At 42.8% G+C, this 42580-nt stretch carries 34 protein-coding genes and 1 pseudogene; 19 read left to right on the forward strand and 16 right to left on the reverse strand.

Annotated features, from left to right (window positions below):
- Positions 1-427 precede the first annotated feature (427 nt).
- A complete protein-coding gene (locus LC605_RS12280) occupies positions 428-2026 on the reverse strand; it encodes a B12-binding domain-containing radical SAM protein (RefSeq protein ID WP_229547817.1) in 1599 nt (532 codons plus the stop codon).
- Between the two features lie 564 nt (positions 2027-2590).
- On the opposite strand from LC605_RS12280, the gene LC605_RS12285 reads away from it, so the two are divergent.
- A complete protein-coding gene (locus LC605_RS12285; protein WP_229547818.1) occupies positions 2591-3514 on the forward strand; it encodes an ion channel in 924 nt (307 codons plus the stop codon).
- Positions 3515-3570: 56 nt separating this feature from the next.
- Here the strand turns inward: LC605_RS12285 and LC605_RS12290 are convergent, their stop codons facing one another.
- Positions 3571-3765: a hypothetical protein gene (locus LC605_RS12290; protein WP_229547819.1), complete on the reverse strand. Its 195-nt coding sequence runs from the start codon at positions 3763-3765 to the stop codon at positions 3571-3573.
- A 634-nt stretch (positions 3766-4399) separates the two neighbouring features.
- On the opposite strand from LC605_RS12290, the gene LC605_RS12295 reads away from it, so the two are divergent.
- Entirely contained in the window at positions 4400-6103 is a 1704-nt protein-coding gene (locus LC605_RS12295) for an alpha/beta hydrolase (RefSeq protein WP_229547820.1), read from the forward strand.
- Positions 6104-6365: 262 nt separating this feature from the next.
- Here the strand turns inward: LC605_RS12295 and LC605_RS12300 are convergent, their stop codons facing one another.
- A complete protein-coding gene (locus LC605_RS12300; RefSeq protein ID WP_229547821.1) occupies positions 6366-7700 on the reverse strand; it encodes an HlyD family efflux transporter periplasmic adaptor subunit in 1335 nt (444 codons plus the stop codon).
- Here LC605_RS12300 and LC605_RS12305 point away from each other — a divergent pair.
- The 7 genes from LC605_RS12305 (at position 7699) to LC605_RS12335 (ending at position 17844) form a co-directional block, all read left to right on the forward strand.
- Complete coding sequence (locus tag LC605_RS12305) at positions 7699-8025, forward strand: hypothetical protein (protein WP_229547822.1); 327 nt, start codon at positions 7699-7701, stop codon at positions 8023-8025. The two genes, LC605_RS12300 and LC605_RS12305, sit on opposite strands and share 2 nt — an antisense overlap.
- Positions 8026-8828: 803 nt before the next feature.
- Positions 8829-9164, forward strand: coding sequence for a hypothetical protein (locus LC605_RS12310; protein ID WP_229547823.1), 336 nt, complete (start codon positions 8829-8831; stop codon positions 9162-9164).
- A 997-nt stretch (positions 9165-10161) separates the two neighbouring features.
- Positions 10162-12306 carry a peptidase domain-containing ABC transporter gene (locus LC605_RS12315; RefSeq protein ID WP_229547824.1) on the forward strand — a complete coding sequence of 715 codons (2145 nt, stop codon included), beginning with the start codon at positions 10162-10164 and terminating at the stop codon, positions 12304-12306.
- A gap of 1332 nt (positions 12307-13638) precedes the next feature.
- A complete protein-coding gene (locus LC605_RS12320) occupies positions 13639-14514 on the forward strand; it encodes an SDR family oxidoreductase (protein ID WP_229547825.1) in 876 nt (291 codons plus the stop codon).
- Between the two features lie 416 nt (positions 14515-14930).
- Positions 14931-16985, forward strand: coding sequence for an FAD-dependent oxidoreductase (locus LC605_RS12325; RefSeq protein WP_229547826.1), 2055 nt, complete (start codon positions 14931-14933; stop codon positions 16983-16985).
- Positions 16986-17194: 209 nt separating this feature from the next.
- Entirely contained in the window at positions 17195-17515 is a 321-nt protein-coding gene (gene clpS, locus LC605_RS12330) for an ATP-dependent Clp protease adapter ClpS (protein ID WP_306426860.1), read from the forward strand.
- A gap of 5 nt (positions 17516-17520) precedes the next feature.
- Positions 17521-17844 (forward strand): DUF2103 domain-containing protein, encoded by a 324-nt coding sequence (locus LC605_RS12335; RefSeq protein WP_229547828.1) that lies wholly within the window; start codon positions 17521-17523, stop codon positions 17842-17844.
- Positions 17845-17858: 14 nt separating this feature from the next.
- Here the strand turns inward: LC605_RS12335 and LC605_RS12340 are convergent, their stop codons facing one another.
- The 3 genes from LC605_RS12340 to LC605_RS12350 all read right to left on the reverse strand — a co-directional run bounded on the left by LC605_RS12340 (position 17859) and on the right by LC605_RS12350 (position 19662).
- On the reverse strand, positions 17859-18179 hold the full coding sequence (locus LC605_RS12340; protein ID WP_229547829.1) for a hypothetical protein: 321 nt from the start codon (positions 18177-18179) through the stop codon (positions 17859-17861).
- A 158-nt stretch (positions 18180-18337) separates the two neighbouring features.
- Positions 18338-18751, reverse strand: a complete 414-nt coding sequence (locus tag LC605_RS12345; RefSeq protein ID WP_229547830.1) for a universal stress protein — start codon at positions 18749-18751, stop codon at positions 18338-18340.
- A 56-nt stretch (positions 18752-18807) separates the two neighbouring features.
- The gene (locus tag LC605_RS12350) at positions 18808-19662 is read right to left on the reverse strand and encodes an FAD-binding domain-containing protein (RefSeq protein ID WP_229547831.1); all 855 of its coding nucleotides are present in this window, start codon (positions 19660-19662) and stop codon (positions 18808-18810) included.
- Between the two features lie 198 nt (positions 19663-19860).
- On the opposite strand from LC605_RS12350, the gene bcp reads away from it, so the two are divergent.
- The 4 genes from bcp (at position 19861) to ftsH2 (ending at position 24866) form a co-directional block, all read left to right on the forward strand.
- Positions 19861-20340, forward strand: a complete 480-nt coding sequence (gene bcp / locus LC605_RS12355; protein ID WP_229547832.1) for a thioredoxin-dependent thiol peroxidase — start codon at positions 19861-19863, stop codon at positions 20338-20340.
- Positions 20341-20838: 498 nt separating this feature from the next.
- Entirely contained in the window at positions 20839-22020 is a 1182-nt protein-coding gene (locus tag LC605_RS12360) for a cysteine desulfurase family protein (protein ID WP_229547833.1), read from the forward strand.
- A gap of 83 nt (positions 22021-22103) precedes the next feature.
- Positions 22104-22601 carry a hypothetical protein gene (locus LC605_RS12365; protein ID WP_229547834.1) on the forward strand — a complete coding sequence of 166 codons (498 nt, stop codon included), beginning with the start codon at positions 22104-22106 and terminating at the stop codon, positions 22599-22601.
- A gap of 378 nt (positions 22602-22979) precedes the next feature.
- Positions 22980-24866 carry an ATP-dependent zinc metalloprotease FtsH2 gene (gene ftsH2, locus LC605_RS12370; protein ID WP_229547835.1) on the forward strand — a complete coding sequence of 629 codons (1887 nt, stop codon included), beginning with the start codon at positions 22980-22982 and terminating at the stop codon, positions 24864-24866.
- Between the two features lie 382 nt (positions 24867-25248).
- Here the strand turns inward: ftsH2 and typA are convergent, their stop codons facing one another.
- Complete coding sequence (typA, locus tag LC605_RS12375) at positions 25249-27039, reverse strand: translational GTPase TypA (protein WP_229547836.1); 1791 nt, start codon at positions 27037-27039, stop codon at positions 25249-25251.
- A 1016-nt stretch (positions 27040-28055) separates the two neighbouring features.
- On the opposite strand from typA, the gene LC605_RS12380 reads away from it, so the two are divergent.
- The 4 genes from LC605_RS12380 to LC605_RS12395 all read left to right on the forward strand — a co-directional run bounded on the left by LC605_RS12380 (position 28056) and on the right by LC605_RS12395 (position 31073).
- Positions 28056-28379 (forward strand): beta/gamma crystallin-related protein, encoded by a 324-nt coding sequence (locus LC605_RS12380; RefSeq protein WP_229547837.1) that lies wholly within the window; start codon positions 28056-28058, stop codon positions 28377-28379.
- Positions 28380-28881: 502 nt separating this feature from the next.
- Positions 28882-29469, forward strand: a complete 588-nt coding sequence (locus LC605_RS12385) for a Panacea domain-containing protein (protein WP_229547838.1) — start codon at positions 28882-28884, stop codon at positions 29467-29469.
- Positions 29441-29818, forward strand: coding sequence for a hypothetical protein (locus LC605_RS12390; RefSeq protein WP_229547839.1), 378 nt, complete (start codon positions 29441-29443; stop codon positions 29816-29818). Before LC605_RS12385 ends, LC605_RS12390 begins: the two co-directional genes overlap by 29 nt.
- 202 nt (positions 29819-30020) lie before the next feature.
- On the forward strand, positions 30021-31073 hold the full coding sequence (locus LC605_RS12395) for a hemerythrin domain-containing protein (RefSeq protein WP_229547840.1): 1053 nt from the start codon (positions 30021-30023) through the stop codon (positions 31071-31073).
- Positions 31074-31309: 236 nt separating this feature from the next.
- On the opposite strand, the gene LC605_RS12400 is transcribed toward LC605_RS12395, so the two are convergent.
- Together LC605_RS12400 and LC605_RS12405 are read right to left on the reverse strand one after the other, a co-directional pair.
- Positions 31310-32494 carry a M20 family metallopeptidase gene (locus tag LC605_RS12400; RefSeq protein WP_229547847.1) on the reverse strand — a complete coding sequence of 395 codons (1185 nt, stop codon included), beginning with the start codon at positions 32492-32494 and terminating at the stop codon, positions 31310-31312.
- Positions 32495-33150: 656 nt separating this feature from the next.
- Entirely contained in the window at positions 33151-33372 is a 222-nt protein-coding gene (locus tag LC605_RS12405; RefSeq protein WP_229547849.1) for a hypothetical protein, read from the reverse strand.
- Between LC605_RS12405 and LC605_RS12410 the strand changes: the two genes are divergently transcribed.
- Positions 33357-33632 carry an N-acetyltransferase gene (locus LC605_RS12410; protein ID WP_229547848.1) on the forward strand — a complete coding sequence of 92 codons (276 nt, stop codon included), beginning with the start codon at positions 33357-33359 and terminating at the stop codon, positions 33630-33632. The genes LC605_RS12405 and LC605_RS12410 overlap by 16 nt on opposite strands.
- A 40-nt stretch (positions 33633-33672) precedes the next feature.
- Here the strand turns inward: LC605_RS12410 and LC605_RS12415 are convergent, their stop codons facing one another.
- The 6 genes from LC605_RS12415 to LC605_RS12440 all read right to left on the reverse strand — a co-directional run bounded on the left by LC605_RS12415 (position 33673) and on the right by LC605_RS12440 (position 41096).
- Positions 33673-34236, reverse strand: coding sequence for a pentapeptide repeat-containing protein (locus LC605_RS12415; protein WP_229547841.1), 564 nt, complete (start codon positions 34234-34236; stop codon positions 33673-33675).
- A gap of 388 nt (positions 34237-34624) precedes the next feature.
- Positions 34625-36385 (reverse strand): serine/threonine-protein kinase, encoded by a 1761-nt coding sequence (locus LC605_RS12420; RefSeq protein ID WP_229547842.1) that lies wholly within the window; start codon positions 36383-36385, stop codon positions 34625-34627.
- Between the two features lie 230 nt (positions 36386-36615).
- A complete protein-coding gene (rpsU, locus tag LC605_RS12425) occupies positions 36616-36804 on the reverse strand; it encodes a 30S ribosomal protein S21 (protein ID WP_012407716.1) in 189 nt (62 codons plus the stop codon).
- Positions 36805-36919: 115 nt separating this feature from the next.
- Positions 36920-37240 (reverse strand): RNA-binding protein, encoded by a 321-nt coding sequence (locus LC605_RS12430; protein ID WP_229547843.1) that lies wholly within the window; start codon positions 37238-37240, stop codon positions 36920-36922.
- Between the two features lie 1016 nt (positions 37241-38256).
- Complete coding sequence (locus tag LC605_RS12435) at positions 38257-39846, reverse strand: lipopolysaccharide assembly protein LapB (RefSeq protein ID WP_229547844.1); 1590 nt, start codon at positions 39844-39846, stop codon at positions 38257-38259.
- A 155-nt stretch (positions 39847-40001) separates the two neighbouring features.
- Entirely contained in the window at positions 40002-41096 is a 1095-nt protein-coding gene (locus LC605_RS12440) for a hybrid sensor histidine kinase/response regulator (RefSeq protein ID WP_229547845.1), read from the reverse strand.
- Positions 41097-41426: 330 nt separating this feature from the next.
- Here LC605_RS12440 and LC605_RS12445 point away from each other — a divergent pair, with 330 nt between their 5' ends.
- Positions 41427-42386, forward strand: coding sequence for a ribonuclease Z (locus LC605_RS12445; protein ID WP_229547846.1), 960 nt, complete (start codon positions 41427-41429; stop codon positions 42384-42386).
- A gap of 1 nt (position 42387) precedes the next feature.
- Here LC605_RS12445 and LC605_RS12450 read toward each other — a convergent pair.
- Positions 42388-42580: pseudogene (locus tag LC605_RS12450) on the reverse strand (RNA-guided endonuclease TnpB family protein); the annotation flags it as partial.

The raw sequence follows: 42580 nt of genomic DNA on the forward strand, positions 1-42580 counted from the left end.
ACTTTCCCTCAAATGGCAGTTCAAAGTTTGACGGTGGAATTGGAGTTGATTCTGATTTTCGGTACATAGTGCCTAATAATACCCTATGTCACTTTTGTCCACTGTGATGCAAGTATTTTGGGCTATTTTACCTCCTTGTCTTGCACCTGAATATACTTCTAGAGTCTGATAATTTAGATACTGTCACCTTTTCTTTCTTTTTCAGCAAGCCCTACTTACAGCAATTTTCAGGTAAATGAACCACAAATAGACCTCACTTCCATTCCTCTCTCCTACAAGGAGAGAGGCTTTGAATCTTACTCCCCAACGCTAGTAGGGAAGGGGCCGGGGGTTAGGTCTGATAATTGTGGTCTAAATACATGAAAACTGCTGTAAGAAGGGGTAATAAGTAATTTTTTTTACTATTACTTATTACTCGTTACCACGGTTAACTAACTACCGCTTCAGCTTTTTCCTCTACTTTTTCCTTAACTAGCACATATGGGTTTTCTGCACCTTGTGCCAAATATTCAGCTAGCTGATTTTCAATTTGATCGCGCACAATTTGGCGATACTCCAGAAAATGCTCGTTGTGGGCGCAAGCAGAGATATAATGTTCAATAACTCCAGGGTTACGCTTGAAAATGCTAAACAAATGATGCCAGAATTTCCAGCGCGTTTCCCGCTTGATTCCTTGTCGCCAAATCACAATCAGCAACGCTTTCACAACTACCCACTCTGGCATTTTTGCTGGCGCTTTCCAACTTGGCAAACCCATCATCAAGAAACAGCGATAGGTGCGATCTAAGTAATGTACTGGGTCGTATAAAGTACAAAATGCTTCAACATATTCTCGTGCAAGTTCTTCTAGGGGACGGGTGGGGAGGAAGTTCATCAATGTTGTCTGGTTGATGTTACCATCCTGATTTTCCCGTAGTCGTCCTTCTTTTTTCAGGCGATGCCAAAGCGCGGTATTCGGTAAGGCTTGTAACATGGCAAAGGTAGTAGAGGGAATAGCTGCTTGTTCAGCAAAGCGGACAATGCGATCGCCTGCACCTGCTTTTTCGCCATCAAACCCAATAATAAACCCAGCCATTGGGCGTAACCCGGCTTTGGTGATGGTTTGCACTGCCTCAGTTAGAGAACTGCGAGTATTTTGAAACTTCTTGGTCATTTGCAAACTATCCTCATCCGGCGTTTCGATTCCCAAAAACACCGCCGAGAAACCGCACTCAACCATCAACTCCAACATTTCTGCATCTTGTGCTAAGTCAACTGAAGCCTCAGTGTCAAATCGGAAGGGATACTGATGTTCTGCCATCCAGACTTTTAACTCTTTCAGCAACAATTTCACATTTCGCTTGTTACCAATGAAGTTGTCATCCACCATGAACACACCCCGCCGCCAACCCAATTCGTAGAGGTAATCTAACTCTGCTAACAGCTGCGCTGGGGTTTTGGTGCGCGGTTTGCGCCCGTAAAGAACAATAATGTCGCAAAATTCGCACTGGAAGGGACACCCGCGCGAAAACTGCACCGACATCATGTCATAGGCATTCAATTCTAATAAATCAAAGCGGGGTATTGGTGTGCTTGTAACATCTGGTTTTTCTGTGGCGCGGAAAGTGCCAGAAGTTTCACCCCGTTGAATTGCCTCAATAAACATGGGGAGAGTGATTTCGCCTTCATCCAGAATTAAAAAATCTGCACCAACATTTTGAACTTCGTGAGGTACAGAGGTGGGGTAAGGGCCACCAACTGCAACTAACTTACCCCGTTTTTTTGCTTCCTGGATTTGGTCAAGTAAATCTTGCTTCTGGACAATCATCGCGGAGAGAATTACTACATCTGCCCATGCCCATTCTGCTTCTGTTGCTGGGCGGATGTTGCGATCGACCAGCTTGAATTCCCATTCTTGGGGCAGAATTGCGGCTACTGTTACTAAACCCAGAGGTGGTAATAAAACTTTGCGATCGACTAACTCCAAGATTTTTTCATAAGACCAAAAAGTTTTCGGAAATATCGGATACACTAACAAGATTCGCATCTAGTATCAATCCTCACACTTTGATTGTTATCCCACTCTAACGAAAATTAACAGTTATTGACTTTTTATTAAAGTTGTTCTATTTTAACATCTATATAGGCTAGATATAATTTATACATAGTTATCGCAACACTGTCTCCTTTTATCTACTGACAGAGTGTGGTTACATGAGCTTTGGCTGATTTCTGAAATATTAGGACTTATACCAATACTGCGTAGGTTTTGCCCAAAAACCTTAACCCGTGTAGGTTGGGTTGAGGAACGGAACCCAACCTACAGGGGGGCTTTGTTGGGTAACGCATTGCCTCAACCCAACCTACGATTTTCTGTCTCCTTTTATCTACTGACAGAGTGTGGTTATAGCGGTTCTCAATTCAGTGAGGTACAAGAACCCCACCCCCAAACCCCTAAGAGCAAGCGGGGAGGGGGCTTTCGATGTACCTCATGTGATTAGGAAACGCTATACATGAGCTTTAACAGATTGCCGAATATGTACGATGGGTAAGTCCTACTATTTACTTAATTTACAATACTAAGCAGTTGCCGTTCTTTTGGCCACTTGCAATGAAATTTCGACTTAAAAGACTTTCACTGAAGAAACGACAGCGTTTGATCCCACCTATTCATATTCAAGTTCGAGATGGAAAATTTGAGATTATGGGTATGGGTGCATGGCATTCCTACTGGCGCGATCCCTATCATCTGCTGCTAACGATTCCCTGGACTGGCTTTCTGATCCTGATTTGTACTTTCTATATAACTATTAATGCTCTATTTGCCCTAGCTTACTTGATCGGAGGAGATTGTATTGCCAATGCCCGACCTGGCTCTTTTTTAGATGTGTTTTTCTTTAGCGTGCAAACCCTAGCATCCATCGGCTATGGGGCAATGTATCCTAAAACAACTTACGCCAATATTGTTGTCACCATTGAAGCAATGATCGGTTTAGTGGGAATTGCTGTGATGACAGGACTAGCATTTGCTCGGTTTTCTCGACCCACAGCCCGTGTGCTATTTAGCCGTATAGCAGTGATTACATCTCATGATGGGATGCCGACTCTCATGTTTCGCACCGCTAATCAGCGTCGCAATATGATTCTGGAGGCACAGATGCGAGTCTACTTGATGCGCGACGATGTAACCCAAGAAGGGCAGTTCATGCGTCGGTTATACGATCTGAAACTGCTGAGGAACCAAACACCTAGCTTCAGCTTAAGCTGGTCAGTGATGCACGTCATTGATGAGTTTAGTCCTCTCTATGGGATGACACCAGAATCGTTGACCCAGACGAATACTATGTTGATCATCTCTTTGAGTGGCATTGATGAAACGGTTGCACAGGTTGTCCATGCCCGTCATAGCTATGCTGCTAATGAGATTTTGTGGAACAATCAATTTGTCGATATTTTCCACCACACACCCGATGGGCATCGCTACATTGATTACAACCGCTTTCACGAGGTTTTACCTTTAGATGAAAGGGGGTGAACTAATAAAAGTTACCGAAAAGCTGGGTCTAAAGCCCCGTCATAAAGGGGAGTATGTCAATCGGAAATCTGATCGAGTGGTCGTTGTAAAGGTTTAACGACCACCCGACCATTTTCAACTACAGTGCAACTTTTAACTATGCTCTTGCTGTAGTTAACTGGTACATCCTGGCACTGGTTTTGGTGGGATATATTTTCTTCTTGTTGTTGATTGAGGATGACAACGCAACAGGGGCAGGAGGCGAAGGACATATAAAATATTTTGATCTCTAGATCTATTATCGCCCTACTGATGCTGTTTGGCTGAAAATTGGCTACTCATGGGTTTTGATCATTGAGGAAATTTAATTCAGTGCCGATTATTGCCCAATACGGTTCACAAAAGGGCTGAAACTCTTTTTTTTTACGAACCACAGAGGCGCAGAGAACACAGAGAGAAGAGAGAAAGAGAAGGAGGAAATGCTTAACCCAACTGTATTGGATTATTACCTATGTGCAAAACTATGGCTGTAAGTACTTGTTTTCTTGTGCTTGTAACCTGTTTGATTATCTTAGGACTTACGCATGTGTCACAAAAAATAAAAGCTTTTAGTTTGTAGTCAGGGCTACCCTACGGGAACGCTCCGCGAACAGCCCTGATGAAAGAAGACTTTAGTCCTCTCTTCTCTTCTTAGGCTGCACTTCGACTACGCAGTTCGACTGCGCTCACCGTAAACTCAGTGACCACGCCAACGAGACGCTGCGCGAACATTACAAACTCAAAATAATATGCCAGTTGCGTAAGTCCTATATCTAAACCAAGTAAACAGGAAAGCGGTTATAGATCCCACCCCGCTTTCCTCTCTGTCTAAACTTGTTTAGCAGGGTTAGAAAGTGGGTTTTTCTAATGAAAAAATTTTTGAGATATCTGGGTTTAGGTTTGCTATCGACGTTTTTGACTGCTACTCCCGGATTGGGAGCCGATCGCATTAGCTTTTTTTACCCTCCCTTCGGCGAGTTCTCTTTATCTGTGGACTCGTTGGAAACTTTTGCCAAAGAAGGCAAAATCGATGAAGAACTTTCCTTTTATGCTAGCCGTGCTACTCCCCAACAACTCGCTCAACTGCGGGATTTGCTTCAGCAAAGGTTTAATGTCACTCCGACATTAGTATCTCAAGTTACCTACTCACCCATAGGTGAGGAGTTGATGCAACGTTTAGGAGAATTGCTGCTCACAGAGTCTCGAAATAACGGCTTTTATGCCATACGCGCCTCTTTGATTTTGGCTGCTGCTGATCAAGAGGGTTTAACGCTTGTGAATTTGCTGCGGAGATTTCCCAGCGATACTATACGGGTGAATTTCACACAAGGGCTAAAGATCGTTGATGACTTATCACAAGTCCTGAAAAAAAAGGATGAAGTTTTTGCTTCTCTCCAAAAAGAAGCGATCGCTCAAGCAGCCACTTCCAAAATTGACTTCTCACAACAGCCAGATTTGCGATCGCCAGGGAAATTCTCCTGGCAGAAAAAAACCCTAGAGCTAAATGATATTTCTCGCAATCGCCGTCTACCTGTGGATATATATTTACCTACAACTCAAAACTCAGAACTCACAACTGAAAACTCTCTCTCGCCTCCCTTTCCCCTGATTGTAATTTCTCATGGCCTCGCCTCAGACCGCTCTACCTTTGTCTACCTGGCTGAACATCTAGCATCCTATGGTTTTGCAGTTGCTGTATTGGAACACCCTGGTAGTAATGCCGAACGCATTCAGCTATACTTTGCGGGTTTGGCAGGGTCGCCAGATGCAGCAGAATTTATCAACCGACCAATGGATATTAAGTTTCTCCTCAATGAACTGGAACGGCTAGAAAAATCTGATCCTACTCTCCAAGGAAAACTTAATTTTCAGCAAGTTGGAGCGATCGGTCAGTCTTTTGGCGGTTATACTGTTTTGACTCTAGCAGGGGCAAACATTAACTTTAACCAACTCACGGAAGACTGTAATCCCAATAATTCATCATTTAATTTGTCGTTGTTTTTGCAGTGTCAAGCAACTGAGTTACCCCCAAAAAATTACGAACTCAAAGACGATCGCATCAAGGCTATTATTGCGATTAATCCGATTAACAGCTCAATTTTGGGTGAAGGCGGAATCAGTCAAATTAAAATTCCGGTAATGATGGTAGCAGGGAGTCAAGATATTTTCGCCCCACCGGTATTTGAGCAAATTCGCCCCTTTACTTGGCTTACAAACTCCAATAAATATCTAGCTTTGATCGAAAACGCCACCCACTTTTCGGCGATCGCAGAATCTACTTCTCAAAACGATGTCTTACCTGTGCCAACTGCTTTGCTGGGCCCCGATCGTGCTGCTGTTTATTCCTATCTGAACGCCCTAAGCGTAGCTTTTTTGGAAACCCATCTCCTCAATCGCCCTGAATACCGCTCCTATTTGCAGCCATCCTACGCCACATTCATCAGTAAAGAGCCGCTTAATCTCAGTATTTTACAGTCGTTGTCGCCAGAGCAATTCAATCAAATTTGGAATGGGTCAACTCCCCACTCAGCCAAACCATCAAATCTTCAACCTACCCTGACATCGCCTTAGCGATCGTAATCAGCTAAGTAGGTTGGGGCAACTAAAGTTAACTGGCTAAGGCTGTCATAAGTCAATTGGTCATTTGTCATTAGTAAAGGTTCTAAGTACAATATTTCATTAATTCGTAGCGAATTCTCTTTGCGTTCCTTTGCGCTTCCCTTTGCGTTCCTTTGCGTTTAAATTTCAACCCTCAATTGGCCACGATTTTATGCTGCATCTGTACTAAGAACTTTTCAAACATCCTCTTAACCAAACCGTATTGAAAAGGAGCCTACAAATCGGTTAGCAATCTTGCTTTTCTCAGAATAAATGTTAGTACTGTTTCTTTCTTGGAAATGATATCAGCTGCAACTTCCATCCCTGGTTGAATGAAATAGGATTTACCGTCCCTTTTTAAATCAAGTCTCTCTGCCTCAATTGTCACCTCATAGTAAGGCACAATTGGAGCATTGCTATTACTTTGAGATGTAATAGCGTCGGCGGTTATGCCTCTAACAGCACCTTTAAGAGTGCCATAATCTGGGTACGGATAGGCAGAAATCCGCATTAGTACTTCCCCCTCTGTACATTTTGTTACTTGTACGGCTTTACACACCTTTACTTTGCTAATATCATCACGGGAAACACGGGCTTTGATAACTAGAGGGGCTTTGTTGGGAGCAATTTGAGCGATCACATCGCCAGAACGGACAAATTGCCCAGTATTTCTTAATTCTAATTTGAGGATAGTACCTGCCTCTGAGGTACGAATTATAGTTTTTTGCAGTTCTGTAAAAACTTGTTTAAGTTCTTGTTGAGCGCTGCTAATTTGGTTTTGGATTTCAACTTGACGCCTGATGATTTCTTCTTTTTCTTTGTTCAATTGAGCGAGGGTAGACTCGCCCTTTGTGGATTCTTGGGAAATGCGTTCTTGTGCGATCGCCACATTCGCATCACTGGGATTGAGTCCAGCTTTAGCGCGTTCGAGTCTAGCAATAGCAGCTTTAAAAGCTTGTTCTTTTTCCTTAATTTGGAGAATAGCGATCGCCCCTGTATTTCCTAGCTGCTGATATCGCTTCAGTTCCTCTTTAGCTAATTCCACAGCAGCTTCTATTTCTTGTACTTCTGTCTTAGTAGTGATTTGCCTATCTTGATACTCTCTTTTGTTGCGACTCAAGTCTGCTTTGGCGGATGTGATCGCCTGTCTCATGGCATTGGACTCAGCAGTAATTTGAAGTTCTAGCGCTCTTAGTTGTCCATCTATTTGCGATCGTTGTAATTGGTTCTGCTGGATATTGCCGAGTATTTGGGTTTTTTTACTTTGCAATAGAGAGTTGTCGATGAGTGCGATCGTATCTCCCTTTTTCACAACCTGATTTTCTTTCACTTTGATACTTTCCACCGTTCCCTCGGCTGCTGCTTGCACTAACCGTATTTCTCCGGTTGGACGGACGGTAGCATCAGCTTTTACTATGACGTTGTATTCAATGACACTAGAAAGGCTGAAGGCAGCGCCAATACTTCCAACTAAAAATATCCCTCCCAACCTTGTCCATATGCTGATTGGCGGAAGATATTCGTCGTTTTGAACTAGACGGAGAAACTCTGGTTGGGGGTCAATGAGCATGAAAGCTAAAAAACATTTTGGTTGTGTAAATAATCTAGCAAAAAAATGTACCTGGCGTTACTGTTACAACCAAGATCTAGCAATATCCCAAAAATCAAAGCTCTCTTCTGTATTTATCCCTTTCCTTTTCCCTATTACCCTTTATCCTTTACCCCTCTTCTTTATTAATAGGGACTTCCAATTTAAAAAATACTCAACTACTTCTTATGGGGTAGGCACTCGTGTCGCCCACCCCACAACATTGAATAATTTATTTATTAGACATCTGGTCAAAAGGAATTGTTTTGACGTAGCACTGTTACGTCTGTATGAGGGTTCTGGGTAACGCATATTTAATTTCACCAGATGTCTTATTGGAAGTCCCATAAGTTACTTGCTTGTGAGCATCCCAAATGTGCAAAAACCTTGATTTGGTTGGGTTTCCTTACTCAACCCAACCTAAAAATATTTTATTTTATCAGAGAAATAAAAGACTGTTATGATGTAAATACAAGGTTTATATACAGCTACATTTAGATAGTAATTACTGCCCTCTACTACTAATACTAAATCTTTATAATTTTCTTTAAATTTTAATGCTTTCTTTATTTATTTAAAAAAGAATTAATATAGTCAATTCAGCTTTTTTTCCCATTAATAAATCTTTCAGCAATTTGAAGCGTTTTCATATTAAAGGAAGTTATATTTTTTCAAATTATCTTTGTATAAAATAATTGAATATAATACCTCCTTACGTATGATTACAGGCACAACACAGGCAAGATCCGTTTGGAATTTTATCAAAAACTTTAAGTACTATTTCTATCGAAAGTAGTGCTTATTTTTATGTTTTATGTCTTTGAATCTGTATTTTGTCCGTATTAATACGTATTAAACTGAATTAGGGCATTTTTCATAATACCAAGCTTTGGAATTGCAATATTTATATCAATATTGATACCCGCAATTTATTTGATAAATAAAAACTTATTTTTAATTAAATTTGTATAAATGCTAACTGTGTAGTATAGCTTCTAAATAGTTATAATACATATTTCTTAAAAAATTAATTGCTTGACCTGCACAATAAGAGTCGTATAATACTTTTAGCAGCACAGAAAAAGTTATTGAATATACCAATTTTTTGTTATGTTTGTTGCTTCGATGTGGCGCGACTTTAAATTCCTAACAATCAAGCAAGATCCTGAAACTATGGAAAGCACATTGTTTACGACATTAACCGTCAACGAAGAAGTGTCTTTGTCTGGTGGTGGGTACCACGAGTACTACAAAGACTATGTTAAAAAGTATATGAAAAAGTACGACAAGTATAAGCCCACACCTCCTAAACCCCCCACACCTCCTAAACCCGAGCCTCCTAAACCCGATCCTGAGAAGAAGCACCCCGCTGCGGTCGTCATTATCCAAATAGGTAATGACGTTGCAATTGGTATCAACAATGGCACTGTTAATATTGGTGGTTAAGTGAGGTTTAGTTGAGGTATAAAGAATAAACGTAAAGACATGATTAACCACGTCTTTACTAGGGTGAAATTGTCTTAAACAAACTATCCTGTTGTAGCACTTTAGTTTGTTTTTGATGTTGATAAGCCATTAGGTTTATTGCTCATCGCAGTCATCCTAGCACACGTTTATTCCTAATCCACAGACTTTTCTTCAACGACCTGAAAAAAGTTTATTAACGATTGCTACTAGGCAACTGTTAATGAACTTAAAGAGGTGCTTTATCTTGCTTTACTACTCACTTTGAGTAGTAAAGTAAGGAAGAAACTCTCTTATTTAAGAAATCACTAAAGTTTGTTAACAATAATAAATTTTTTTACTTCACTTATCAAGATTAGGAATTTTTTCTCTGTTGATATACAAAATATAGAGGTTTCGATATAGGCATTTTCAATCCGGTGAGGTACAAGTATGCAAATAGACCTAACCCCCAACACGTTGCGGGAAGCGGGAACAATTTCATCGCCTCTCTCCTAAAAGGAGCTACCGTGTATACACAAGTCGGCAGACCTCTCCCCAAACCCCTCTCCGACGCACAGAGGGGCTTTGAAGATTGACTCCCCAACCCTGGTAGGGAAGGGGCTGTTCTTGTTAGGTTTGAGAGCGCTTTGAGCAAAATAAGTCAGTTATGTATACACCCTAGCCTAAAAGGGAGAGAGGACTAAAGTCCTCTTTCATCAGGGCTATTGGCGGGGCGTTCCCGTAGGGTAGCCCTTACTACAAAGTAAAAGCTTTTATTTTTTGTGACACTTGCGTAAGTCCTAAAAAACTTAAGAAGCAAGTATCTAGCTAAAGAAATTTTGCAGCAATTAAAATCAGAAAATATATTTACCGTAATAGAAGAAACATGGTAATGGTAGTAAGGGCACACTGTTGGTAAAATTTTAACCACGCAGGGATGAAACCCTGCTATTTTTTTAGGTAGGTTTTGTCACTTATTTAGGTATTAGAGTCTAAGATGAAATACCAAGTTGTTGCACAACATAGTGAAGAAGATTGTGGAGCTGCTTGTCTTGCTTCCATTGCCAAACATTATCGGCGTAATTTTACATTAAATCGCATCCGGGAAGTGGTAGGCACCGGACAATTAGGGACAACATTATTGGGATTGAGACGAGGAGCGGAGGCACTTGGTTTCAATGCGCGTTCGGTCAGAGCATCAAAAGAAATATTAGACCGAATGAACCAAGCACCACTACCAGCAATCATTCACTGGAAAGGCTACCACTGGGTTGTTTTGTATGGTCAAAAGGGCAAGAAATATGTAGTAGCCGACCCAGCAGCTAACATCCGTTATATCTCTAAAAAAGAATTAGTAGAGGCTTGGCCAGATATGGTGATGCTTTTGCTAGAGCCAGATTCGGTTCGGTTTTATGCTCAACCGGATGATAAAGTAGCCGGTATTGGGCGCTTTATGCGGCGTGTATTGCCTTATGGAGGCATACTGATCGAGGCTTTTCTGTGCGCTATTGCTACAGGTTTGCTTTCGTTAACTTCTCCAATCCTGCTTCAAATTCTGACGGATGATGTACTAGTTCGAGGTGATACCAAGCTTCTTGGTGCTGTGATTATTGCCGTTGTGGTAATGAATCTTGTGTCAAGTGGTCTGCAACTATTTCAATCTAATCTCATTGCTCATTTTGCCCAACGGATTGAGTTAGGGCTAGTTCTGGAATTTGCCAGGTCAATCCTGCGGTTGCCTCTGACTTACTATGAATCACGTCGCAGTGGCGAAATTGTTAGCAGATTACAAGATATTGAACAAATTAATCAGTTAGTTACCCAAGCAGTTGTCGGTCTACCTAGCCAATTTTTTATTTCAGCAGTTTCTTTAGGTTTCATGCTGTTCTATAGCTGGAAACTGAGCTTGGCAGCCTTCGTTATTGCTATTGTCATGAGTTCATCTACGGTTGTTTTCCTGCCTACACTTCAACAGAAAGTCAGAAGTATATTAGTCTTAGACGCAGAAAACCAAGGTGTTCTGGTTGAAAGCTTTAAAGGCGCGTTGACACTCAAAACTACTACTGCTGCTCCGCAATTTTGGGAAGAATTCCAGAATCGATTTGGTCGGTTAGCAAATCAAACATTCCGCACAATTCAGATTGGAATTATTAACAATATCTTCTCTGGGTTAATTTATGGTATTGGCAGCGTTAGTTTGATTGGTTTCGGCAGTCTCCTAGTTATTAATAAAGAACTCAGCATCGGTCAACTGCTGGCATTTAACGCGATGAATGGTAATTTTTTGGGATTCATCAGTACTGTGATCGGATTTATAGATGAATTCATGCGTGCGAAAACTGCCACAGAACGCTTAACAGAAGTTATCGATGCCACACCTGAAAATCCAGGCGATACTAACAAACCTTTTGCTAAAATTCCTGGCGATGCTAATATTATTTGCACAAATCTAAACTTTCATTACCCCGGCAGGTTAGAGTTACTGCAAGATTTCACCCTAACTATTCCTGGCGGTAAAGTTGTTGCCCTTATTGGTACATCGGGTTGTGGAAAAAGTTCTCTTGCTAAACTGATTGCCGGATTATATACACCTATTTCTGGCAACATTCGCCTTGGTATTTATAATATGCAAGACCTAGCCCTTGATTGTTTGCGGCAACAAGTTGCTTTGGTTCCTCAAGAGGCTCATTTTTGGAGTCGCTCAATTATTGAAAACTTCCGGTTAGGTTCTCCTCACCTCACCTTTGAGCAAATCGTCAGTGCTTGCCAAGTTGCTGAGGCAGATGATTTTATTAGTAAACTACCTGAGAAATATCAAACTGTTTTAGGTGAATTTGGGTCGAATATTTCTGGTGGACAACGGCAAAGACTGGCTATAGCAAGAGCCATCGTTAACGATCCACCAGTCCTGATTTTAGATGAATCAACTGCTGGACTCGATCCAGTTAGTGAAGCTCAAGTTTTAGATCAACTGTTGTTGCACCGCCAAGGTAAAACTACGATTCTCATTAGCCACCGTCCTAGAGTAATCGCCCGTGCTGATTGGATCGTGCTACTAAATCAAGGTAAGTTACAAATTCAGGGGACAGTAGAAGATTTGCGTACCCAAGCAGGAAACCATTTAGACTTTTTAACCCCTTAAGGGACTTCCAGTTAAAAAAACATCCCGTCCCAATACTGCGGGACGCTTTGCGAACGTAGGGGCGCAAGTATTTGATTGGTGTCAACTTAAGGTGAAAGTTATGTCCCGCAAGGAACTGAAGTTCCTTGCTAATAGCAAAAGTCATCTGAAAGATGACTAAATAAGGACTATAACCCAAGCGTGTTGGACTATAATCTTTTCTCAGTCGTCTAAAGACGACTTTCGCTATTAGACTCAGAATTTATTCTGAGGCGGGCTAGATGAGAATGAAATAGCCTTGTGTGATTAGGAAACGGCTATATTTGATTTGTGAGATTGAAAGTCTTAGATCCCCGACTTCTCTAATAAGTCGGGGATCTTGTTGTTAATTAATGATTTTAGTTTGCTATAAACCAGGCAAGTCTCAAGCATTCTTTGGATGAACTCAAAGCTAAAGCTAAATAAATTACCATTTGTCTTAAAGTTTTAGCAGATAAATATACTGTTGTAATTTGTATTTAAAAAAAATAATTTAACACCAATTTTTTATGAAGCTGCATAGAATTCGATCCCGCCTAGCCCACGCCAGTCGCTCATGGGGGAAACCCCCAGTCAAGGCGCTGGCTCCCCGATAATTTGGGGGAAGAATCAAAGTCCCCCTTTTGAAGGGGGATTTAGGGGGATCAAGATATGTGCAACTTCACATTAAATTGGTATAACTATGTTCTATTGTTTAAAAAAGAGAAATCAGAAACTTTTATTTTAAATAAGCCCGTAAATATACGGATGTCATTCTGCAAACTAGCGGATAAACATAAGTATTAGAAGCGTAAACCAAAACCTATATGTCTTTTTTGTTTCTTAGCTATGACTTAGATATAACAATTTCCCAAAACAGAGTCTATTTGTCAGGAAGTTGAGATATTTGTACTGAGATATTTATAAAAACTTATTTAAAAAATCTTTTATATATATATGCTTCTGGTTAAGAAGTGTTAACAAATACTTATTAAAGAATATTGCAACACCTTGATTTAATTGCTAACGTGTGTATGACAACAATGCTGATGAACGCTCGGATCTAGGAGAAATAAAATCTATGAGCTATACCCATTCAGCCAAGTGTGTTGGGGTTTGACGGGTTAAAAACAAGAAATTTCTGCCTCGCATAGACAATTATGAGCGATCGCAGATTAACCAAGAAATATCTCGTTCCTATAGCGGTTTTCAGTTTGATTTCAATTACGATTGATTATTTGTCTTACCTTGTGCCGACAAGGGAATAGCCCTTGATTATAGTGTATCGGCAATAACAAAGAGTTGGTAAGACCTAAATTTTGGAGGATAAAACCAATGAAGATTCAAGGCAAAGTTGCTCTAATTACAGGGGCTTCCCGTGGGATTGGACGAGCGATCGCTCTGGAACTAGCGCAACAAGGCATCAAGCGGCTGATATTGGTAGCACGCGATCGCCAAAAATTACTGGAAGTAGCCAAGGAAATTGAGGCAACGGGCACAAAAACTGCGATCGTGCCATTAGATTTGACCCAGACAATAGAAGTAAATATCGTTGTTGCCCAACTGTGGCGCAATTATGGACAGATTCATCTGCTAGTTAATTGTGCAGGAGTTGCATACCAAAGCTCGTTTTTGCAATCTAAAATGCCTCAAGTTCAAGAAGAACTCTCTGTGAACTTGTTAGGAATGTACAACCTCACTAGTTTGATCGCTCGACGCATGGCCAGCCAAAGGCAAGGGACAATCGTCAATGTATCGAGTCTGATGGGGAAAGTTGCTGCACCAACGATGGCGACTTACTCAGCTACCAAGTTTGCCATCTTAGGATTTACCCAAGCCTTGCGCCAAGAACTAGCTGAACACAATATCCGAGTCATTGCATTACTGCCTTCCCTCACAGACACAGACATGGTGCGCGACTTCAAATTATTTCGCTGGGTGATCCCCATGACTCCCCAGCAAGTAGCGAAAGCACTCGTCATCGGAATGGAAAATGATTCACCAGAAATTTTAGTCGGATGGCAAAGTCATTTAGCCGTGTTGTGCCAACGCCTCGCCCCTTGGTTGCTAGAGCTAATTTTAAGAATAGCAACTCCGCCAGCCCCAAGAAGACAACAGCTTCCAGAAAAACTGAGTTTTTTGTCTAAAATGCAGCGTTTTGGCGATTTGTTATTGTTCAGAAAAACTCAATGTCAGGTCAAGTCGCTTTAACTGGAATTAGGACTTACGCACAGGTAAGGTCAAACGAACCACAGAGGACACAGAGTTCACGGAGGAATGAGAGTTTGAGAGGGTTTTTGCGTAAGTCCTATGGAATATCAAAGTCTTTTCCATGAATTCGTACTTTTTCTGAATTAGACCTCTTGCAAAAGTCCCTAACACCCCACCCCCAACCCCTCCCCGCCTGCGGGGAGGGGAGACAAAGCGTAGCTTTGGCGGGGTGGGGTTCTTTTATGTAACAGAGATTAGGACTCAATAGGCTTGGGTTAGTGCTACGTCTCTACAAGGTTCTGGATAACGCATATTTAATTTCTACCAGATGTTTAGTGAAGAATTTCTTGAGTTAAACATTTGCTAGATGCTACCTTCTACAAAGTGACACAGGATTTGGAGCAGTTTTTTTAACCATGAAGCGTAGACACAAAGTAGCTTTCAGTTTGACATCGCTGATTACTCTCAATTTAATATCTAACTTAGTTGCATTTGATTCTGCGATGGCTGCGCCAACGTCAAAGACGAACGCCACACCACCCAGAAACCCAGACAAAAGTGTTGATTGCGAGATTTTAGTTGTGGGTGGTGGACTATCTGGTGTAGCCACAGCTTACGAGGGGTTGCTAGCAGGGCGAACGGTTTGTCTCACAGAAATTACTGACTGGCTGGGAGGACAAATTTCTGCTCAAGGGACATCTGCGTTAGATGAACGCCCAACTCAGCGAGCTCTCAAATTCTATTCTCGCGGCTATTTGGAATTGCGAAACCGCATTGGGCGCAAATACGGTAAACTTAACCCCGGTGACTGTTGGGTAAGTGACTCCTGCTTTCTTCCCCGCGATGCTCACACTATTTTGAACCAGATGCTTAAAGATGCCGAAAAGCGGGGCAAAGGTAAGTTGCAATGGTTTCCCAATACAGTAGTTAAGGATTTGGAAATCGCTGCTGATGGCAAAATAATTAATAGTGCGATCGCCATCCAACATCAACCACCAAAAGGCGCACCACCTCTTAATACTTTTACTTTATCTCAAAGTATTGAAGATGCCTATCGCTACGAAAACTCATCTCGATTTACTAAAACTATTCTGCGTTTCATCCCCAAGGCAGCGAAAGGGGATACTCCTAAATGGTACGTTGTAGATGCCAGCGAAACCGGGGAAATCATCGCCCTTGCAGATGTCCCCTACCGATTAGGCATTGATGCCCGTTCCTACCTAGAACCTTCTTCTTCTGCTGCCAACAACGACCCATATTGCCCTCAAGGTTTTACCTACACCTTTGCAATGGAGGCAACCAAGGAACCGCAACCCCAGACAATGCCCCCATTTTACTTACAATATGCGCCATATTTCAGCTATGAATTAACGCGACTGGCTAACTTTGATTTAGTTTTTACCTATCGGCGCATTTGGAGTCCAAACAAAGGGAAACCAGTAAAATTCGGGGGTATAAATTTCACTGGGGCTACACCAGGGGATATTTCCATGCAAAACTGGACTTGGGGTAACGACTACCGCCCTGGAACAGCGAGAGATAATCTAATTTACACTCGCCAACAATTACAAGCTACTGGGCAGTTAAAACCAGGGGGTTGGATGGGAGGACTGCGAACAGAGACCCTCCGCAACGCTGAAGAAAATGCCCTATCTTTCTATTACTGGTTGGTCGCTGGGACTACAGATTCTCAACTAGGGGAGGGTGTCAAGCAACAGCAAACAAATAACCGCTTTGTTTCCGGCTTAAATTCGCCAATGGGAACAGTGCATGGCTTATCGAAATATCCCTATATGCGAGAAGGACGCCGCATCATTGGCCGCCCCAGTTGGGGACAACCCGGAGGCTTTGCAATCTGGGAAATTGATATTTCTCGCCGAAATTATAATGATGAGTATTACTCCAAGACTCTGCCAGCAGATATGTATCGTAGGCTACAAGCAGCCGTTGCGGGTTTGGAAGCAATATCAGTAATTGACGGTAAAATTCCACCAGATAAAGCAATGCGGCGGACTCGTTCTACCATCTTCCCTGATGCAGTGGGTATTGGTCACTACGCCATAGATTTCCACCCTTGCATGCTGAATAGTCCTCCAGAAGCCCCCGGTAACAAAGAACGTCCAGGCGAAAGACGTGGTGCTGGTCAAGCTTATCCCTTTCAAATTGCTTTGAGGGCGATGATTCCCCAGAAAATTGACAATTTGCTAATAGGTGGCAAAAGTATTGCTACTAGTCATATTGCTGCTGCCGCCTATCGAGTACACTCCTTTGAATGGTCGGCTGGCGCAGCTGCGGGAACAGTTGCTAGTTTTGCGATTAAAAATGCGATCGCACCCTACCAACTAGTCAATGATTTACCCAAACAAGAGCCACAACTGGAAGCACTCAAACGGCTTTTGCAACAAAATGGCAACCCCACCGCCTTCCCAGATACATCTATTTTTAACGAAAACTGGGATAGTTGGAAATAGGGCATTGGTCATTTGTCATTGGTCATTGGTCATTGGTCATTGGTCATTGGTCATTGGTCATTGGTCATTGGTCATTGGTCATTGGTCATTGGTCATTGGTCATTGCTTAAGGACAACTGACAAATGACAACGGACAACTAATCGTTGAACTAAACTGGTGACTTGTAGTGTAGTTTTGTAAAATATTATTGATCAATTTCTCTACCGTTATGATAGTTTCAACAAATGTTTACGGGATGTCCACAGCACCAACTATAGCTCCTGAACGGTCTAATCAAGTTACTCCTAAGACTTACCCGAATTACAAAGTGATTGTATTAAATGATGATTTTAATACATTCCAACACGTGGCTGAATGTTTGATGAAATATATTCCGGGGATGAGTGGCGATCGCGCCTGGGATCTGACTAATCAGGTACACTATGAAGGTCAAGCGATCGTCTGGGTCGGGCCCCAAGAACCTGCGGAACTCTATCACCAGCAACTGCGCCGAGCAGGTTTGACAATGGCACCTCTAGAAGCAGCTTAATTATCATGGGCAAACCCACCGTAGATCCTCTCCGCACGGCTTCGCAAAAAGCCGCCAGACTGGTTTGGAATCACTCCACACACCTTTCTGGTCTTATCCCCATTTTAGAACGTCTTTGTCAGCACGATGGGATCCAAACCGTGACGCCGGGGGTGATTGGGCGGGCAAAAGGTCACTGTCCAAAAATGCAGCTGCGCGTCTCAGTACCAATTCGGGGAGGCTATAAAGTCATCGCACGGCAGGGCAAGACCGTACAAGAGGTGTTTATTTTAACGACCTTGCCCCAGGATCAACTAGAAACGACATTAGCGATCGCCATGAAATGTTAATCATGCTCAAATAACTATTCTTCAACCCGATGTATGGCAAATTTGTGTAGCGGCAGACTAACGATGCAAGAGAAAGTTAAGAAATATGACAGAGCCGTAGTTATTCTCAATGTCATGAGTACGGATTCCCAGTCAGGTAAAACCATTTTCTCTATGCCAAAAGCTACACAATAAACTAGCCAGTAACTAAAGCTCATTCTAAACAGAATCCGCTCTGTTTCTTCCACATCATTTGTTTGTTGCTTCCCATCCCATAATAACACCAGCCCAATAATGCAAGCTACAAAGGAAACAGCAACTACAAATTCGTGACAAAATATATTTAAGGAATGCATTTGTGTTTATTCCCACATTTTTCAGTTGCAATTCAGTCTAAAGGAATATTCCTTGCAGAAATACAAACTATTTACAAACCTCAATAGAGTCAGACATTTTATGTAAACAAATGCAACAAAAATTGTTGTTTTGCAAATCGATATATTTTTAATAAAAATTAAAAAACATAATTTTGAGCCACCTTCCAATAGCGGGAAAACCGTTTTAGGTCAATATAGCCCTCATAGTCAAAAAATGGTTCTATCTCCAGCACTTGGACTGCTATAGAAGGCTCCATTTGATTACAGATATTATCAAACCGGGGACTAGGACTATCAGCTGTGACAACTAAATTAGCATCATGTTCTTGAGCAAAAGCTAAAATTTCTTGTGCCACATCGCCACGACGAATAATAACGGGTAACTCTAGCAAACATTCGTAGATGAAGGCGAGACGTTTGAGACTCAATTGCCATTCCTCTATCAAAGCCTCGTCCCAAACCCAGATAGCTGGGGCATTGGCGTATTTTTGTAATGCAGGATTATTTAGACTGAGGCAGTCTCCATGTATCCAAACAATTGGTTTATTCATTAGACATTTCCAGAAATTAAATATGCGTTGCCCAGAACCCTTGTTTGACCAGATGTCTATTTTTTGCCTTTCTTCCCATGCTGCCAACTTTGGCTATTAGCTTGTTTGCTAAATTCTCCTTTGGGAAAAAGTCGCTGTTCTAATTCTTCATAACTGCCTTCAAAATCACAATGACCGGAAAGCGGACATTTCTGGCAATAAATGCTTTTGGTGTAGCGTTCTAAGTTTTCACGGTTGAAAAAATACGGTTTATGACTAAAGGTGCTAGCAACCCACTGCCATGACATATTATTACTAGCAGGATCTCCATCTAAAAGGTGTTGGAGAAACCATTTAGCTCCTACTTGCCAACGAATCCGCCGCCAATGGATAATGTAAGCCGCCAGCCACATCCGTGCGTGGTTATGTAGATAGCCAGTTTCTTTCAAATCACGGCTAAATCTGTCAATGCAAATTCTGCCTGTGGTTCCTTCTCTAATATCTTGCGGCAATTCGGCTGCATATTCGCCCACAGTATAACCAGTTTTATACTCTTCCTGGTCATTCCAGATTTCATCTCCTAAGTTCACATACAACCTTTGCCAGTAGTCGCGCCAGCCTAACTCGTTAATTAGTTTTGTTGCATCATCTTCTTGCTGTACCTGGTCAAGAACATAATCTCGAATTTCTCGCAAACTCAAAACGCCATAGCGGATATAAGGTGAAAGTCGCGTGAGGGCACCTGTGAAGAAATTACGTGTTTGGGCGTAGCGAACTGGGTCGATTTTTTGCAGCGCGTCTTGTGCCGCTTTGCGTCCCCCCACAGTTTCGCTGATGTGGTCATCGCGTTCTGCTGCACCTGGAAATTGTTCGCGCAGGTAGGCTAGCAATTCATCGCGGTTGGTAAATTCGCGTTGCATATCTTGAGTCATTGTAAGCAAATTTAAAGAGGGAATAGTCAGCCGTAACACACCATCTCAAGCCTTTTGTGCGTTACGGCTTACGCCTAACACACCCTACAAATACTTAGATTTTTTTAGAAATCAAATAGGAGTTTTATATTAGTCCTATATAATTCTAAAGCCATATCTACAACAGGCTACGCTTACGCAATCTCTGACACCCCCATCATGAGCAACATTCCCCAAGTTGGACAACCAGCGCCAGATTTCTCCACTCCTGACCAAAATGGCAATTCAGTCACTCTCGACGACCTCAGCAGTCAGTGGATTATCCTCTACTTCTACCCCAAAGATGACACACCGGGCTGTACCACCGAAGCGAAAGATTTCACCCAATTGTATCAAGACTTCAGCGCACTAGGAGCGAAAATCTTAGGCGTAAGTCCAGACTTGGGGAAGTCCCATTGTAAATTTATCAGCAAACATAACTTGTCAATCACCCTTTTAAGTGACCCAGAACATATTTTGATAGATGCCTACGGCGCTTGGCGATTGAAAAAATTTATGGGCAAAGAGTATATGGGTGTTGCTCGCTCAACCTTTCTAATTTCACCTGATAAAATTATTGTCTATGCTTGGCCTAATGTGAAAACCAAAGGTCATGCTCAGGCAGTTTTAACTAAATTACGAGAATTAGTAGCCACCTAATGCGACTGGGTGCAGTTATAGTTACAGCAATGCAGGGCTACCGCCCTGAACTAAAGTTCTGGGCTAATAGCTAAAGTCCGTTAAAACGGACTATAACCTTTTATTAGTCGTCTAAAGACTACTTTCGCTGTTAGACTCAGAATTCATTCTGAGGCGAACTAGATGACAATGAAATAGTCCTGACAGCAATGTTACGTGAATCATATTTATTTTATAGCGGGACTTAAAATAATTCGTAATGACGCTCGCGGACTCGCTACCGCTACGCTAACGTAATTCGTAATTCGTAAATTTTGTTTTGTAATGGGGATTTAAACCCCAGTTGCATTACTTACGTGATTTTTGAACTGGGGGACTTAAACCCGCAAAACTTGTTAAAGTCCCCCAATTTCTCGGAGGATTTAGGGGGATCTAGAACGTTTTGCTACCAAGAAGAGGACTTTTCAAACATCCTCTAAGTGTATTAAAAAATTTGAGTCAAATTTTTAGTTAACCACTATGTCTATTCGCCCTATCTACCTTGATTGTCACGCTACTACACCCTTAGATGAACGGGTACTCGCAGCAATGCTACCCTACTTCACAGAAAAATTTGGCAACCCAGCAAGTAGTAGTCATGTTTACGGCTGGGAAGCAGAAGCGGCTGTCAAAAAAACGCGAGAGATATTAGCAGCAGCAATTAACGCGACACCAGAGGAAATTGTTTTTACTAGTGGGGCAACAGAAGCAAATAATTTAGCTATTAAAGGTGTTGCCGAAACTTATTTTAAAAAAGGTCAGCATATTATTACTGTTGCCACTGAACATAGTGCAGTTATTGATCCTTGTAATTATTTAAAAACTCTTGGTTTTGAAATTACTATTCTCCCAGTCAAAAAAGATGGATTGGTTGATTTAATTGAGTTAAAAAAAGCTTTACGTCCTGAGACGATTTTGGTATCGGTGATGGCTGCAAATAACGAAATTGGCGTGTTACAGCCTCTAGCAGAAATTGGGGAAATCTGCCGCGATGGGCTACGCCCCGCCGGAGGCGATCGCCAGATCATTTTTCACACCGATGCAGCCCAAGCTATTGGTAAAATTCCCTTGGATATGGAAGCGATGAAAATTGACTTGATGTCGCTAACAGCACATAAAGTATATGGCCCCAAAGGCATTGGAGCGCTGTACGTTCGCAGACGCAACCCCAGAGTGCAACTGGCTCCCCAGCAGCATGGCGGTGGACATGAACGGGGGATGCGTTCTGGTACATTGTATACACCGCAAATTGTCGGCTTTGGGAAAGCTGTAGAAATCGCTTTGGGTGAACAAGCAACAGAAAACCAACGCCTCACCCAGTTAAGACAAAGATTGTGGAAACAGCTTTCGCAAGTTGAAGGAATTCATCTTAACGGACATCCTCAAGAACGATTGGCGGGAAACTTGAATATTAGTGTTGAAGGAGTGGATGGAGCTGCACTTTTACTAGGATTGCAGCCAGTAATGGCTATATCTTCTGGTTCTGCTTGCTCCTCGACAAATACTGCACCTTCTCATGTTCTCACAGCATTGGGACACCCCCAACACCTAGCTTATGCCTCAGTGCGGTTTGGCATTGGCAGGTTTAATACAGAAGAGGAGATTGATCTTGTGGCAAAATATGCGATCGCTACCATTAAAGGTTTACAAAATAAACGATGAAAAACTCCATCTCCTTGTGGGCATGGGAACTTGGTGTGTAAAATTAATGTCTTCAAAAACACGTAGAAGCAAACGTAATTACAATGCCAACAAAAGCGCTCAATAGAGGGATGAGATTATCGTTCATAATAATAGTCACGCTCTTGATCGCATCGATAGTTAATGCCGTGACTGATGCTCAGGAAGCGCCAAAGATATTTGGAGATGTCACCATTGGGCCTCAGTTTTCCCCAGACCCCCTGACAGTTCGCGGGATGAGTGGTGGTTCAATACCTGGGAGTCAAGTAGGCGGGAGGAGCGAAACAGCCACTGGCCCTTGTACTGGATTTGTTGATGAAACACCAGACCACACATTAGCCCTAACAAGTAAATTTGACTACCTGAAGTTGCAAATGCAAAGTCCTGAAGATACGACCATCATTGTCAAGGGCCCCGGTGGTACTTGGTGCAATGACGATTTTAATGGTAAAAATGCTGGCATTGTTGGTGAATGGCTGGCTGGAAGTTACCAAATTTGGGTTGGCTCTTATGAAAAAGGCAAGTATCTTCCTTACACTCTCCAAATTACAGAAGTTAAGTAGGGCATTGGGCATACAAATGACAAATACAACTCTACCAGAGGCTTCGCCAACGACTTCTCTACGAGACGCTACGCAAACGCTCAGTACAAATGACAAATGACAAATGACAAATGACAAATGACAAATGACAAATGACTAAGGTCTTTCGCTTTACCCTCCCTTTTCTCGTGCGATATTGTATTAAAATTAAGTTAACTTTAATTAAGATTCTTGTTGGCATTGCCATAATCAGCCAATCGCTCTATGGCAGTGCAGATAAGAGATCAAATTAAACAAAATGGATTTATAAACATCCGTTTAACAGCTGAAAGTGACAGAGTGATCAACATTCCGTTACTAGGGCTGATGAATTCTATAGGCATCTAGAGGCAAATTAACATGAAATTCTCTTGGAAAGTCCTAGTACTCTGGACGTTGCCGGCTTTGGTAATTGGCTTTTTCTTCTGGCAAGGGGCCTTTGCAAGCGCTCCTGTTGACATGAGTAAGAATGCAGCCAATACCCGCATGACTTATGGTCGCTTTTTAGAATACTTGGATGGCGATCGCGTCACTAGCGTGGATCTTTACGAAGGCGGTAGGACAGCAATTATAGAAGCCCGCGATCCAGACATCGAAAATCGTGTCCAAAGGTGGCGTGTGGATTTGCCTGTTAACGCTCCTGAGTTAATTAGCAAGCTCAAAGAAAAAGCAATTAGTTTTGATGCCCACCCCATGCGTAATGATGGCGCAATTTGGGGATTGTTGGGCAATCTTGTGTTTCCAGTTTTATTGATTACCGGGCTGTTCTTTTTGTTCCGGCGTTCTAGCAACCTCCCCGGTGGCCCAGGTCAAGCGATGAACTTTGGCAAATCCAAAGCGCGTTTCCAAATGGAGGCAAAAACCGGGGTCAAATTTGACGACGTAGCCGGTATCGAAGAAGCGAAGGAAGAATTGCAAGAAGTTGTCACCTTCCTTAAGCAGCCAGAAAGATTTACTGCTGTGGGCGCACGTATTCCCAAGGGAGTGCTGTTAGTTGGGCCTCCTGGAACTGGTAAAACTTTACTAGCAAAAGCGATCGCTGGCGAAGCAGGTGTACCTTTCTTCAGTATTTCCGGTTCGGAATTCGTGGAAATGTTCGTTGGTGTGGGTGCATCCCGCGTCCGCGATTTGTTCAAGAAAGCTAAAGATAACGCCCCTTGTATCATCTTCATCGATGAAATCGACGCTGTGGGCAGACAACGGGGTGCTGGGATCGGTGGCGGTAACGACGAGAGAGAGCAAACCCTTAACCAATTGCTCACCGAAATGGATGGGTTTGAAGGTAATACAGGCATTATTATTATTGCTGCCACCAACCGTCCCGACGTACTAGACTCAGCCTTGTTGCGTCCCGGTCGCTTTGACCGACAAGTAACAGTCGATGCACCCGATATCAAAGGGCGTTTGGAAATCTTGCAAGTTCATGCGCGGAACAAGAAATTAGACACTAGTGTATCTTTGGATGCGATCGCTCGCCGCACTCCTGGATTTACTGGTGCTGACTTAGCCAACTTGCTCAACGAAGCAGCAATTCTGACTGCTAGGAGACGCAAAGAAGCTATCACCCTCCGCGAAATTGATGATGCAGTGGATCGGGTAGTTGCTGGGATGGAAGGCACTCCGTTGGTGGACAGCAAGAGCAAGCGCTTAATTGCTTACCACGAAATTGGACACGCCTTAGTTGGGACTTTGTTAAAAGACCATGACCCAGTGCAGAAAGTCACACTCATCCCAAGAGGACAAGCACAGGGTTTAACTTGGTTTACGCCCAACGAAGAACAGGGGTTAATTTCCCGTTCCCAGTTGAGGGCGAGGATTACTGGTGCTTTGGGTGGTCGCGCCGCCGAAGAAGTGATTTTTGGCGCTGCTGAAGTCACAACTGGTGCTGGTGGAGACTTGCAGCAGTTATCGGGAATGGCTCGGCAGATGGTGACTCGTTTCGGGATGTCCGACTTAGGGCCACTGTCCTTAGAAAGCCAGCAAGGAGAAGTATTCTTGGGTCGTGACTGGACAACCCGATCTGAGTATTCCGAATCCATCGCCTCCCGCATTGATGGACAAGTGCGAGCGATCGTCGAAGAATGCTACGAAAACGCCAAGAAGATTATCCGTGACCATCGCACTGTCACTGATCGCTTAGTCGATCTGCTGATCGAAAAGGAAACCATTGACGGCGAAGAATTCCGCCAGATTGTGGCTGAGTACGCTGAAGTACCTGAGAAGCAGCAGTATGTACCACAACTGTAATAGCTAACTCTTTTCTGGCTACCATCTGGAAATCAGTAAAATAACAAAAAATCAAATGGGGATGGCATATACCATCCTCATTTTTTTTGAGTGAAATTTTCGGTTTTTCAGTAAGTAAGTCGGTGAGAATAAATCAAACTAGGTTTTGACCTCTCTCCAAACCTCTCTCCTAAAAGGAGAGAGGCTTTGAGTATTACTATTACTCCCCAACGCTACAAGGGTTGGGGCTGTTCTTGTTAAGTCTGTATTCCATGCAATTGGGAACCGCTATAATATCAAGTTCGGGTGATTACTTGTAATAAAATCAATCAGTGTAGGTTGGGATGAAAAACAAAAAGCCCGCATGAGCAGGCTTTCTCAATCAATTAAGTTATTGCTTTACTTACCGTTTCACCAATTTCTTCGACATCTTCCGCAGACGAATCGATTGGGGTGTAACTTCCACCAATTCATCGGCTGCGATGTATTCCAAAGCACGCTCTAGGCTCATATCTATTGGTGCTTGCAGTTGCACCAATTCATCGCCACCAGCAGCGCGGTGGTTAGTTAACTGCTTGGTCTTACAGATATTCAGTTCCAAATCTTGGGAACGAGTGTGTTCTCCCACAATCATCCCTCTGTAAACCTTTGTACCTGGAGTAATAAAGAATGCTCCTCTATCTTCGGCATTTCTCATGGCGTAGAAGGTAGAAACGCCCTCCTCAAAGGATATTAAAACACCTTTGTTACGCGCTTCAATGTCGCCACTGAGTGGACGGTAGTCTAAGAAGCTGTGGTTCATGATACCTTCGCCACGAGTCATCCGCATGAATTCACCCCGGAAACCAATCAAACCACGGGCGGGAATGACAAACTCTAGCTGGGTGCGATCGCCACTACCTGGTTGCATATCTTGCATTTCGCCTTTGCGTTGTCCCAGGCGTTCAATACAGCTACCCACACCATCAGCAGGAATGTCTAACACCAAAAGTTCGTAAGGTTCACAAGGTTGACCGTTGATTTCACGGTAAATTACCTGTGGCTGAGATACCTGAAACTCGAAGCCTTCCCGACGCATGGTTTCAATTAAGATACCCAGGTGGAGTTCTCCACGACCGGAAACCAGGAATTTATCGGGAGAATCGGTTTCTTCGACACGCAAAGCAACGTTGGTTTCGAGTTCGCGGAATAGGCGATCGCGTATCTGTCTTGATGTCACCAACTTACCTTCTTGACCAGCAAAGGGCGAATCATTCACCCAGAAGGCCATTTGCAAGGTTGGTTCATCCACTTTAATTAGTGGTAAAGCTTGCGGTTCATTAGGATCAGTAATTGTTTCCCCAATGTAAGCATCAGCAAAACCAGCCACCGCGACAATATAACCTGCCGTGGCTTCTTCCATGTCTACCCGCTTCAGCCCTTCAAAGCCCATCAACTTGGTAATTTTACCCTTGACAATAGTGCCATCTTCTGTTACTAAAGCTGCCTGCTGTCCTGAGCGGATCGTACCGTTATGAATTCTGCCAATGACAATTCGTCCCAGATATTCAGAATAATCTAGGGTTGTGACTTGTAATTGCAGAGGCTTATTGCGATCGCCTACTGGTGCTGGAACGTGTTGCAGAATTGCGTTAAACAGGGGTTGCATATCTACCGATTCTGCTTCCAAGCTTTCCTTGGCGAAACCTGCCATACCCGAGGCAAACAGATAGGTAAAATCACACTGGTCTTCATCTGCCCCTAATTCCAAGAACAGATCCAATACTTTATCAACAGCAACGTGGGGGTCAGTTTTTCCACGGTCGATTTTGTTGATAATAACGATGGGGCGCAGCCCTTTTTCTAAAGCTTTTTTCAGGACAAAGCGCGTTTGGGGCATGGGGCCTTCATTGGCATCGACAATCAGAAGACATCCGTCAACCATGCCGAGTACGCGTTCGACTTCGCCACCAAAGTCAGCGTGTCCAGGAGTGTCAACAATATTGATTAGTGTTTCTTTGTAGCGAACGGCTGTATTTTTCGAGAGGATAGTAATACCCCGTTCCCGTTCTAGGGCGTTGGAGTCCATAACGCAATCCGGAACGTCTTCGCCTTCGCGGAAAATGCCGGATTGTTTGAGGAGTGCGTCAACCAGCGTGGTTTTGCCGTGGTCAACGTGGGCGATAATGGCGACGTTGCGAATTGGGAGCGTCATAGAAGCTTTTGGTGAACTCTAGAGGGGGTTTTTAGATTTACATTTGAATGCTAGGCTGTTTTAACAGAATTGGGGATGATCAGCAAACTCTGTAAAGAACCTTTAATAATTCTAGCGTAATCGTCACAATTGCGCTGAGGTTTGTAAACTCCACAAGTAGTAAATCGCAAATTTTTCTCTAAGCCTTTTCTGTATTTGATTTCAGACTTCAAAGCTAATCAGTTGAAATGCTCTTAGAATAAGTGTTTAAACTCTTGCTTTATAGCTAGACTCTACTGAGTAGAACAGATGTTCGCTTTAAGCAAGACTGAAAACGTAGCCTGAAACCCTTATTATTTACTTTAATTACAGTTGAATTACAAAAGTTTTCGATTTACTGACAATGGGAATGTAAAGGGCGGTATTGCTCTTGAAAATTACGGTTGATGAGTTGAGGTGCTTTGCTTTGGTGTTAAACGCGATCGCACTTCCCACTCGTCACAATAGGCAATCGCAATCTTGATTATTATGCTCAATCGCCTTCAACAGGTCGTCTTTAGTAGCATATATGGCAATTAATTTCCTTTAGTATATAATCCTCATCATTTTCTTTTTTCAAAGGATTTTATTGTTTAACTTCTCCAAAGCGATCGCCCATAAGAGTAACTAGCAACTTGGGTTAATAAAGGAAAATGGAAGCAATCTTTTGATGATAAAAAGTAAAGTTTCGTATTAAAGTAAATTCACTTTTTTAAAAAAGTGATAACTTATTAATTGAAGCCTCATATGGCAGTCATAAATCATTACTGAGAAAACACGTAGGCGAAAACTTAGCTTTGTTTTGAAACTGAAGCAATACGTATAAATGTGAGGGTAATCTCTCTGAAAGCTTTTGTTTTTGTCAAAACTTAATTGTCATATTTTCGACTTAGTTTTAATAAGCTAAGATAGTGTTTTGTCATGAATCATTTGAGGTTGCTATAGCTTTCCTTGTAGTATGTAGATATATTTACACCAAAAGTAGGACAACATAAGACATGAAAACTATCGAGATGAGTTCACTTTACTCAGAAATGACCTCTGAAGAAGCCGAAACCATTAGTGGTGCATATCCTTTCTTAAAAGTCTATGAAGATATAAACTTTAGAGGTGATAGTTGGGAGACAGCCGATAGCTATGATTATGTAGGACGTCGTTGGAACGATAGAATTTCTTCAATTAAAATTTTTGAGGGAACATGGACATTCTACGCAGATGCTAACAGAACAGGTTTTAGTAGAACGTTAGGCCCAGGAAACTATTCTTGGGTTGAAAATGTTGGAATATCCAATGACTCAATCTCATCCTTCTATTCTTATTAAAGAGCAGTTGAAAGTGCTTGGCGATGTTACAAATCTATGGAGTATCCTATTTTGTGGCACTGCTATAGCCTTTCCTAATGAGAGGATGTTTGAAAATTATTTTTGGCAACATCTCACTCTCCCAAGCCTAAGAGGATGTTTGAAAAGTCGTTGCCTATTATTTTAGGCACTTACTTATCGATCTCCTTTAACACCCTTTAAATTTTCAAACATTCTGTAAGAGTTAGGTAGAGATTAACCTCAACCGGATGAAACTGTGCTTTATCGGGTTGAGGTTTTGATATGTACTTTATGCACCTGGCAACCTCTATAATGTCAAACTAGCATAACCTTAACGAATTTTTGATGAAGCTAAGATTCGACATTTTTTAAATGATTTACTAACTACTGATTTTAATGCGTTGGGTTATGCTATGGTTATTCCTAGCTAAGGCATGACTATATGGGTGTTCATTAAAAATACCTAAAGATAGTTAACCAGTCTTAATTTACGAGTCTGATTATGATTGATTGTCTAAATGTGGCTCGCTACTTCATCGTCAGAGCTTACGAAGACAGTATAGAAGCAGAAATGACCAACATGAAGGTTCAAAAGCTTCTGTATTACGCACAAAGCTTACATTTGGCGATGTATGACGAGCCATTGTTTGAAGAAGAAATACAAGCATGGCGCTATGGCCCTGTTTGTCCTCCGGCTTACAGGTTTTACAGTGAATTTGAAGCTAATCAATTACCTATTCCTAGTCAAGAATTACTGTTAGAGATACCTGAGGATAAGAGACAACTTCTAGAAGAAGTATGGGAATATTTTGGTGGCTACCATGCTTATCAACTTAGTGGTATGACGCACTTGGAGTTTCCTTGGAAAAAGGTTAGGTTAGGTTTGCTACCTGAAGCTAGCTCAACTAAGGCAATTCTTCTTGAAGACTTGAAAGCATTGGGGCATCAGAAACTAGACCAAATAGAGCGTGATCATCCGGCGTATCAATTCGTAATGCGGGAAATTTTAAAAGACGCTTGTACTTCGGAATCATCAACTCCTATTCGTAAAGGAGAGGTGCGTGACTGGCTCAACTCCCTTCTCGATTGAAAAATCCGATAATTTCAACCGTTCTTTCAAAAAACTCGCAAAAGCCTACAGATCGGATTTTGTTGAGTGTGTCGCAGAAGTTTTGGAAGATTTAATTGAAGACCAATATCCGATCAATTCTCGTAACGAACCTTTGCCTAGAAAGATTGAATTACCTCAAGGATGGTCATTTCACAAGCTAGAGTTCAAGGTATCCAAAGGCGCTTCGGGACAAATTAGATTAATGTATTTAGTCAATACAACTGATTATGTAATCAAGCTTGTGTGGATTTATAGCCACGAGCAATTTGAAAAACGCCCTACTGAGGTGGATTTAAAAGGTGTTCTTAAAGAAATCTTAGATTATTAATATTTTATCTGCCTCGGGATAGAATCCAGATTTAAATATTATCTATCTAAAAGTATAAGAACAGAAAATGTAACGAAAAGTTGTGTTTATCTACCCTAGGTTGTGAGAGCGATCGCTCAAAAGAAAGATGGAATATCCCTAAGCCCTATGTCAAAGTTATATCAAGTAATAACGATAAACACTTTGCCGAGGAGAACTACGGATGGTAGCCACTTTAGATGATACGAAACGGAATGCTATTGCTGTAAAATTGGCAAGCATCAAAGCACTCCAAAAGTTAGTAATCGAAAATGAGCAATCACTTTTGAAAGAAGGACTGGATGCGGAAATTGGCGATCGCATCCGAAATTTCATCAGTGATGACGAAAAAAACCTTGGGGTTCTAGAAACTGTAATCGGTCAGTATGGCATTCAGGCTGAACCCAAAAATACCGTTACCCAATTCATTGAAAAAGCTCGCGAATTGTTCAAAGGTTCTGAGTTGAGCCTCTATGAAAAAGTATCTCAGCATGAATTACTGAAACATCAATTAGTAATGAGTGGCTTGATAGTTCACAAGGCTGCTCAAAAAGTAGGTGCTGATGTGTTGCTAGCGATCGCACCTTTGAATACCATTAACTTTGAAAACCGCGCTCACCAAGAGCAACTCAAAGGCATTCTGGAAATTCTAGGTGTCCGTGAACTAACTGGACAAGATGCAGATCAAGGAATTTGGGCACGTGTCCAAGACGCGATGGCTGCGGTAAGTGGTGTAGTAGGTAGTGCTGTGACTCAAAACAGCGACAAAAAGGATCTAAATATCCAAGATGTAATCCGCCTTGATCACAACAAGGTAAATACCCTATTCACCCAACTACTACAAAGCAACGATCCACAAAAAATCCAAGAGTACTTCGGTCAAATTTACAAGGATTTAACTGCCCATTCTGAAGCTGAAGAAGAAGTAGTTTATCCAAGAGTACGCCCTTTCTACGGTCAAGATAACACTCAAGAACTGTTTGATGAACAAGCCCATGCCAAGCAGGCGTTAGAAGAAATTAAGGCCATTAGCCCATCTTCGCCCCAGTTCAAAGAGAAAGTCAAACAGCTATTGGATGCCATTGGCGATCATATTCGTCAAGAAGAAACCACAATGTTTGCTGCCATTCGCAACAACTTGACTACCGACCAAAGTGAACAACTTGCTACTGAATTCAAAGCTGCTAAAACTAGAATTCAACAAAAACTAGGTGTTGTTAGCGAATCTAATGTATAGGAAGCTTTCAGACTTTCTATAGCACTTCTTGCTTGAGTGCAATACAGACCTAACCCCCAACCCCTTCCCTACAAGGGAAGGGGAGTAAGATTCAAATTTAGGACTTACGCAAAAACCCTCTCAAACTCTCATTCCTCCGTGAACTCTGCGTTCTCTGTGGTTCGTTTTCCGTTGCCTTTGCGTAAGTCCTAAAATTAAACAAAAACTCCCAGCGTTTATCTGCTGGGAGTTTTTATTTACAAATTTTGCTGACAGTATTTATAAGCCGTGTATGCCATAGTTACAACCCCGGTGATAATTGCAGATTCATCGACTTCAAATTGGGGATGGTGTAATGGGTGATTAATCATTCTTTCTTTGTAGCCTACACCCAAGCGAAACATAGAACCGGGGGCGTGTTCCAAATACATCGAAAAATCTTCAGCACCAAGGGAAGGTTCGGGTAAGACTTGAACGCGATCGCTACTCCAAGCTTCTTCGGCGGCTGATTGTAACAATTGCGTCAGTGCATAATCATTTTGGACGCTGGGTACACCTTGGCGATAATTGACTTGATAGTTTGCTCCGTAGGTATGGCAAACATTAGATACAATATTTTCAATCCAGTTCGGAAGATGGGCGCGGGTTTCGGGATGGAGCGATCGCACGGTTCCCAGTAACTGCACTTTATCTGCAATTATATTCGGCGCTCTGCCACCATTAATCTTCCCGATGCTCAATACTACAGGACGCAAGGGATTCTGCGTCCGGCTGATGGCTTGTTGCATTGCAGTAACCACTTGACAAGCAATCCAAATCGCATCAATGGCCTCATAGGGACGCGCCCCGTGTCCAGATTCTCCCATAATCAGAATTTCTAAATCATCAGCTGCGGCTGTCAACGCCCCGTAACGCACACCAATAGAACCTGCGGGGATAGAAGGGAAAACATGAACCCCTAATACAGCCGAAACATTTTCCATCGCCCCATCTTTCACCATCCAGCTTGCGCCTTGAGCAATTTCTTCAGCTGGCTGAAATAAAAACCGCACTTTCCCACCCAATTCCTCAGCCAATTGGGACAGCACCATTGCCGTTCCTAACCCCACTGTGGTGTGGACATCATGACCGCAAGCGTGCATAATACCCTCTGCGCGAGAGGCATATTCCAAATTGGTGCTTTCTTGAATTGGTAAGGCATCCATATCGGTGCGAATTGCCAATAAACGCTCATTTTGGCTAGTACCTTGCAGTTCTGCAATAACGCCAGTTTTGCCAATTCCTTCTTGTACGTGCAGCCCACTAGAAGACAGAACACCAGCTACAAACGCTGCTGTTTGGTACTCCTGACCGCTGAGTTCTGGGTGAGAGTGGATGTGGCGGCGAATTTCAATTAAACGGGGCGCTAGTTTTGCTGCTAAGTCTTTAATACGGGTAAGCATCGATTCAATTAATCTATAGGCTTTTTTCCCATGATAAAGAACTGTTAACAAACAAAATGCTTTTGGTAAGTAGGTCGGCGCAATTAAAGCTAACTGGCTAAGGCTGTCATTTGTCCTTTGTCACTTGTACTGAGCGAAGTCGAAGTATTGGTCACTAGTAAAGATTTTAAGGCTATTTACGTTTCGTAACATACTTTGATTTTTTTGCGCCAACTTACTTATACAAGGATAGTTAAGAACAAGCAGGGAAGGGAGGAGAAGAATTAATAGACCTATTAGACATCTGGTGAAAAAGAATTGTTTTGACGTAGCACTGCTACGTCTCTACAAGCACTGCTAAGTCTCTACAAGCGTTCTGGGTAACGTATATCTAATTTCACTAGATGTCTATTACAAAATTATTGGGAGCATCCCAAATGTGCAAAAACTTTGATAGGCCTCACCCCCGAACCCCGAATCCCATGTTCGGGATTCGGGGAACTAGAATTATGTCTCCCCTCTCCCATCTTTGGGACAGGGGCTGGGGGTGAGGGAAAAAATTTAAGCTTGCATTGGGATGCTCCCAAATTATTTTATGATATGGTACTAGCCTTTAACTTTAAATTGCTCTACCGAAATGCGAATTGAACCATACGACCCTCGTCAACTTGATGCCGTCATTCGTCTTTCGCTTCGGGCATGGACTCCGGTCTTTGATTCCATTCAGAAAGCGATGGACTTTGACGTGTACCGGGAACTGTATCCCGCCGATTGGCGTGTAAGCCAGCAAAAGGCTGTCGAGGAAGTCTGTACGGCAGAGGAGACAAAGGTGTGGGTTGCGGTCGTTCCCGTAGCGTCTCGAAGAGAAGACCCGCCAACGGCGATGGACTCTGGCTCAACCGTGGGCTTTGTAGCCGTGAAACTCCACTCACAGAGCAGCTTAGGAGAAATCTACATGATCGCTGTCGATCCAGACTATCAACGTCGAGGCATTGGCACGGCTCTGGTGGAATTCGCTCTTGATTGGATGAAAACTGCTGGAATGTCCGTTGCTATGGTCGAAACCGGAGGCGATCCTGGACATGACCCGGCACGTTGTACCTATGAAAAGCTGGGTTTCGGGCTGTTCCCGACCGCCAGATACTTCAAGAAGTTGTAGGTGTAAAGGGTTGGAAATGCCCCATTGCCTACTCCCCAGTTTATTTTGAATAACAGGTTGTGCCTAAAGTATTTTCCGGTTTGAATTCGTTACATTCTCTAGCATTTTGACGCTCTAACGACCAGCCATAAGGTTTGTCGGAGGTGACGACACCATTAGCTAAAGTTGTTAGTCGGAAGTTAGCCCCGCGAAAATTAGTAAACTGCAATTTGGCATCTTTTAAGCTTGCGGCTTCCAAATTAGCGCTGATGAAGCCGGCAAAAGACAAATCGGCATTTTCCAAGGATGCTGATTTTAAATTTGCTCCTGTTAAAGAAGCACCTCTGAGATTCGCCGAATTCAGAAGCGCAACTGCTAAATTTGCACCAGTGAGATCCGCATTCGTGAGATCAGCTTGAGATAATATAGCACTGTTCAAGTCAGCCCCTCGCAAATTTGCTCCACTTAGATTCAGTTTAGTTAAGTCAGCACCACTCAAATTACACCGGGGACAGGCACTTGTTGCCTTCAACTGATCCAAGTCTAGCTGATTTAATGCAAGGGACTGCTCTGCAAACCCGAAACAACTTAACAGGGCGACGGTAGCAACAATCTTAAGTTTCATATTTTTTACTGATATCTCCAAAAATCACGAGTTACGTACATCGCGTACTGTCATACTTACATATACCGCTTCCCTAGCGAATAACAAGGATGAAGCATTGATTAAGAAGCTATAAAAATACTATAAATTCTAATGGTAAGACTACTCAAACTGAAATATAAGCTATAGAATCGATTCGTAAGCAACTATACCGAACCAATTATAGACTACCACATATGTGATCCCCCTAGCTCGATGAAAAATACGACTAGGGGGATCTTGTTTTTAGGTATTGGGAGTTGGGAATTGGGAATTGATTACTTCTCCCCCATCTCCCTCATCTCCCCCATCTCCCTCATCTCCCTCATCTCCCCCATCTCCCCCATCTCCCCCACCTCCCCCACCTCCCTCACCGCCACCCTAAAAGGCGCAATCCAGGGACAATTAGGTAGTAACTCACTCCTAACCAGAAGCTGATAAAGAAGCCTACAGAACCAAAAAAAGCCAGAGGTGAGTATAACTCTGACCAGGCTGGTTGACTGGTAAATTGGAATATCGGAGGTGCTAACCTCAAAAGAATCAAAACGGCATAGGCGATCGCACTGCCAAAGGCAGCGAATACAGCGTACACTATGTGATGGCCGCGAAGTCCTAAGCTTAAGATGAGTAGGCAAACCGCTACTAAAATCACTGCCACTAAGCCCTCACCACTATCTTTTGGTGTGATTAATTGCAAAATCAACCAGCCGAAGCCATAGCTAATTATGCCCATCAAGGACGCCACTAAAAACCGCCTCCGTTGACCAAAACACCCGGATGCTGTCAGTCCCCAAGCGGTTCCCCAGCCAGCTGCAACGAACACCAAAATATCTGCCCCGAAGACGGGTTGAGTATTTGGCACTAATTCCTTTAGCTGACTCGAAATAAATTCCACAACCCCACGCCCCAAGCTGGTGCGATAGGCCAAAATAAAACCAGCGATCGCACCAAAACAAGCGCCCATACTACTCAGAATCATCGCCCAAATCGTCGCCAAACAAGCTCGAAAAATTTTGATGATTGACTGAGTAATAAAAATAACGGTTTTGGTGACAGCTTGGCTCAAGTTAGCCCAAATTTGTTCAATAGCTTGTGTTAGTAGTGTAAATCTCTGGTCAGCTTGCGTTGAAGCTTGTTTAATCTTGTTTCGCAGTTGGGCAAACAACCCTGCTACTGGTAATGGTTGAGAAATCTTCGCCAAACGTTTTTGAATCATAGCTGCATTTGCTGGACGCGATCGCACATCATCCTGCACCATCTCATCTAGCAAATCTGCTAGTTGTGGGTTGACATTCACCTCAGTTCGCCAGCGCAATTTCCCAGTTTGCTGATCTTCCAACTCTAGGGGGTATTTACCTGTTAGTAATTCAATCACCGTTCGACCAAGGGCATAAAAATCGGCACTTGGCCCGACAATACCTCCAGTCACTTGTTCTGGTGGACTGTAGCCAGAAGAAAATAATCGGGTGGAACTAGACTGAGAACGTAGTTTAGAGGCGCTGAATTGTTTTGCGCCCCCAAAATCAATTAATACTAGGCGATCGCCTTCTGTTTGCCCTGGAGGCGGGGTTACAGTTGACAAAGACGTGCCCAGCATTAAATTAGAAGGTTTGATATCCCGGTGAATAATCTGACGTTTGTGTAATTCTTGTAAAATCTGTACAGCTTGGGCAAACCAGTTTAAAACCAAATCCTCTGGACAGCCTTGGGGAAACTTTTTTAATATCTCCTCTAAAGTCCGCCCATTGATTTTTTCCATTACCAGACAAGGCAGTTGGTGCGGTTTGGGATTGAACAACTTTACGTGAAAATATCCATCGGCATCGACTGCGGGGACACCCGGATGCTTCAAGCTAGATAAAACCGCCGCCTCTTGGGTAAATAATTCCAGTGCCTTTGGTGAATCTTCTACCAACACTTTCAGCACTTTTTCGGTTTGAGTTTTTTCATCCCAAACCGTGTAGATTTGAGCAAATCCTCCCGATCCCAACGGCTGAAGTGGGACATAGCGGTCTAACAACTCTAGCGGTGCGCCACAGCTGTTGCAAAATTTGTTTCCCCAAGGCTGAGGATAAGGACGTTGACAATCAGGATTTATGCAGTGAACCGCACTCTGAGTGATGTGGGACACAACCGCTACAATACAAAGGCTGACTTGATTTTAGCGTTTCTTTAGGTTTCCTGATTTTTAAAATAGGCAAAAGGAAAACCCTCATAATCGATGAGGGCATTCGTTTATATCTAGTACAGGTCGGCGGAAATAAACCTACCATTTAAATATAGCCAGAAAGCCTAAAATCAAAGCATGGGTGACTTTTGGTTTTTGACTTTTAACTTCCGCCTTGCGGTACTAGTCAGCCCTTAATTACGAAAGCTTCTCTTACTCTGTCTGTGCTTGGCAACTTCTTTGCGCTTGCGTTTTTCGAGGGGCGTTTCAAAATGACGATGCTTTCTCATATCTGGAAAAATTCCAGCCTTGGAAACTTCTCGCTTAAATCGTCGTAAGGCTGATTCAATGTGTTCATTGTCACCTACAATTACTTGCGTCATTATTTCTCCTACTAAGTTGACTTGATCAATGGCTATAGAGGCACTAACATTGCAAAAAAAAGACAGACTCCTTGTCTGACTTAAGACTCTAGGTAAATTTTTTTTGTTTCCCAGGTTAGTAGCGGTTGCGTCCACCGCCACCACCACCGTATCCGCCGCGATTACCACCAAAGGAACCTCGATCACCTCTGTCTTCCTTGGGTTTAGCCTTATTCACTTTCAGGTCACGACCCATCCACTCAGCACCATCGAGGGCTTCAATGGCAGCTGCTTCTTCAGCTTCAGTTCCCATTTCCACAAAAGCAAAGCCTCGCGGACGACCTGTTTCCCGGTCAGTAGGTACTTGAACTCGCTTTACAGTACCATATTCTGCAAAAATACCACTTAAATCTTCTTGTGTAACATCATAAGAGAGGTTACCTACATAAATTGACATCGATTCTCTCCAAAATCATCACTGTGTAGAGATTTTAATTTCTCTGAGAAGTCTGTAAATACTAAAAGGAAAAAGCCTTTCAATACTAAAACCAAAGACATCACTGAATTAACTCTCCTAATCATAGGATGACATAGGAGCCAGCTCTGTGCATCCATTTGTAGATAGTTAACAGATAGTTAACCAGTGATGCGATCGCTTAAGTGCGATCGCCCGCCCCTCACTACCCTAAGTACAGCCCACCGCAAAAAAGGGTTGGAAACGGAAAAAGATAAATTCTGTAGGGTGATAAAAAAAAACAGATATGCAGGGGCGCATCTTTAATATCCGAATTGAACGTTTGACTGCATTAACCATGAAGCATTACTTCAAAATTTTAATATGAAAGGCAAAGTCAGGCAACAAATCTGAATCCATTAATTTAGTTATGATTCCCACAGGTATCAATACGCTTGGGTTAAGCCGTAAAAATAAATTTGCGTAGGTTGGGGAGCCACTGCGCCCTTGCGGGTTAAGAGACTTGTTCGCTTTTAGCGTTCCCGCAGGGTAGCACGTGGCGTTTGAGGAACGAAACCCAACATTTTCAGGCATTTGTTGGGTTTCACTAAAGTTCAACCCAACCTACAATCATCCACAAAGCCAAGCGTATTCCCACAGGTATTGCACCCACACGCCAGTCCACTCAAGTCAGGAGACCCAAAAAAGCGGCTGACTCCTCTACTTTGGGAGACCCCTGTTGCCGCACTGGCTACCCTTTGTCTTTTTGGGGGTGTTCGGATTTAATGAGCAACCCAAGTTGGTGATCATCACCTTTCCAAGCTGTTTCCAATTCAGCTTTGACAAGTTGAACTGCGTCATCTTTGCCCCAGGGCTATTTCATTCTCATCTAGCCCGCCTCAGAATGAATTCTGAGTCTAATAGTGAAAGTCGTCTAAAGACGACTGAGAAAAGGTTATAGTCCGTTTTAACGGACTTTAGCTATGAGCCCGGAACTTTCAGTTCCGGGTGGTTTATGTCTAGAATGAAATAGCCCTGTCTTTGCCCAATGCTTGCAAACTTGTCTGTAAGCCAAATAGAGAACGCCCATTATGGGGATACTTTTTTAGATCAGCACGAAAAACTTTCTCAGCTTGTGCATAATCACCCTTAGCCAAAAGCACACCACCCAAAGATTCCCGCGTGGGAAAGTACCAATCTGGTGGTTCCACGTAATCGAGAGTATCTTCTACTGCTACTGCTTCTTGTAATAATTTGATAGCAGATTCATAATCATGCTTTTCTCTAGCAATTTTGGCATCTAGAACTTTTGAGGCAATGTCTAAAATACGACTGGCGGGACTCAAACCGATAGTTGCTTCGGTGGAAATTCCCTGTTTGGCAGCTAGTAATGTCCGACTTTCAGTGACTGCATCTTCAAGTTTGCCTGTGGCTGCCATTGCCATACCGCGAGCAAAATGCCAAAGTGCTGTAGTGGTGGGCAAATGAACATTAGGGACAGGAGTTTTTAAGATCGCATCCCAATCACTAAAGCGTGTCTGAATTAACATTTTACTCCCCAGGAATCCTTCAAGCATTGGTGCATACGGGTCAATAGCAGTAGCATTGGCGACTAAAGTCTCTGCGGCTTGGAGAGCAGCTTGATATTTTCCTGCCATACTGCTGGCCACCATGAGGAAATATACATTGTGGTTGTAGTACATCATGGGGTAAGTGCCCTGGACTTGATATTTGTTGATGTAAATATCATCTTGAGCGATCGCCTGCACGTTTGCCTGCATTGCCCCTTCATAATCTCCCACACGAAAATAAATATGGGAAGGCATATGTACCAAGTGTCCTGCTGCTGGCGCTAAGGTTCCTAGCCGTTTAGCACTGACAAGGGCCCGTTGTGGGGAAGGCGAAGCTTCCATTGCATGGATATAGTAATGATTAGCTCCTGTATGATTTGGGTTACGTTGGAGAACTGATTCTAAAATAGCGACAATTTCTTCTGTATCTGGCTGTGGCTTGCCATCTTTAGTCCAGTGTTGCCAAGGATGCAGATCCATCAAGCTTTCTGCATAAAGCGTCGCCGCATCTAAATCATCAGGATAGCGCTTGACTAACTTTGCCATTGCTTTGGCGTAGTCTACTGCTAGCTGATACAAATCTGCATCCGGATCTTGGGAGTAACGTTTTGCTAAGGCGTTAATGTAGTCTCGTTCTTGGGTAGATGCTTGAGTGGAAAGTGCCAAAGCGTGCTGTACTGCTTGGTAAGCAGCTAATTCCCGGTTGGGGTCTACATTTAAGTTAATATTGGGCCCTAGAGCCAGAGCAATACCCCAATATGCGATCGCTAAATGCCCATCGAGTTTGGCAGCGTGTTGAAAAGAACGCACCGCCTCATCATGATTGAAAGCATAAATCAAATTTAATCCCTGATCGAAAAACTCTTGGGCTTGGGGATTAGAAGTGGAAACTGGATGGTGGATTGTCCCAAGTCCAGATATTAAAGTATAGGGCTGTTTTACTTGAGCATAGAGGTAAAGCGGCTTGTGGTCAGCGATCGCTGCACTAGGAGCGACTAAGGAAAGTATAAGCACCCAAACTAGAAATAAGTACTTCATAGTCTATATTCTTAATAAGTACCTTGGTGCGAAAAAATCCAAGTATGTTACGAAACGTAAATAAGTTTAAAACCCTTACTAATGACCAATGACAAATGACAAATGACCAATGACCAATGACAAATGACAAATGACAAATGACAAATGACAAACAGTTAGTTTTCACCAGCGACTGGTAGACGTATAGTGAATGTACTACCCTGCCCTGGTTCAGATGTTACATCGATTGTGCCTTGATGTGCTTCGATAATGCAGCGAGATAGATATAGTCCCAAACCACTACCAGAACGCTGGTGTTTTCCTTGACGAAATCGCTCGAATAATATTGCCTGATCTGGTTGAGAAATTCCGGGCCCTGTATCTTGGATATCAATATTCACAGCTACCGGAGTCAGATAGGAGTGAATATCTACAGAACCTTTGTCTGTAAATTTGATGGCATTGCCGATGATATTTGTCAAAACTCGCCGCAGTTCTAAGCGATCGCCCATGATGGTGCTTGCAGTTTCACCTCTATCAATGTTTACAGCTAATCCTTTTTCTTCAGCTAAGGGAGTTAATTCTTGAGAAACTTCACTAACTAATTCCTGAATATTGCAAGGAGAAATTTTTAAGGTTTTACAGCCGGCTTCATGGCGATAAACTTCTAGTAAGGTATTTACCATTTCCAGCAGGTCTTGATTACTGCCAATCATGGTATCAATTAGTTCTTCCAATTCTGGTGAAACTTCGCAAAACCTGCCTTCCAGCAATAATTTTAATACCCGGTTAGAGGCTACCAGTGGTATGCGTAAATCGTGAGTAAAACGTGAGACAAAATCAGCCCGGAGGTTAGCCATCTGATCTCGCTCGTCGATACTATGCTTGAGGCGCAGGAGCGATCGCACTCGTGCATGAAGTTCATCATGATCGAATGGTTTACGAATAAAGTCATCTGCACCAGCGTCGAGTCCTTCAACAACGCTAGACTCATAGTGAGCCGTGAGCAGCAGAATGGGGATAAATGGCAACACCTGATTCTGTCGGATGCGTCGAGTAAATTCATAGCCATCGATCTCCGGCATCATCACATCTAGGAGAATTAAGTCTGGCGGTGACTCTTCAACCATAGCCAGAGCTATTTTGCTATCTTTCACCAAGCTAATTTGATAGTCCTCATCTTCTAGGACTGCTTCTAAGACCAGTAGATTGTCCAAAACATCATCGACAACGAGAATTTTATCTTTTTTGACAGTTTTAGTTAAAGACATGGCTAAATAAAAAAAAAGAAGTGCTTGGCGATCCCTAGCAAATCTAGTAATAGCTTACTTCAGCAGCGCTGAGATTATTAAGGATTCACATTTTCCTGTGAACTAAGTACATCTGTGCGAAAATACACAAGTAGATTATGAAACGTAAATAAGCTTAAAACCCTTACTAATGACCAATGACAAATGACCAATGACAAATGACAGCCTTAGCCAGTTAGCTTTAATTGCACCGACCTACTTATCCCCAAAATCCTAAGTATTTTGCTCAATAACCGTGCCACTATAGAAAATAGAGCTGCAAATTGAGCAATAGGAAGACTAAAGAACATTGTGCAGATAACATTCTTAGGGACGAGTTCCGGGGTACCCACGCGATCGCGCAACGTTTCCAGCGTCGCCCTGAGATTACCCCAAAGGGCAGAACTGTGGTTATTTGACTGTGGCGAAGGCACCCAGCATCAAATTATGCGGAGTGAACTGAAAATCAGTCAACTCTCCCGAATTTTTATCACCCATATGCACGGCGACCACATCTTTGGCTTAATGGGACTTCTTGCTACTTGCGGCTTGGCTGGCAATGTGGAACGAATTGATATCTATGGCCCACCTGGATTAAATGATTACATTCAAGCCGCCTCACGTTACTCTTACACACACTTTTCTTACCCGATCAAAGTTCATGCCATCCGTCCAGGGGTAATTTATGAAGACGAAGACTTTAGCGTTACCTGCGGTAATTTGCATCACCGCATTACAGCTTTTGGCTACCGCGTAGCCGAAAAAGACCGCACAGGACGCTTTGATGTGGAAAAAGCCAAGGCGTTGCAAATTCCTCCTGGTCGCATTTACGGTCAACTCAAGCACGGTGAAACTGTTACTCTTGCTGACGGAAGGGTGATTGATGGCACTCAATTATGCGGCCCTACAGAAATTGGTCGAAAGATTGCCTATTGTACAGACACAATTTATTGTGATGGTGCTGTTGAATTAGCAACCGATGCAGATGTATTAATTCATGAAGCAACCTTTGCCCATCAGGATGCAGATATGGCTTTTCAGCGCTTGCATTCAACAACTACAATGGCAGCACAAACAGCTTTAGCTGCTGGGGCACATCGGCTGATTATGAGTCATTTTAGTCCCCGCTATGCTCCCGGAAATACCTTGGAGTTGAAGGATCTCCTCAAGGAAGCCCGTGCTATTTTCCCCCGTACTGATATGGCTTACGATTTCATGATTCATGAAGTACCCAGGCGACGGGAAGTCGAATTAACCAAGATAAACGTGTGAACTACCCCAACTTGCCGAGTACGGCTGAAGTTGGGGCTTCTGTAATCAAGGGGGAGTGCCACTACTATAGACTTTCGTCCAAGAGTAGGACTTACCTCCCCTCCTACAGCAGAGACGGCTGAACCTTCCGCCTTTATTATTCTGATACCCTCTGCTCTAATGTTCTGCGCGGCATTCCCATCCCTGTCATGATG

Origin of the sequence: Nostoc sp. CHAB 5836 (assembly GCF_020829445.1) — a bacterium.
Classification (GTDB): domain Bacteria; phylum Cyanobacteriota; class Cyanobacteriia; order Cyanobacteriales; family Nostocaceae; genus Nostoc.

Excerpts from the sequence above, each read along its gene's own strand:
- LC605_RS12380 (WP_229547837.1), top strand. The coding sequence starts at position 28,056 with ATGAAAACTATCGAGATGAGTTCACTTTACTCAGAAATGACCTCTGAA.
- LC605_RS12335 (WP_229547828.1), top strand. The coding sequence starts at position 17,521 with ATGGGCAAACCCACCGTAGATCCTCTCCGCACGGCTTCGCAAAAAGCC.
- LC605_RS12440 (WP_229547845.1), bottom strand. The coding sequence starts at position 41,096 with ATGTCTTTAACTAAAACTGTCAAAAAAGATAAAATTCTCGTTGTCGAT.
- LC605_RS12310 (WP_229547823.1), top strand. The coding sequence starts at position 8,829 with ATGTTTGTTGCTTCGATGTGGCGCGACTTTAAATTCCTAACAATCAAG.
- LC605_RS12305 (WP_229547822.1), top strand. The coding sequence starts at position 7,699 with ATGAAAGCTAAAAAACATTTTGGTTGTGTAAATAATCTAGCAAAAAAA.
- LC605_RS12285 (WP_229547818.1), top strand. The coding sequence starts at position 2,591 with ATGAAATTTCGACTTAAAAGACTTTCACTGAAGAAACGACAGCGTTTG.
- LC605_RS12340 (WP_229547829.1), bottom strand. The coding sequence starts at position 18,179 with ATGCATTCCTTAAATATATTTTGTCACGAATTTGTAGTTGCTGTTTCC.
- typA (WP_229547836.1), bottom strand. The coding sequence starts at position 27,039 with ATGACGCTCCCAATTCGCAACGTCGCCATTATCGCCCACGTTGACCAC.
- ftsH2 (WP_229547835.1), top strand. The coding sequence starts at position 22,980 with ATGAAATTCTCTTGGAAAGTCCTAGTACTCTGGACGTTGCCGGCTTTG.
- LC605_RS12325 (WP_229547826.1), top strand. The coding sequence starts at position 14,931 with ATGAAGCGTAGACACAAAGTAGCTTTCAGTTTGACATCGCTGATTACT.
- LC605_RS12435 (WP_229547844.1), bottom strand. The coding sequence starts at position 39,846 with ATGAAGTACTTATTTCTAGTTTGGGTGCTTATACTTTCCTTAGTCGCT.
- LC605_RS12430 (WP_229547843.1), bottom strand. The coding sequence starts at position 37,240 with ATGTCAATTTATGTAGGTAACCTCTCTTATGATGTTACACAAGAAGAT.
- LC605_RS12315 (WP_229547824.1), top strand. The coding sequence starts at position 10,162 with ATGAAATACCAAGTTGTTGCACAACATAGTGAAGAAGATTGTGGAGCT.
- rpsU (WP_012407716.1), bottom strand. The coding sequence starts at position 36,804 with ATGACGCAAGTAATTGTAGGTGACAATGAACACATTGAATCAGCCTTA.
- LC605_RS12360 (WP_229547833.1), top strand. The coding sequence starts at position 20,839 with ATGTCTATTCGCCCTATCTACCTTGATTGTCACGCTACTACACCCTTA.
- LC605_RS12295 (WP_229547820.1), top strand. The coding sequence starts at position 4,400 with ATGAAAAAATTTTTGAGATATCTGGGTTTAGGTTTGCTATCGACGTTT.
- LC605_RS12290 (WP_229547819.1), bottom strand. The coding sequence starts at position 3,765 with ATGTCCTTCGCCTCCTGCCCCTGTTGCGTTGTCATCCTCAATCAACAA.
- LC605_RS12320 (WP_229547825.1), top strand. The coding sequence starts at position 13,639 with ATGAAGATTCAAGGCAAAGTTGCTCTAATTACAGGGGCTTCCCGTGGG.
- bcp (WP_229547832.1), top strand. The coding sequence starts at position 19,861 with ATGAGCAACATTCCCCAAGTTGGACAACCAGCGCCAGATTTCTCCACT.
- LC605_RS12415 (WP_229547841.1), bottom strand. The coding sequence starts at position 34,236 with ATGAAACTTAAGATTGTTGCTACCGTCGCCCTGTTAAGTTGTTTCGGG.
- LC605_RS12400 (WP_229547847.1), bottom strand. The coding sequence starts at position 32,494 with ATGCTTACCCGTATTAAAGACTTAGCAGCAAAACTAGCGCCCCGTTTA.
- LC605_RS12345 (WP_229547830.1), bottom strand. The coding sequence starts at position 18,751 with ATGAATAAACCAATTGTTTGGATACATGGAGACTGCCTCAGTCTAAAT.
- LC605_RS12300 (WP_229547821.1), bottom strand. The coding sequence starts at position 7,700 with ATGCTCATTGACCCCCAACCAGAGTTTCTCCGTCTAGTTCAAAACGAC.
- LC605_RS12280 (WP_229547817.1), bottom strand. The coding sequence starts at position 2,026 with ATGCGAATCTTGTTAGTGTATCCGATATTTCCGAAAACTTTTTGGTCT.
- LC605_RS12385 (WP_229547838.1), top strand. The coding sequence starts at position 28,882 with ATGATTGATTGTCTAAATGTGGCTCGCTACTTCATCGTCAGAGCTTAC.
- LC605_RS12350 (WP_229547831.1), bottom strand. The coding sequence starts at position 19,662 with ATGACTCAAGATATGCAACGCGAATTTACCAACCGCGATGAATTGCTA.
- LC605_RS12410 (WP_229547848.1), top strand. The coding sequence starts at position 33,357 with ATGGACTCTGGCTCAACCGTGGGCTTTGTAGCCGTGAAACTCCACTCA.
- LC605_RS12365 (WP_229547834.1), top strand. The coding sequence starts at position 22,104 with ATGCCAACAAAAGCGCTCAATAGAGGGATGAGATTATCGTTCATAATA.
- clpS (WP_306426860.1), top strand. The coding sequence starts at position 17,195 with ATGATAGTTTCAACAAATGTTTACGGGATGTCCACAGCACCAACTATA.
- LC605_RS12395 (WP_229547840.1), top strand. The coding sequence starts at position 30,021 with ATGGTAGCCACTTTAGATGATACGAAACGGAATGCTATTGCTGTAAAA.